We start from the raw sequence: 57315 nt of genomic DNA on the forward strand, positions 1-57315 counted from the left end.
CGCACCCGCGGGCACCGGGTCCCGGCGGGCGGCACCGTCAACGTCCTGTGGCGCGACCGCTCGCCCGATCCGGGGGAGGAGGAGCGGCTGACGGCCACCTCGCCGGCCTTCGAGCGGCCGGTGCGGCTGCGGCGCGACGACAGCAAGGCGGCGGACGGGGACGACCCTCGTTACTTCGCGCCCGCGCGGATCCGGCGGGGGCTCGCCCCCGGGAGCTACGCGGTCACCGTCGCCAGCCACCACGGGCGGGTGACGAAGGTCGCGAAGCTGCAGGTCACCGAGGCTGCCGCGGGCCCGTCCGGCCGGGACGCCGGGGGCTCGGGAGGCTCCGGCGCTTCCGGGACGACGGTGGCGTACGTGGCGGGCGGTACGACGGCCGGGGTGCTCGCGGCCGCGGGCCTGGGCGTGCTGCTCAGGCGGCGGGCCGCACGGTGAGGGCGGGCCGCCCCGCGAGCGGCCGCCGGCCCGCCGTCGCCGCGAGCAGCGCGGTCGCCGCCGCCCCCGCCGGCACCGCGTAGCCCGTGGTCCCCAGGTGCTCGACGGCCCAGCCGCCCGCCGCCGAACCCGCCGCTATGCCCGTGAGCAGGCCCGTCACGGCCAGCGTCATGCCCTCGTTCAGGCTGCCCGGCGGGGTCAGGCCCTGGACCAGGTTCATGCCCGTGACCATGGTGGGCGCCGTCGCCATGCCCGCCAGGAGCAGCGCGACCGCGAGGAGCGGCAGTCCGCCGCCCGCCGCCGTCGTCAGGAGCGGCAGCAGCGCCAGGGCGGCCATCGCCGCCAGGCAGCGCGGGAAGCGGGCGGCCGCGGGGGACGACGGGCGCGTCAGCCCGTAGAGCAGGCCCGCCGCGCACGAACCCGCCGCCTGCAGGGCCAGGACGGCCCCCGCGGCCGCGCGGTGGCCCTGTGCGTCGGCGAAGCCGATGGTCACCACCTCCAGCGAGCCGAACAGTGCGCCCGTGCAGACGAAGACGGCCAGGATCGCCGCCAGCCCGGGGTTGCCCCGCAGGGGGGACTTCCGCCGCAGGGGCGCGGCGGATATGGGGGGTTCGGTGCGCTTCTGCGCGGCGAAGAGCACCGCGCCCGTCAGGAACATCAGCGCGGCGGCGAGCGTGCCCGCCTCGGGGAAGAGGGACGTGCACAGGAACGTCGCGAGGACCGGGCCGAGCATGAAGCACGCCTCGTCCGCGGCCTGTTCGAAGGCGTTCGCGGTGTGCAGGGCGGCCGGGTCGGCGCGCAGGAGGTGCGACCAGCGGGCGCGGGACATCCCGCCCGTGTTGGGGGTGGTCGCGGTCGCCGCGTACGCCGCGAACAGGGTCCAGGCGGGGGCGTCGACGTGCACGCACAGGACCAGGGACAGCGAGCCCAGGGAGGCGAACGCGGCCGCCGGCACGGTGACGCGGGCCTGCCCGTAGCGGTCCACGAGCCGGGCCGTCCACGGGCCGGCCAGCGCCGTGGCGGCGAGGCCCGTCGCGGTGACGGCACCGGCCAGCGCGTACGAACCGCGCTCGGCGGAGATCATCAACACGGCGCCGACGCCGAACATGCCCATGGGCAGCCGGGCGAGCAGGTTCCACGCCGTGAAGGCGCGGGTGCCGGGGAGGGCGAACAGACGGGCGTAGGGGTTGGAGCGGGGCGAGGGGGTGGGCATGGGCCTCAGCCTCGCGGCGCCCGGGCCGTGCGGTCCAACACCTGATCGCTCGCCATTCACGCACTTCTGTTGTTGACTGCCGTGCGTGCCCCACGACATAGAACCGCGCCTGCTGCGCACCTTCGTCGCCGTGGCCGAGGAACTGCACTTCACCCGTGCCGCCACCCGGCTTTTCACCGCCCAGCAGGCGCTCAGCCGCGACGTCCGGCGGCTCGAAGCGCGCCTGGGCAGCGAGCTGTTCGCCCGTACGACGCGGCAGGTCACGCTCACCGCGGAGGGGGCGCGGCTGCTGCCGTACGCCCGGCGGGTGCTCGCCGCGCACGACGAACTCGACGCCGCCTGGGCGCGCGAGGAACGGCCGCTGATCGTGGACTGCGCGGCCACGGTCGGCACCGGGTACCGGGTCCTGACCGCCGCGCGGCAGGCCGCGCCCGAGCACGAGCTCGTCGCCCGCTTCCACAGCGGGCTCACCGGCGCCGCCGGGGAGATCCTCGCGGGGCGGCTCGACGTCTCCTTCGGGCGGATCGCGGGGCTCGACCCGGCCGTACGGGCGGAGCTGTCGCACTGCCCCGTGCGGTACGAGCCGATGGCCGTGCTCCTGCCCGCCGGGCACCGGCTGGCCGCCCTGCCCGAAGTGCCCCTGGACTCCCTCGCCGGCGAGACGCTCTACGCCGCCGCCGGCAACCCGGCCACCGCCGAGTGGACCGACCTCGCCGAGCGGCTCTTCGCGGGGCGGGGGATCGGCATCGCCGCGCCGTTCCCGGAGATCGAGGGGAAGGGGGAGTTCGTGCGGGTCGTACGGCGGCGGGGGTGGTCGGTGCTGGCGAGCGTGGAGTTCATCGAGGTCCCCGACATGGTGCTCCGCCCCCTCGTGGACCCCGTGCCGCTCTCCCCCATCTCCATGGTCTGGCGCCGAGGCCTCCGCCACCCGGCCCTGGCCGCCCTGCAGACGGCGTCCACGGCCATGTCATCCCGCCACGACTGGCTGACCCGCCCACGGGGTTCGTGGCTACCGCGCGCGGACGAGGAACTGATGACGGCGTAGCCCGTCGCCCGGACCGGCGGTGCTCGCCGACCCGGGCGGCAGTCGCCCCCCCGCCAGGGGGGCGCCGTAGCGGACATCACCGGGCTGCCGACACCTACCTCCGCCGCGGCGGTGATCATCCCCCACCGGGGTGTCCGGCGGTGCCGTACTGCCGGTGGCTCCGGCGCCGCCGGGCTGGGCTGTGGGGGTTGTTCGCCGTGGCGGCGGCAACAAGTGGTCGTGCTGTCGGCGACTGCCCCCGGCGGGCGGGCGCCCCGTGCCGGTGAACTGCCTCTGGGGCGAGGGGTTTCACGGGCGCCTGCCGCGAGGCACTCTGGTGGGGTGGTGACGGGCTTCGCTGACCTGAGATTCGATGCCGGGCGGCTCTGTCTGGACCTGGTGGCCACGGTCGGCGGCCGGTTCGGCGACGAGCCGGTCGAGCGGCTCGACACCCCGGACCGGCTGCGGGACTGGCTCCTGGCCTCCGGCGCCGTGCCGCCCGCCACCCCCCTGACCGCCGTGGACGCCGCCTGGCTCGCCCGCGTCCGCGCGGTCCGCGACCTGCTCCACCGGATCGTGCACGCCGAGGTGGACGGCCGCGCCGCCGATCCGGACCTGGAGCGGGTGAACGCCCTCGCCGCGACGGCGCCGCCCGCGCTGCGGGCCGTGCGGGCCGAGGACGGCACCCTGGTCCGTACGGTCGCCGCCGCGCCCGACTGCGGCGCCGTCGTGGGCCGGATCGCCCGTGACGCGGTGGAGCTGCTCACCGACCCGGCGGCGCGCGGGCAGCTGCGCCGGTGCGAGGGCGAGACGTGTTCCCTGGTCTACCTGGACACGTCCCGGGGCCGCCGGCGCCGCTGGTGTTCCAGCGAGGTGTGCGGCAACCGCGAGCGCGTGGCCCGCCACCGCCGCCGCGCGGTCAACGCGCGATGAAGACGTAGTCCGCCCGGTAGGGGACGGCCGCCTTCGGCTGCCGCTGCGGGTCGCAGGGCCCGGCGGGGGCGACGCCGCCCCGAGTGTTCAGCCGCAGGATCTCCGTCGTGGAGGCGAGGACGCCGTTCCTCGCACCGGACGGCGTCGCGCGCAGGTCGAGTTCGGGGATGTTCCCGTCCCCGTTGGGCGTCTTGGTGACGACCTTGCCGGTGACGGCGGAGCGGTCGGGTGCGATCCACTGCGGGTCGCCTCCGGGCCGTACGAAGGAGTGGGCGATGTTCCCGCCGAGCGTGGCGGAGACGCCCTCCTGGGCGAAGGCGAACCCGCCGCCGTCCTGCTTGGTGCACGCGTAGATCTGGCGGCCTTCGACGACGGACGCCTGCACGCTCTTCACGGCGGCCTTGACGTCGAGCGCCGCGCTCAGCCGGTGCGCCTGCCCCCGTACCGCGCCACCCGGGAACTCGCCGGTGTGCAGGTTGAAGTAGAAGCCGCCGGGACCGGATTCCAGGGCGTCCAGGAGCTTGCGGTCGGTGACCTTCACCGTGCCGGTGGCGCTGCTCCGCCCGTCGGGCAGCTTCTTCGCGAAGAACGGGATCCGTACGTCGCCGTTCTCGCCGCGCCCGCCCCGGTGGAGGTGGGCGGCGGTGGGCGTGGCGATGCCGCGGAAGGTGAAGGCGAAGGCCACCTCGTCGCCCTGGACGCGCAGGAAGGCCAGGGCCCGGCCGTCCTTGTCGCCGACGGCCTTGCCGTCCGCCGCGGGCACTTCGTTCGCCCCGTCGAGGCTGCCGGCGAAGGAGACGGCCGCCTGCCGTCCGGACCCGCGGCCCGCCCCGTCGCCGTCCTCCCCGCCGCCGCCCGGCACCACCGCGAAGGCGATGCCGACCCCCGCGGCGACGGCCGCTGCGGTGGCGGTGGCGATGACGGCTTTGCGCTTGCCGAAACGGTTCACGGCGAACCTCCCCGTACGGAGCCGCTGCCCCCTGCACCGGCTTCCCGGGCTGTCGTACGGGCCCGGTCCGTTCCCCCGTTCAGCGGGAGATTGAGTCCTGCATCACGCGGCCGCCGCTGAACGCCGGGGCCGTTCCGTCCGTACGCGTCCGTAGGCGTCCGTACGCCGGAAGCCCTCCCGGAAGCCCTCGCGGAATTTCCCGCCCCCGTGGTGAACGGGGCGCACGCCCCGCCCGTATCCATGGCCGGAGGACGTCACCGGAAGGCCCCGGCCGGAACGGAGGACACGCGCACTGACAGTGAACACCGACGCGCGCTATCGACCAGGGGGAAGGCTTGCGCAAGGATGCCGCCGTGGCTGACAGGACGAGTCCCGACGAGGCCCTGATGCGGGCGCTCTACGACGAGCACGCGGGCCCGCTCCTCGCCTTCGTCCTCCGGCTGGTGGACGGGGACCGCCAGCGCGCCGAGGACGTCGTCCAGGAGACGCTGCTGCGCGCATGGCGCAACGCCGACCGGCTGCGCGGGGCTCCCGGCTCCGTACGGCCCTGGCTGGTGACCGTCGCCCGGCGCATCGTCATCGACAACCACCGCAGCCGGCAGGCGCGGCCGCGCGAGGTCGACCCGGGGCCGCTGGAACTCGTCCCGGCGGCCGACGAGATCGACCGGGCGCTGCGCCTGATGACCATCAACGACGCGCTGGGCGACCTGACGGAGGCGCACCGGGAGGCGCTGATCGAGACCTATTTCAGGGGACGTACCGTGAGCGAGGCGGCCGAGGTGCTGGGCGTACCGGCGGGGACCGTGCGGTCCCGGGTCTTCTACGCACTGCGCTCGATGAAGCTCTCGCTCGAAGAACGGGGAGTGACGGCATGAACCGGCCGGCACCGGACCATGAGCAGCACACCGAGGTGGGCGCCTACGCCCTCGGCGTCCTCGACGCGGTGGACGCCGCCCGGTTCGAGGAGCACCTCGCCGGGTGCCCGCGGTGCGCGGCCGAGCTCGACGACCTGATGGGCCTGACCCCGCTCCTGGCGGACCTCAAGGAGTCCGCGCCCGGCCCGGAGGCCCTCGCGCCGCGCCCGGACCCGGCGCTGCTCGACCGCCTGCTCGCGGGTGTCACGGCGACCCGCCGGGCGCAGCGGACCCGCCGCCTGTGCCTGGTCGCGGCCGCCGCCGCGCTGATCGTCGCGGGCCCGCTGGCGGGCGCCGCGGTCTTCTCCGAGGAGGCCCCGGACCACAGCGGCGTGAGTGCGGCGAAGCAGATGTACGAGGACGGCGAGAAGATCGGCGCGGTCGACCCGGCCACGAAGGTCGATGCGACGGTCTCGCTGCAGCCGAAGGCGTGGGGGACCCATGTGGCCCTCCGGCTGTCCCACGTCAGAGGCCCGCTGACCTGCGATCTCGTCGCCGTGGGCAAGGACGGGGAGCGGCAGACGGTGACGACGTGGGCGGTCCCGCCGGGCGGCTACGGCCTGGAGGGGAACGACAAGGGCGACAAATGGAGCAAGGAGCCGCTGTACACCCACGGCGGCGCCGCACTGAACCGGAGCGATATCTCCCGGTTCGAGGTGCGGACACTCGACGGCAAACTGCTCGCGACCGTCAAGGTGTGACCAAAAACCCTCCAACCCCGATGAAAACAGTCATGTACCGACAGGTGCGCTCAGTACCCCTGTTCGCGTACGGTTGACGGCTGCCCTAGGCACAGCAGAAGGGGGCTTGGGTGGCCGCGCAGAACGCCACGCACGCGCAGGTGGCGACCGGACCGCAGAGCGAGCCCGACGGGGTCCGCGACCGCGAGATCGGTACCGAACAACAGCATCTGGACCGGGTCTACCGGCGTCTGGAGGAGAAGATCCACGAGGCCGAGTTCCTCATGGACGACGCCGCCAAGCGCGGGCAGGTCGGCACGCCCGGCGCGCTCGCCGAGCGGGACGCCCAGGTCTTCCGCGCCGGGGTGCACCTCAACCGGCTCAACAACGAATTCGAGGACTTCCTCTTCGGCCGCATCGACCTGCTGCTCGGCAAGGACGGCAAGAAGGGCCCCGACGGCGCCTACACCTCCGTAGAGCCCGCCGACGACGCCGTCCGCGGCGACCGGGCCGAGATCGCCGAGACCCTGCACATCGGCCGCATCGGCGTCCTCGACGCCGACTACTCCCCGCTGGTCATCGACTGGCGGGCGCCCGCGGCCGCGCCCTTCTACCGCGCCACGCCCGTCGCGCCCGGCCGCGTCGTCCGCCGCCGCGTCGTCCGCTCCAAGGGCCGCCGCGTCCTGGGCGTCGAGGACGACCTGCTCCGCCCGGAGCTGATCGCCACCCTCGGCGGGGACACCCTGCCGGTCGTCGGCGACGGCGCGCTGATGGCCGCGCTCGGCCAGGCCCGCAGCCACACGATGCGCGACATCGTCTCCTCCATCCAGGCCGAGCAGGACATGGTCATCCGCGCGCCCGCCGCGTCGGTGACCGAGGTCGAGGGCGGCCCCGGCACCGGCAAGACCGCCGTGGCCCTGCACCGCGCCGCCTACCTGCTCTACCAGGACCGCCGCCGCTACGCGGGCGGCATCCTCGTCGTCTCCCCGACCCCGCTGCTCGTCTCCTACACCGAAGGCGTGCTGCCCTCCCTCGGCGAGGAGGGGCAGGTCGCCATCCGGGCCGTCGGCTCGCTGGTCGACGGCGCCGAGGCCGACACGTACGACGAGCCGGCCGTGGCCCGTGTCAAGGGCTCCTCGCGCATGCTCAAGGTGCTGCGCAAGGCGGTCCGCGGCGCGCTGGAGACCGCCGGCCCGGCCGGCCCGCCCGACCGGCTGCGCGTCGTCGCCTTCGGCGCCCGCATCGAGCTCGGCGCCGAGGACCTCAAGCGCATCCGCAACACCGCCCTCGGCGGCACCGCACCGGTGAACCTGCTGCGCCCGCGCGCCCGCAGGCTGATCCTCGACGCCCTGTGGTCCAGGGCCGGCGGACCCAAGCGCTACACCGACCCCGAGCTCGCCGCCGAGGCCCGCTCCGCCTTCGACGAGGACATCACCACCGAGGACGACTTCCTCGCCTTCCTCGACGCCTGGTGGCCGGAGTTGACGCCGCGTCAGGTGCTGGCGGGCATGGCCGACGAGAAGCGCCTCGCCCGCTCCGCCCGCCGGGTGCTCAACCCGCGCGAGACCCGGCTGCTGGCCCGCTCGCTGCGCCGCCTGGACGCCGCCGGGCGCGGCCCGCTGTCCGTGCACGACGTGGCCCTGCTGGACGAGCTGGAGACGCTCCTCGGCGCCCCGGCCCGCCCGAGGAAGCCGCGCGAGTACGACCCGCTCGACCACCTCACCGGGCTGGAGGAGCTGATGCCGCAGCGCTCGGAGTCGCGCCGCGAGCGCGCCGAGCGCCTGGCCGAGGAGCGCCGCGACTACGCGCACGTCATCGTGGACGAGGCGCAGGACCTGACGCCCATGCAGTGGCGCATGGTGGGCCGCAGGGGCCGCACCGCCACCTGGACGATCGTCGGCGACCCGGCGCAGTCCTCGTGGTCCGACCCGGACGAGGCCGCCGCCGCCCGCGACGAGGCGCTCGGCGCCCGCCGTCGCACCCGCTTCCGGCTCACCGTGAACTACCGCAACCCCGCGGAGATCGCCGAGCTCGCGGCCAAGGTGCTGGCGCTGGCGATGCCGGGCATGGAGTCCCCGGCGGCCGTCCGCTCCACGGGCGTCGTGCCGCGCTTCGCCGTCGCGGGCGCCGCCCTCGCCCCGGCCGTCCGGGCCGAGGCGGAGCACCTGCTGGCGGACGTCGAGGGCACGGTCGGCGTGGTCGTGCCCATGGCGCGGCGCGCGGAGGCCCGCGGCTGGCTGGCCGGGCTCGGCGACCGGGTCGTGGTGCTGGGCAGCCTGGAGGCCAAGGGCCTGGAGTACGACGCGACGATCGTCGTCTCGCCGGCCGACATCGCCGACGAGTCCCCGGCGGGCCTGCGGGTGCTGTACGTGGCGCTGACCCGTGCCACCCAGCGGCTGACCGTGCTCTCGGGCGAGCGCGACGACCCGGACGCGAACGGGGTGCCGGACCTGCTGCGGGACTGAGGCCGCGCGGTACGGGGGTTGCGCGGTACGGCGGTTGCGCGGTGCGGGGGGCGCGTCATGGGGCCGCGGTACCAGAGGGGCGGCTGCGGTACGAGGGGCCGCGGTACCGGGAGGGGCGCCGCGGCTCCGCCGGCCGGGGGGTGGAACGACGCTCTCGGGGGCGAACTTCCCCTGGCGGAATGACTTCCCGGGGCGGTTTGTTAGCCTGGGTGTGGCACCGGCTCGATCCAAGCCCCCGGGCCCAACCTTAGTCGCTTCGAGCGACCACTTGCCGCGAGGCGAGCATGGCGGGTCGGTGTCGTCAGCGTCCCGACGGGCGCCCTTCTTCGGAGGGGCGCCCGTCGGCGTTTCCGGGCCCGGGCGCGGCCCGGCGGCGTCATCAACGCCTCTTGCTCTGCGGAACTTTATTTCCGAAATTCACCCCTGGTTACCGCCTACCGGTCGGTAGGTGGGACGATCGTTACTTGCGCTCCCTCGGTCGGCGTCCCGTCGGCCCGGCGGTGCGCGCACCAGCGAAACAAGGGAAAGCAGAGGAAGTCGGCCATGGCAACGGCGCCTAGCGTCTCGTACTCGATGACGGTCCGGCTGGAGGTTCCCGCGAGCGGGACCTCGGTCAGTGAGCTGACCACGGCCGTGGAATCCTCGGGCGGTTCGGTGACGGGCCTCGACGTGACCGCTTCCGGTCACGAGAAGCTGCGGATCGACGTCACGATGGCGACGACCTCGACCGAGCACGCCGACGAGATCGTCGAGAAGCTCCGCGGCATCGAAGGCGTCGTCCTGGGCAAGGTCTCCGACCGTACGTTCCTGATGCACCTCGGCGGCAAGATCGAGATGGCGTCCAAGCACCCCATCCGCAACCGCGACGACCTCTCCATGATCTACACCCCCGGCGTCGCCCGCGTGTGCATGGCCATCGCCGAGAACCCCGAGGACGCCCGCCGCCTGACCATCAAGCGCAACAGCGTCGCCGTGGTCACCGACGGCTCCGCGGTGCTGGGCCTGGGCAACATCGGCCCCAAGGCCGCGCTGCCGGTGATGGAGGGCAAGGCCGCGCTCTTCAAACGCTTCGCGGGCATCGACGCCTGGCCGATCTGCCTGGACACCCAGGACTCCGACGCCATCGTCGAGATCGTCAAGGCCATCGCCCCCGGCTTCGCCGGCATCAACCTCGAGGACATCTCCGCCCCCCGCTGCTTCGAGATCGAAGCCCGCCTGCGCGAAGCCCTCGACATCCCCGTCTTCCACGACGACCAGCACGGCACCGCCATCGTCGTCCTCGCCGCCCTCACCAACGCCCTGCGCGTGGTCGGCAAGGCCATCGGCGACGTACGCGTCGTCATGTCCGGCGCAGGCGCCGCCGGAACGGCCATCCTCAAGCTCCTGATCGCCGCCGGCGTCAAGCACGCCGTCGTCGCCGACATCCACGGCGTCGTCCACGCCGCACGCCCCGACCTCGTCGACGCCGGCCCCGAAACCGCCCTGCGCTGGATCGCCGACAACACCAACCCCGAAGGCATCACCGGCACCCTCAAGGAAGCCGTGCGCGGCGCCGACGTCTTCATCGGCGTCTCCGCCCCCAACGTCCTGGGCGGTGACGACGTCGCCGCCATGGCCGACAACGCCATCGTCTTCGCGCTCGCCAACCCCGACCCCGAGGTCGAACCCGGCATCGCCCGCAAGACCGCCGCCGTCGTCGCCACCGGCCGCTCCGACTTCCCCAACCAGATCAACAACGTCCTGGTCTTCCCCGGCGTCTTCCGCGGACTCCTCGACGCCCAGTCCCGCACGGTCAACACCGACATGATGCTCGCCGCCGCCCGCGCCCTCGCCGACGTCGTCGCCGAGGACGAACTCAACGCGAACTACATCATCCCCAGCGTCTTCAACGACAAGGTCGCCGGGGCGGTCGCGGGCGCGGTCCGCGAGGCCGCGAAGGCCGCCGGTGCGGCTGTGACGGGCACCACGACCGTCTGATGACGGCGCGTCGCGGGCCCACGGGCCCGCGACCTGCCCCTAAGGTGTCGGGCAGAAATCAGGCCGCAGAAATGCGGCTGTATCCGAGGCTGTGCCGCTTTCCGTGTGACTCTCCAGGGTGCCGGATTGGCTTTCCCGCCACTGGTGGGGGCAGGATGCGTAACCGGGCGCGAGGGTCTGGCAACGGACCCGGGTCCGGGGACTGTCCGAGGGCCCTGGCAGCATCGGCTTCGATCTCACGCCTCATTGGCAAGAAGAACACGGGAGTACAACATGAACCGCAGTGAGCTGGTGGCCGCGCTGGCCGACCGCGCCGAGGTGACCCGCAAGGACGCCGACGCCGTTCTGGCCGCGCTCGCCGAGACCGTCGGCGAGGTCGTCGCCAAGGGCGACGAGAAGGTCACCATCCCCGGCTTCCTGACCTTCGAGCGCACCCACCGTGCCGCTCGGACCGCTCGCAACCCGCAGACGGGTGAGCCGATCCAGATCGCTGCCGGTTACAGCGTGAAGGTCTCCGCGGGCTCCAAGCTCAAGGAAGCCGCCAAGGGCAAGTAAGGCCTTCAGCGCTGCGCTCAGCGCTGGAAGGGCGGTCACCCCGGGCCGGGGTGACCGCCCTTCGGGCTTTTCCCGGGCTTCTACGGGCCCTGCAAGGCCCGTGGACGGCGTACGGCCACCCGGATGCACGAAAGCGCCTGTACGGGCCTTGAATGGCCCGTACAGGCGCTTACGGCCCGTCAGAACGGCTAGCCTCAGGCGTCCGTGCCGCGGACTCCGACCGGGACGCGCGTCAGGCGCCGGTGTCGCCGCCGGGCATTTCCACGTTGGCGCGGAGGTCCTTCAGCTTCTGCATGCTGTTTCTTCCCGGGGGGTAACCCCCGGACCCCCAGCCGGGGGTCCGGGAGCGGCGCGGAGAGGCTCAGGCGCCGGTGTCGCCGCCGGGCATTTCCACGTTGGCGCCGAGATCCTTCAGCTTCTGCATGAAGTTCTCGTAGCCGCGGTTGATCAGGTCGATGCCGTGGACCCGCGAGGTGCCCTCCGCGGCCAGGGCCGCGATCAGGTACGAGAAGCCGCCGCGCAGGTCGGGGACGACCATGTCGGAGCCCTGCAGCTTGGTGGGGCCGGAGACGACCGCCGAGTGCAGGAAGTTGCGCTGGCCGAAGCGGCAGGCGGAACCGCCCAGGCACTCGCGGTACAGCTGGATGTGAGCACCCATCTGGTTCAGCGCCGAGGTGAAACCGAGGCGCGACTCGTACACCGTCTCGTGGACGATCGACAGGCCCGAGGCCTGCGTCAGGGCCACGACCAGCGGCTGCTGCCAGTCGGTCTGGAAGCCGGGGTGGACGTCCGTCTCCAGCGCGATGGCGTTGAGCGAGCCGCCCGGGTGCCAGAAGCGGATGCCCTCGTCGTCGATCTCGAAGGCGCCGCCGACCTTGCGGTAGGTGTTGAGGAAGGTCATCATCGAGCGCTGCTGGGCGCCGCGCACGTAGATGTTGCCGCCGGTGGCCAGCGCCGCGGACGCCCAGGAGGCGGCCTCGAGGCGGTCGGAGAGCGCGCGGTGGTTGTAGCCGCCGAGCTTGTCGACACCGGTGATCCGGATGGTCCGGTCGGTGTCCATGGCGATGATCGCGCCCATCTTCTGCAGCACGCAGATGAGGTCCTCGATCTCCGGCTCCACGGCCGCGTTGGACAGCTCGGTGACGCCCTCCGCCAGGACGGCGGTCAGCAGCACCTGCTCGGTCGCGCCGACCGAGGGGTAGGGCAGCCGGATCTTGCAGCCGCGCAGCCGCTGCGGGGCCTCCAGGTACTGGCCGCCCTCGCGCTTCTCGATGGTCGCGCCGAACTGGCGGAGCACCTCGAAGTGGAAGTCGATCGGCCGGCCGCCGATGTCGCAGCCGCCCAGGCCGGGGATGAAGGCGTGGCCGAGGCGGTGCAGCAGCGGGCCGCACAGCAGGATCGGGATGCGCGAGGAGCCGGCGTGCGCATCGATGTCCGCGACGTTGGCGCTCTCCACGTACGTGGGGTCGAGGACCAGCTCACCGGGCTCGTCGCCGGGGCGGACGGTCACACCGTGCAGCTGCAGCAGTCCGCGCACGACGCGTACGTCGCGGATGTCGGGGACGTTGCGCAGCCGGCTGGGACCGTGCCCGAGCAGCGCGGCGACCATGGCCTTGGGCACGAGGTTCTTCGCGCCGCGGACACGGATCTCGCCCTCGAGCGGGGTACCGCCGTGGACAAGCAGGACATCGTCAGGGCCGGTCATGGATCTCGCGTTCCTGGAGTTGGGCAGGGGGCAAGAAGAAAGGGTAATGCGACGAGGGGGCCGCCCTGCATGCCCGAGGGGGCTCCGGGCACGTCATGGCTTTGCAACAACACGCTCTGTTAATGGAATGGTCGCTACCGGTTATCGGCGGGGCGCCGGGGGCCGCCCCTTTCTTGCCGGAGTGGGCGTCCGCCCCCCGCGCGGGCCCGAAATGCGGGATCATGTGCCCATGTCCGAGGTGTCCTCGCTCACAGGACGACTGCTTGTCGCGACACCGGCGCTCGCTGACCCGAATTTCGACCGCGCGGTGGTGCTGCTGCTCGACCACGACGAGGAGGGTTCCCTCGGAGTGATCCTGAACCGCCCGACCCCCGTCGGGGTGGGCGACATCCTGGAGTCCTGGGCCGCGCTGGCCGGGGAGCCGGGCGTGGTCTTCCAGGGCGGGCCCGTCTCGCTCGACTCGGCGCTGGGCGTGGCCGTGGTGCCGGGGGAGGGGAACGAGAAGACGGGCGCCTCGGCCGTCGTCGGCGACGGCCCGCTCGGCTGGCGCCGCGTCCACGGCGCGATCGGCCTCGTCGACCTGGAGGCCCCGCCGGAGCTGCTCGCGGCCGCCCTCGGCTCGCTGCGGATCTTCGCCGGCTATGCCGGCTGGGGCCCCGGCCAGCTGGAGGACGAGCTGGTGGAGGGCGCGTGGTACGTGGTGGAGTCCGAGCCGGGCGACGTGTCGTCGCCCGATCCGTCGCAGCTGTGGCGCGCGGTGCTGCGGCGCCAGCGGAACGAACTGGCGATGGTCGCCACGTATCCGGACGACCCGAGCCTGAACTGACACCGAGCGCCCGACCCGCCCCCCGCGAGCCTGACCCGCCCCCCGCGAGCCCGGACCGACCTGCGCGCTCAGCCGGCCGCGTGCATGCGCAGGAGCCGTTCCGCCAGCGGATGCGCGCCCTTCGCCGGCACCGCGAGCCGTACCGGCACCTGTGGCGCGTTCTTCAGGCGTACGAAGCGCACGCCGGGGTGCGTGTAGCGTTCGGCGGCCGAGCGCGGCGTCACGCCCACCCCGTGACCGGCCGCCACCGACTCCACCCACTCGTCGAAGTTCCCCGCGGTGCACGCCACCGCCGGACGCTCGCCCTCCGGCCACAGCTCCGGGCGTGTCGTTCCGCTGACGGTGTTCACGACCAGCGGCAGCGCGGCCAGCTCCGGCCAGTCCAGGACCCGGCGGCGGGCCAGCGGCGAGGAGCGGGCGACGGCCGCCACGCGGTCCTCGTGGAAGAGGACCCGGCTGCGCACGCCGGCCGGTTCCGCGCCGCGCAGCACGGCCACGTCCGTCTCGCCCGTGTCGAGGCCGGCGAGGGCCGCGTCACGGCGTACGAGCCGTACGCCCGCGCCCGTAGCCGCCTTGAAGTCCTCCACCAGCCGCGCGCACGCCTCCGGCAGCAGCCAGGTGAACCCCAGCCGCAGCACGGTCTCCCGGCAGGGTGCGCGCAGGGCGTCCTCCAGGCGGGGGAGCAGCGCGCTCAGCTCCTCGTACAGCCGCTGTCCGGCGGGTGTGGGGGCGACGCGGCGCGTCGTGCGCTCCAGCAGCCGGGAGCCGGTCGCCTCCTCCAGGGACTGCACCGCGCGGGTCAGCGCGGGCTGTCCCATGCCCAGCCGGGCCGCGGCGTAGGTGAAGCTGCGCTCCTCCACGACGGCGGTGAAGCAGCGCAGTTGGCGCAGGCCGACGTCGGGGACGCCGCCGGAGTGATCATTCATGCGGCCCCAGCATAAATAGGCCCCACGAGGCATTTCCCCGCGCCCGCGCCGGCTGCCTAGCGTCCCGCCGTCACATGGATGCGTCCGATGCCGTCCCTCACACGCCATCGGACGCAGGAACGACGGGAGACACGCCGTGCGCAAGATCCTGCTGCTGGCCCTGGGGTCCTTCACCCTGGGCCTCGACGCCTACGTCATGGCCGGGCTGCTGCCCGCCATCGCCGACGACACCGGGACGGACGTGGCCCTCGCCGGGCAGCTGGTGACCGCCTTCACCCTCGCCTACGCCGTGTCCGCGCCGCTCTTCGCGAGCCTGCTCTCCGGCCGCCGGCCCCGCGCCGCCCTGATCGCGGCCCTCGCGGTCTTCACCATCGCGAACGGCCTCACCGCGCTCGCGCCGGGCTTCGGGTTCCTGATCGCCGCCCGGGTGGCCGCCGGGGCCGGGGCGGGGCTGTACTCGGCGCTGTCCACGGCGGCCGCCTCCTCGCTGGTGCCGGCGGAGCGGCGCGGCCGGGCGCTCGCCCTCGTCATGGGCGGGATGAGCGCGGGCACGGTGCTGGGCGTGCCGCTCGGCGTCCTGCTCGCCGAGCACACCGGCTGGCGGGCCACGCTGTGGCTGGTCACCGCGCTGGGCGCGGCCGCCCTCGCGGGCCTCGCGGCGCTGCTGCCGCCGCTGCCCGCACCGCCCGTCGCCGTGGCCGCCCGGGAGCGGCTCGCGGCCCTCGCGGACCGGGCCGTCGCGCCCGTCGTCGCGGTCTCCTTCCTCGCGGCCGTCGCCAGCCTGGGTCTCTACACCTACCTCGCGCCGGTCATGGAGTCGGCCGGCGGCGGGCACGGCGTCACCCCGTACCTGTGGGCCTGGGGCGTGGGCGGCGTCCTCGGCAGCCTCGCCGCGGGGCCGCTCGTCGACGGGGGCGCCCGGCCGCGGGCGCTGGCCGGGGTGGTGCTGGCGGGGATCGCCGTCGCCCAGGCGGCGCTGCCCCTCCTCGCGCCCGTCCCGCTCGCCGCCGGGCTCGCGCTCGTGCTGTGGGGCGCGGCCGGCTGGGCGCTGCAGGTGCCCCAGCAGCACCGGCTGCTCACGCTGCGGCCCGGCCGCGGCACCGTGGTCCTGGCCCTGAACAACTCCGCCCTCTACCTGGGCAGCGCGGTCGGCTCCGCGCTCGGCGGGCTCGCGCTCTCCGCGGGCCTGCGGCCGTCCGCCCTGCCGTGGGCCGCCGCGGCCGCCGCCGGGGCCGGTCTGCTGCTCCACGCCCTCGCGGGGGCCCGTTCCGGCGGGGGCGCGAGCGGGCGCGTGAGCGGGGGTACGACCGGAGGTGCGGCCGGGGGTGCGACCCGGGCGGGAAACGAGCGGACCGGGGATCGGTCCCCGGCGGTGTCCCCCAGTACCCTTGGAGACCATGAGCACTCTTGAGCCCGAGCGCGGGGCAGGGACCGGCACCCTCGTAGAGCCGACGCCGCAGGTGTCGCACGGCGACGGCGACCACGAGCGCTACGCCCATTACGTCCAGAAGGACAAGATCATGGAGAGCGCGCTCTCCGGTTCCCCGGTCGTCGCCCTCTGCGGCAAGGTCTGGGTCCCGGGTCGCGACCCGAAGAAGTACCCGGTCTGTCCGATGTGCAAGGAGATCTTCGACGGCATGGGCGCCGGCGGGGACAAGGACAAGGGCGGCAAGGGCGGCGACAAGAAGTAGGGCCCGGCTCCCCACCGCCGGCAGCACCGGCACCACCGTATCTTTCCCGGCCCCCGGGACGCGCTGAGGCGCGTCCCGGGGGCCGTGTGCGTTTGCGGGCGGGGGCGCGTGTGTCCGTGCCCGGGGGTGTGAGGGGCCCGCCCGGAGAGCGTGAGCGTCCCGCCCGGAGCGCCATGAGCCTTCCGCCCCGGGGCCGTGCGCGTTGCGCAGGGTGCTTTTGCGGATCACGGAGTGGTGGAGACCTCTTGTCCGGGCCATGGCACGCCTCTACTCTCCTGCCAGTTGTGCTGAGCGAAACGCCCATTGCGTATGTTGCAACGCCACACGGGAGGGGACCCCATGACGCCGTCCGGCCGTCGCTCGTCCGCCCGGGCGGCCCTGGCAGCGGCCGCCCTCTTCCTGACCGCCTGCGCCCCCTCGACCTCCGTCGGCGGCGCCCGCGGCGACGACAGCACGGGACGGCTGCGCGTCTGGCTCTTCCGGGAGGTCGACAACAAACCCAAGGCCGCCGTCGTCGACAAGGCCGTCGCCGACTTCGCCCGGGAACACCGCGGCGTCTCCGTCGACGTCACCTACATCCCCGTCGAGACGCGCGCCCAGCGGATCAAGGCCGCCTTCAACGACCCCGCGAGCGCCCCCGACGTCATCGAGTACGGCAACACCGACACCGCCGGCTACGTGCGCGACGGCGGACTGGCCGACGTGACCGCCGACTTCGCCGCCTGGCCCGAGGCCAAGGACACCGACCCCGCCGCCCGCCGCTCGGTGACCGTGGACGGCAAGGTCTACGGCGCACCGCTCTTCGTCGGCGTGCGCGCCCTCTACTACCGCACCGACGTCTTCCGCGAGCTCGGCCTCCGGCCGCCGCGCAGCCAGGCGGAGCTCGCGGAGACCGCGCGCCGCGTCCACCGGGAGCGGCCCGGGATGTACGGGCTCGTGGTCGGCGGCGCGTACACGTACGGGGCCCTGCCCTTCCTGTGGGCCAACGGCGGCGCGCTCGCGCAGCAGAAGGGCCGGAAGTACACCGCCGCGATCGACCGCGAGGACGCGAAGAAGGGCATCGCCGCGTACACCGGCCTGTTCGGCGACCACAACTGCCCGCCCGCCAAGTGCGCGCAGATGGGCGGGAACGCCACCGTCGAGGCCTTCGCATCGGGCAAGGCGGCCATGGCCATCGGCGGCGACTTCAGCCACCGGGCCGTCGAGAACGGCAAGGCCCGAGGCAAGTACGCGGTCGTCCCGCTGCCGGGCGCCGAAGAGGGCAGCATCGCCCCCGCATTCGCGGGCGGGAACAACATCGGTGTCCTCAAGGGCAGTTCCCACCGCACGCTCGCCGTCGCCCTGATGCGGACCCTCACCGGCAAGCGCACCCAGTCCGAGCTCTTCGACGCCATGGGCTTCCTGCCCACCTACACGGACGTGCGCCGGGAAGCGGCCCGCAGACAGCCCTTCGTCGAACCCTTCGTGAAGACGCTCACGGCGGGCGCCGCCTTCGTGCCCGTGACCCCCGCCTGGGCCGCCATCGACGCCGGGCAGGTCCTGCCGACGATGCTCCAGGAGATCGTGAGCGGCCGCAGGAGCGTGGACGCGGCCGCCTCGGCCGCCGCGCGGAAGATGAACGCCGCCTTCAGGGCGGCGGGCTGAGTGATGGGTACCCGGAGCGGAGCAGTGATGCGAACCCGCGGCAAAGCGGTGCGTACCCGGGCCGGAGCAGCAGCGGCGCGCCCCCGCAGCAGGTGGACGCCCTGGCTCTACCTCGCCCCCGCCCTCGTCCTCATCGGCGGACTGCTGGTCTACCCCGTCTACGAGCTCGGCCTCATCTCCTTCCTGGAGTACACGCAGGCCCAGGTCAGCGGCGGCCGGCCCACCTCCTTCCAGGGCTTCGGCAACTACGCGGCCCTCTTCGGCGACGCCCAGTTCCGGGAGGTGCTCGTCACGACGGTCGTCTTCGCGGCCGCGTGCGTGCTCTCCACCCTTGCCGTCGGCTGCGCGCTCGCCGTGCTCCTCACCCGCGTGCGCGCCCTGCCCCGCCTCGCCCTGATGGCCGCCGCGCTCGGCGCGTGGGCCACGCCAGCCGTCACCGGCTCGACGGTCTGGCTCTTCCTCTTCGACCCCGACTTCGGGCCCGTCGACAAGGCGCTCGCGTGGCTCGGCCTGTCCGGCTTCGAGGGCTACGCGTGGACGTACGACCGCTACAGCGCCTTCGCGCTCGTCCTCCTCGAAGTCGTCTGGTGCTCGTTCCCCTTCGTCATGGTGACCGTCTACGCGGGCATCCGGGCCATTCCCCGCGAGGTCCTGGAGGCGGCCGCCCTGGACGGCGCCTCGCAGTGGCGCGTCTGGCGCGGGGTCATGGCACCGATGCTCCGGCCGATCCTCGTCGTCGTCACCATCCAGTCGGTCATCTGGGACTTCAAGGTCTTCACCCAGATCTACGTGATGACCAACGGCGGCGGGGTCGCCGGACAGAACCTGACCCTGAACGTCTACGCCTACCAGAAGGCGTTCGCCTCCTCGCAGTACAGCCTCGGCTCGGCCATCGGAGTCGTCATGCTGCTGATCCTGCTCGCCGTCACGCTCGGATACCTGCGGCTGCTCAGGCGCCAGGGGGAGGAGATATGAGCTTTCCTCGTTTCGCCGGCGTCCGCTTCCCCCGCGTCCGCCGCCCGTGGCGCCTCGCCGCCGAGGCCGCCGCCCTGCTGACCGCCGTCGTGGTGGCCTTCCCGCTCTACTGGATGGTCCTGTCCGCGGTGAAACCGGCGGGCGAAGTGCAGTCGGAACACCCCCGCCCCTGGACGTCGGAGCCTTCCCTGGACGCCTTCCGCCGCGTCTTCGGCCAGCAGGACTTCGCGCGCTACTTCCTCAACAGCCTGCTCGTCGCGGGCACCGTCGTCGTGGTCTCCGCGGTCGTCGCCTTCCTCGCCGCGACCGCCGTCACCCGGTTCCGCTTCCGGTTCCGGACGACGCTGCTCGTCATGTTCCTCGTCGCCCAGATGGTGCCGGTCGAGGCCCTCACCATCCCGCTGTTCTTCCTCCTGCGCGACGCGGGGCAGACCGTCCCGGGCATCGGCCTCAACACCCTCGGGTCGCTGATCCTGCCCCACATCGCCTTCTCGCTGCCCTTCGCGATCTGGATGCTGCGCGGATTCGTCCGGGCCGTGCCGGAGGCGCTGGAGGAGGCGGCCTACCTCGACGGCGCGAGCCGTGCCCGCTTCCTGTGGCAGATCCTCTTCCCCTTGGTCTTCCCCGGGCTCGTCGCGACGAGCGTCTTCTCCTTCATCTCGACGTGGAACGACTTCCTCTTCGCGAAGTCCTTCATCGTCAGCGCCACGGAGAACTCCACCCTGCCGATGGCGCTCCTCGTCTTCTTCAAGGACGAGGGCAACGACTGGGGCGGCATCATGGCGGCGTCGACCGTCATGACCGTCCCGGTACTCGTCTTCTTCGTACTCGTACAGCGGAGGCTCGTGTCGGGCCTCGGCGGAGCGGTGAAGGACTGAATCCCATGAGTCATTCCGAATCGTCCCTGGGGGACCTGATCCCCGCCGCCCGGGAATCCACCCCGGTGGTCGGCCCCGGCCGCAGGCGGCTCTCCGTCCTCGACGCAGCGACGTGCATCGAGGCCCGGCCGGGCACCGAGGGCGTCGCACGCTGGCTCCGTGCCACCGTCGGCGCCGCCACCGGGCTCCCGCTTCCGGACGGCGAGGAGGTCGAGGGCGGGGACAACTGCATCAGCCTGCGCATCTCGCCTGAACTGGAATCCGAGCTCGGGCCCGAGGGCTACACCGTTTTCAACAGCGGATACGGGGTGCACATCCAGGGCGGCAGCGCGGCCGGGGTCTTCTGGGGCGCCCAGACCCTCCGTCAGCTGCTCGGCCCCGAGGCCTTCCGGCGGGCGCCGGTCACGGGGAAGCGCGAGTGGGCCGTGCCGGCGGTCGCCATCCAGGACTCGCCACGGTTCGCCTGGCGCGGCGTCCTCCTCGACGTCGCCCGCCACTTCCTCCCCAAGGACGGCGTGCTGCGCTACCTCGACCTCCTCGCCGCGCACAAGCTCAACGTCCTGCACCTGCACCTGACGGACGACCAGGGCTGGCGCATCGAGATCCTGCGCCACCCCCGGCTGACGGAGGTGGGCGCCTGGCGTCCGCGCACCAAGGCCGGGCACCGGGCCTCGCCGCTGTGGGACGAGCGGCCGCACGGCGGGTACTACACGCAGGACGACATCCGCGAGATCGTGGCGTACGCGGCCGAGCGGCACATCACCGTCGTCCCCGAGATCGACGTCCCGGGACATTCGCAGGCCGCCATCGCCGCGTACCCCGAGCTGGGCAACGCCGATGTCGTCGACACCGCCGCCCTGACGGTGTGGGACACGTGGGGCGTCAGCCCGAACGTCCTCGCCCCCTCCGACGCCACGCTCGCCTTCTACGAGGACGTCCTCACCGAGGTCCTCGACCTCTTCCCGTCGACGTTCGTGCACATCGGCGGCGACGAGTGCCCCAAGGACCAGTGGAAGGCGTCGCCGGCCGCACAGGCCCGGATCCGGGAGCTGGGCCTGGCGGACGAGGACGAGCTGCAGAGCTGGTTCGTCCGGCACTTCGACCGCTGGCTGGCCGCGCGCGGCCGGCGCCTCGCCGGCTGGGACGAGATCCTCGAAGGCGGCCTGGCCGAGGGCGCCACCGTCTCCTCCTGGCGGGGCTACGCGGGGGGCGTCGCCGCCGCGCGGGCCGGACACGACGTCGTCATGTGCCCCGAGCAGCAGGTGTACCTCGACCACCGGCAGGCGCCCGGTACCGACGAGCCCGTACCCATCGGCTACGTCCGCACCCTGGAGGACGTCTACCGCTTCGACCCCGTGCCGCCCGGCCTCACCGGCGCCGAGGCCGCCCGCATCCTGGGCGCCCAGGCCAACCTCTGGAGCGAGGTGACGGAGAACCAGCAGCGCGTCGACTACCAGGCCTTCCCGCGCCTGGCCGCCTTCGCCGAGGCCGTCTGGTCGGACCTGCCCGCGCCCGCCGAGCGCGACCACCGCGCCTTCGAACGCCGTATGACCGCCCATTACGCCCGGCTCGACGCCCTGGGCGTGGACTACCGGCCGCCCGGCGGCCCCAGGCCCTGGCAGCGCCGCCCGGGCGTCCTCGGACGCCCGATCGAGGGCGCGCCCCCGATCGTGTGAGCCACGGCCAAGCTGCGCGCCGTTGCGCCGGACGGCTGGCACGGTAGTCCTTCACACACTGCCGTAAGTCGTAAAAAGGCCCCCTAAAATGGCAATCCGTACACAGCGGGGACACTCCCGGAAATCGGACCATTCGCATTGCCGGGGACGGATCGGCGGTTCGTGGACCCTCGCGACGGCGGAGTCCGAAGATGTGCCAGAGTTGCCACGTCCGGGCCGTGAGGACGTACCGTACGGCGGGATCGTACGGCGGGATCAGGCCGGACAGCCGGGACCACCGGGGAAGGGGCAGCTGGGTTGACCACGCACGCACCGCAGGCAGCGCACACGGTGACGCTGCCGGGCTCGCTCGACGAGGCCGTGGCGGCGCTGGCCGCCATGCCCGCGGCCGTGCCCGTCGCGGGTGGCACCGATCTGATGGCCGCCGTCAACTCCGGGCTGCTGAGGCCCGCCGGGCTCGTCGGCCTCGGCCGCATCAGCGAGATCCGCGGCTGGCAGTACCAGGACGGCCACGCCCTGCTCGGCGCCGGCCTCACGCACGCCCGGATGGGCCGCCCCGACTTCGCGGCGCTCATCCCGGCGCTCGCGGCCGCCGCCCGCGCCGCCGGCCCGCCCCAGATCCGCAACGCCGGCACCCTCGGCGGCAACATCGCCTCCGCCGCGCCGACCGGTGACGCCCTGCCCGTCCTCGCCGCCCTCGAAGCCACCCTCGTCATCGCGGGCCCCGGCGGCAGCCGCCGCGAGATCCCCGTCGGCCACCTCCTGACGGGCTACGAGATGCTCGCCCCCGGCGAGCTCATCGGCTACGTCCGCGTGCCCCTGCTGCACGCCCCGCAGACCTTCCTCAAGGCCACCGGACGCACCGGCCCGGGCCGCGCCACCGCGTCCGTCGCCGTCGTCCTCGACCCCGCCCGGCGGGGCGTGCGCTGTGCGGTGGGCGCCGTCGCGCCCATGCCGCTGCGCCCGCTCGACGCCGAGCGCTGGGTCGCCTCCCTCATCGACTGGGACGGCGAGCGCACGCTCGCCCCCGAGGCGTGCGCCGCCTTCGGCGACTACGTCGCCGCGGCGTGCATCCCGGACCCCGCGCCCGCTCCCGACGGCGGGGAGCCGGGCACCCTGCCGCCCGCCGCGCTGCACCTGCGTCGTACGGTGGCGACTCTGGCCCGCCGAGCACTGGGGAGGGCACTCGCGTGAGTGACGAACAGCGACAGGCCCACGCCGCCGGCCCGGTCGGCTGGCAGCCGATCCCGCGCGGCGGGGAGTACGACGAGGGCACCACGTTCCTGCAGCTGCCCCCGGAGCTCCTCGCGCATCCGGGCGCAGCCATGAACGGCACCGGCGCCTGGGACCCGCTGGCCGCGGCCGGCTCGGGCGGCTACACCCCGCCCTCCACCGACTCCTGGCAGCAGGCACCGGCGGCGGCCGGTGCGGGGGTGCAGGGGCAGTGGGGCGCGCCTGGGGCTTACGGGCAAGGGCATGGACACGGGCAAGGGCATGGGGACGCGGGTGGCCATGAGAGTGGCCATCAGGGCGGCTACGAGCCGGTGTCCGAGACCTCTGAGGCCCATGGCGGGGTCCACGGTGGTGCGCATGACGGCGCCTACGGTGAGACGTACGGCGAGGGCGTGCACGTCGGTGGCGCCCATGGTGGCGCCCAGGGTGGTGGCCTTCATGACGGCGGTCTGCACGACGGCGGTCTGCACGACGGCGGTCTGTACGACAGTGGCGTGCACGACGCCGGTGTGCATGACGCCGGGCTTCACGACGGTGGGCTTCACGACGCCGGGCTTCATGACGGTGGCGTGCACGGCAGCGGGGCTCACGACGGCGGTCACCATGACGGTGCCCTCCACGACGGTGCCCTCCACGACGGTGGTGCCGACCCGCACGCCACGGCGGAGTGGCCGGCGCCCGGTGCCGGCTCGACGGGCCAGTGGTCCGTGCCGGCCGCGGGCGACGACCCCGTCGACGAGTCCGGTGAGTACCTCGTCCGCGGTGCCGCCCCGGAGGCGCCCGCGGCGCCGGTGACGCCGCCGGCTCCCTGGTCGGCGCAGCCCGTCGACGACTCCTGGCGCCAGTCGCTGGCCGCGGCCACCCCGGCCGCGGGTACGCCCGTCCCGGGCGCCGACACCGGCCAGTGGTCGGTTCCGGTTCTGCCCGGGGACGCGGCGGATGCGGCGGACACGTCCGGCGAGTACGCGCGGGACGGCTTCCCCGGCGCGGCCGCGGAGAGTTCCGCTTCCGCCCTGCCCGGCGAGCCTCCGGCCGTGGACGCGACGAGCACGTTCACCGTGCCGGCGTACGTCAGCGACGTCACCGGTACGAGCGATAATCCGGGCGGGGTCGCGACGCCGGGGACGGCCGGGACGGAGCACGAGCCGCCCGCTGCTTCCGCCTTCGTTTCCGCCTCCGCTTCCGCCTTCGCCTCCGAGGAGCCGTCGTCCGCGGCGGAGCCGGAGCCGGAGCCCGCGGGACAGCCGGAGGGTTCCGTTGCCGAGCACGGGCAGGAGCAGCAGCCTGCGCCGCACTCGCAGCATGCGGTGCACGCCGAGTCGTTCGCCCACCCGGGCCCGGCCGAGCAGCACGCCCAGCCGACGCTGCCCGAGCAGTTCGTACCGCCGCAGGGATCGCCGGATGCGGCCGATGCCGTAGCTGCCGAGGCCGTGGGGGCCGATGCCGTGGCGGAGGAGGCGGCGTCGCCCGCCGCGCCCGCCGACGGCCCCGAGCGCGATCAGGACGCCTCCGGTGCCGACGCCGACCCGGGCGCCGGCATTCCGGAACACGCCATCCCCGGCCCCGGCATCCCGGCGCACGACACCCTCGGCGCCGGCGATCCCCTCGGTGCCGCCGACCCCCTCGGGTCCGCAGGCCACCCCGCCGGGTCCGCAGGCCACCCCGTCGAGTCCATCGGTCACCCCGCCGGGTCCACAGACCATCCCGCCGGGTCCACCGGTCACCCCCTCGACCTCTCCGACCCCCTCGGCGTCCCGCAGAACGAGCACCCCTGCACGTCCTACGTCCTGCGCGTCAACGGCACCGACCGGCCCGTGACCGACGCCTGGATCGGCGAGTCCCTGCTCTACGTCCTGCGCGAGCGCCTCGGCCTCGCCGGGGCCAAGGACGGCTGCTCGCAGGGCGAGTGCGGGGCCTGCTCGGTCCAGGTCGACGGGCGGCTCGTCGCGTCCTGCCTCGTCCCGGCGGCCACCACGGCCGGCGCGGAGGTCCGTACGGTCGAGGGCCTGGCCGTCGACGGCCGGCCGTCCGACGTGCAGCGGGCGCTCGCCGAGTGCGGCGCCGTGCAGTGCGGCTTCTGCGTGCCCGGCATGGCGATGACCATGCACGACCTCCTCGAGGGCAACCACGCCCCGACCGAGCGGGAGACCCGTCAGGCCATCTGCGGCAACCTCTGCCGCTGCTCGGGCTACCGGGGCGTGCTCGACGCGGTCCGGCAGGTCGTCGGCGAGCGCGAGGCGACCGCGGCGCAGGAGCTTCAGGACGCGGAAGCGCAGCAGCACGAGGTGCAGCCGGATGCGGACCAGGCCCGTATCCCGCACCAGGCGGGCCCGCACGGCGGGGGCAGCGGAAAGGCGACGACGGCATGACGGGAAGCGGCGGAATGGGCGGAATGACGGGAATGGCGGGCGCGGCCGAAGGTGCCGCCACGGCCACCGCCGTCCCTCTGCTCGCCTCGCCCGGCGGCCCAGCCGAACCGCAGCGCGGCATCGGCGCCTCCCTCACCCCGGCCGACGCGGAGGCCAAGACCCAGGGCATCTACCCGTACGCGGCCGACCTGTGGGCCGAGGGCCTGCTGTGGGCCGCGCTCCTGCGCTCCCCGCACCCGCACGCCCGCATCCTGTCGATCGACACCAGCGAGGCCGCCCGGATGCCGGGCGTCCGCGCCGTCGTGACGCACGCGGACGTGCCCGGTGACGCCGCCCACGGCCGCAAGATCGCCGACCGCCCGGTCTTCGCGTCCGACATCGTGCGCCACCACGGCGAGCCGATCGCGGCCGTCGCCGCCGACCACCCCGACACGGCGCGGCTCGCCGCGGCGGCCATCGCCGTCGAGTACGAGGTGCTGGAGCCCGTCACCGACCCCGAGCAGGCCTTCTCCGCCGAGCCGCTGCACCCCGACGGCAATCTGATCCGCCACATCCCGCTGCGCTTCGGCGACCCCGATGCGGTCGGCGAAGTGATCGTCGAGGGCCTCTACCGGATCGGCCGCCAGGACCCCGCGCCCATCGGCGCCGAGGCCGGCCTCGCCGTGCCGCGTCCCGACGGCGGCGTCGAGATCTACACCGCGTCGACGGACCCGCACGCCGACCGCGACCTGGCCGCCGCATGCTTCGGCCTGGCGCCCGAGCGCGTGAAGGTCGTCGTCACCGGCGTGCCCGGGGCGATGGGCGACCGCGAGGACCCCGGCATGCAGCTGCCGCTCGGCCTGCTCGCGCTGCGCACCGGCCACCCCGTCAAGCTCGTCGCCACCCGCGAGGAGTCCTTCCTCGGCCACCCGCACCGCCACCCCACGCTGCTGCGCTACCGCCACCACGCGGACGCCGACGGCAAGCTGGTGAAGGTCGAGGCGCAGATCCTGCTGGACGCGGGCGCCTACGCCGACACCTCGTCCGACGCGCTGGCCGCCGCCGTGGCCTTCGCCTGCGGCCCGTACGTCGTCCCGCACGCCTTCGTCGAGGGCTGGGCCGTCCGCACCAACAACCCGCCGTCCGGCCACATGCGCGGCGAGGGCGCCATGCAGGTGTGCGCCGCGTACGAGGGCCAGATGGACAAGCTCGCGGCACGCATGGGCCTGGACCCGGCCGAGCTGCGCCTGCGCAACGTCCTGGCGACTGGCGACCTGCTGCCCACCGGCCAGACGGTCACTTGCCCCGCCCCCGTCGCCGAACTCCTGCGCGCCGTCCGCGACTACCCGCTGCCCGCCCTCCCCTCGGACGACCCCGAGGAGGAGTGGGTGCTGCCCGGCGGCCCCGACGGCGCGGGCGAGGCCGGCGCGGTGCGGCGCGGCGTCGGCTACGGCCTGGGCATGGTGCACATGCTCGGCGCGGAGGGCGCCGACGAGGTCTCGACGGCCACGGTCAAGGTGACGGGCCCGGTGGCCACGGTCATCTGCGCGGCGGTCGAAACCGGCCAGGGCTTCGCGACCCTCGCCCGCCAGATCGTCCAGGAGGTCCTGGGCCTGGACGAGGTCTACGTCGCCCCCGTCGACACCGACCAGCCCCCGTCCGGCCCCGGCGCGCACAGCCGCCACACGTGGGTGTCGGGCGGCGCGGTCGAGCGGGCGGCGCGGATGGTGCGGACGCAGCTGCTGCAGCCGCTCGCCGCGCAGTTCGGCATGTCGGCGGAGCTGCTGACCATCGCCGACGGCAAGATCACGTCGTACGACGGGGTGCTGAGCACGACGGTCGCCGAGGCCCTGGAGGGCAAGGAACTCTGGGCCACGGCCCAGTGCCGCCCCCACCCCACGGAGCCGCTGGACGAATCGGGCCAGGGCGACGCGTTCGTGGGCATGGCCTTCTGCGCGGTGCGCGCGGTCGTGGACGTGGACGTCGAACTGGGCTCCGTCCGGGTCGTCGAAATGGCAGTGGCCCAGGACGTGGGCCGAGTCCTCAACCCGAAGCAGGCCCGCGCCCGCATCGAGGCGGGCATCACCCAGGGCGTCGGCGCGGCCCTGACGGAAAACCTCCGCACGGCGGGGGGAATGGTCCGCCGCCCGGACTTCACGGGATACGCGTTGCCGACGTCGCTGGACACCCCGGACGTCCACATCGTGAAGCTGGTCGAGGAGCGCGACGTCGTTGCTCCTTTCGGGGCCAAGGCGATCAGCGCGGTACCGGTGGTGACGTCGCCGGCGGCGGTGGCGTCGGCGGTGCGCGCGGCGACGGGACGCCCGGTCAACCGGCTGCCGATCCGGCCGCAGGCGGCGGTGGCGACGTCCGGCTGACGCCCGCCTGACGCCCGGCTGACCGTTCAGCCGAGTCTTTGCGTGTCACTGCCCGGCGATACTGTGTAGCGTGAAGTTACATGTGACGGCGGGCGGTTGGCGGGTGGGGAAGGCAGTGACGAGGCGCACGTGACTGGGTACGCAACTCCGGGGGGAGCGGGACAGGGCCCGAAGGGCGGCCTGGCCGCCGAACTGGCGACCCTGAAAAAATTCAAGGGCAGGGTCGACGATCTGCTGAAAACGCTCGACGAGTCCGACGGCGCACCGGGAAAGGTCGCCGACACCGCCCTGACCCAGGCCCACCTGGGTCAGGGCTTCCACGCGGCAGAGGCCCTCTTCGGTGTCTACCGCGACGTCCACAACGACTTGGTGACGCTGGCCAACCTCCTCAACGACCAGATCCAAGCGCTGAGTTCCGCTGTCCTGGATGCCCATTCGGGCTACGCCAACACGGACGCGGAGGAGCGGGAGAAGCTCTGGGCGATCCACGAGCGGATGCAGCGCCAGTACGACCCGAAGCTGGACCCGGACCCGGACACCGGGCCTGCGCAGCCGCACACGTCGCGGACGGGGGGCCGTACGGATCTGCGCGGCAACAGCGAACCCAACGGGAAAAGTCACTTCTAAAGGCGGGAAGGAAGCACAGCACTCATGACCGACCGAGCCGTGACCAGAAGCGCCAAGGACCCCCGCTTCCCGCCGGTATGCGCACCCGCCGAGGACTTCTACGAAATCCCGCACGAGAAGCTCCAGGCGATGGTCGAGCACGCGGACCAGCACCGGGTCATCGCCATCGGCCTCCAGCTCAATGGCGCGTCCCAGGCCATCAAGAAGCTCGGGGACGACCTCAAGAAGCACATGGAGGGCGTCGTCTGGTCGGGCGAAGCCGGCGAGGCGTTCCGCAGGTGGGGCTACTCCATGGCCAATGAGACGATCAAGCTCGGCGATTACGTCAAGAAGGTCAACGAGTGGATGGGCTACGCGTCCACGGACCTGGGCAGCGCGAGGCGGATGCCGAAGTACTCGCCCGAGGACAGGGCCACGGTCGATGCGTGGCTGAAGAGCGCCCCGTTCCCGACGAAGACCGTCCCCTCACCGTTGGCCCCGGGCATCCCTCACGATCCCGTGGGCGGCCCCACACAGGTCGAGGCGTACAACGCCCAGGAGCGGCTCGAAAGCAATCACAAGGCAGCGGCAGCGTTGATGAAGGCGCTGGCGGAGTCGTACGACCAGTCGGGGACGCAGCTTTTGCGGGCGGATAGGCCTAATTTTCGGCCTATGCCGCCACGGCTGCTGCCGACTAAGCAGGCACCACTCGACCCGAGCGAGTACGTTGATTTGCCTGGTAGTGGCTCCGGAGCAGGGTCGCCCGGCGCAGCCGCCAAGGCCTTGCCAGCAGGCTACGTGGGCGGCACGTCGGCCGATGGAGGCGTTGACGACTCCTCGAAGCCATCCACGCCTGCAGAGCGGTTCGTTCGGCGGCCTGAGCTGGACCTCTCTGGGGGCGTCGATGCGCCACCCCGCGTGCCTGTTCTGCAGCCGGACCGGCCTCCGGTCACTCCGTCGGATGCTGGGAAGCCACAGATCCCCATGCCGCACGTTCCTGTGCCTGCTTGGCCAGGTCCTGATCGGCGCCCTGATCCGAGCCGCCGTCCGGGAGAGTCGCGCCCTGAGCGAGGCGGACGGCCGGTACCTAGGGTTCCGACTCCGGGGCCCGGCACTGGCGCCAGCCGTCGCCCGGAGACCCGAGTGCCGAACATCCCGCGCGACGGGATCGTCGGTGTCCGCCCGACGCCGCGTGGGCCGTCCGTGCCGAATCAGCCCCCCGGGCGAGTTCCCGTCTTTGGCGCGGAGCCGTCCCAGAGGCAGGGCCAGACTCGGACTCCCATGGTGCCGGGCGCGAGCTTCGGGGGAGTGCCCGGGCCTGCGGTTAGCAGCCCAGGGGCCGGAGCTGGTCGAGCCAGGGCGACGGTGCCTGGCGGAGTTGTTGGGGGCCGCCCGGGACAGGTCCCAGGCAGAGGTGTTAGCACGGACTTCACCCCGGGTGGGACCGGTCTGGTCCGTGGCGGTGCTGCTGGCGAGAGTCGAACTAACTCGTCAACCAGGACCGGCATGATGGGTGGATTGATGCCCGGGGCCGGTGTGAGTGGCGCCTCTTCGGAGCGGCAGTCCGGAAGCCGACGTCCCGACTACCTGGTCGAGGATGAAGAGACCTGGAATCAAGGTGGCAAGCCAGTCGTGCCGCCGGTCATCGAGTAGAGGACATCTCCATGCGCATTGCCCGGGTTGTGCGCGGGACGTGGGCGGAAGCAACTGTCGTTGTTCTCGTCTCGCTAATCGTGGTCTCGGCCTCGCCAGCCCACGCCGATACGGTCCGCTCCCGCCAGTGGTATCTAGACGCCATGCATGCGGAAGAAATGTGGGAGAAGAGCACCGGCGCCGGGGTCACTGTGGCGGTAATCGACACTGGCGTTGATGTGAGCCTGCCTGACCTGCAGGGGCAGGTGCTCGAGGGAAAGAACTTCTCAGGACAGCCGGGTGATGCGCGGACAGACACTGAGGGGCACGGTAGCAAAATGGCGGCCCTCATTGCCGGAACAGGGAAGAGAGGAAGTGTCGCAGGGTCCTACGGTCTGGCTCCTGGAGTGAAGATCCTTCCTGTCCGCGTTAGGCAGAAGGGAACTGCCCTGGAGGGGACGAGGTCGATGGTCGATGCACTCCATTATGCAGCTGACTCGGATGCAAAGATCATCAACATTTCGCTGGGTGGCCCGAGTGACGAGGAAGAAGAGAAAGCCATCACCTATGCCCTCAACAAGGGAAAGATGATCTTCGCTGCGGCTGGAAACTCGGGCGACAAGGGTAACGAGGTGGAGTACCCGGCCGCTTACCCGGGCGTCATTGGCGTAGCTGGCCTCGATCAGGAAGGTGCTGCTGCGAGTTGGTCGCAACACGGCCCCCAAGTGGACTTGTCTGCGCCCGGCGCGGCCATGGTTGCTGCCTGCTCAGGCGGTACCGAACTCTGCCGAGGCAACGGCACCAGTGACGCCTCGGCCCTCGCCGCCGCCTCCGCCGCCCTAATCTGGTCCGTCCACCCCAACTGGACCGCCAACCAGGTAACCCGCGTCCTCATCAACACCGCCGGCGGCACCGGCACGGCTGAAAAGCGCAACGACTACGTCGGCTACGGCGCCGTCCGCCCCCGCATCGCCCTCAAGGACCCGGGCGATCCCGGCCCGGCCGACGTGAACCCCCTGCCGGGGCCGGCCCCGGCGCAAGACCCGAAGGACGACGACGCCAAGTCCGCCGCCGAGAGCGTCCCGAAGGAGTCGGCGGTTAGCGAAGCAGCGAGCGGCGGCGGCAACGGCAGTCCAGCAAAATGGATCGCCCTCGGCGCCGGGGCAGCCGTTCTGGTGGGCGCGGCCATCACCATCCCGATCCTCCTCACCCGTCGCCGCAACGCCGTGCGTCGACCTTAGTGAGGTTCGGGGCCTGGGCACCATTGCGACGCCCGCCGGGGCCGTGGGCTCAGGCTTCGCCGCCAACGGCACGCGGCGGCTACGAGAGGGCGCCCGTAAGTGCGCCCCAAATCCCCCTGTGCCGACGGCCCGTGACGAGGCGTCCGGGCAAGCACCCCGACGGAGCGTCGAAATCGCATTCGCCGAATCAGCGTGCGATTATGTGGCCTCGGTGATACCAGGCGAGGGATGACGCCTGAGTGACCGCGACCGCGACCGCGACCGCGACCGTGGCGAGGCGGTACCTCGGTGGGGGAGGCAGCGATGGGCGGCGGCCCGGGCAGTGGCGACGGCAAGATCCTGGACATCAAGACCGCGGACCTGAAGTCCGCGGCCCCGGTGTTCAGCGAGCACAGCGGCGAGCTGCGCGAAGCGTTGTCGGAGCTGACCACGACGCTCGACGGCCTCGGTGCGCCGTGGGGCGCCGACGATCAGGGCAAGGCCTTCGGGGAGTCGTACAAGCCTGCCCGTACGAAGGTCGAGAACGCGACGAAGATCCTGGTCGCCGGACTCGCGAGCATTCACGAGGCGATGGTCGACATGTCCGACGGCCACGTCGAGAACGACAAGCTGATCGCCGGGACGTTCTCCAAGAAGGGCGTCCAGGGCGTCCAGGGCTCCCAGGGCGGCGGCTCCGGTAAGGCCGGTAAGTGAGCGTCAAGCACAAGGTCCAGAACTTCCTCATCGACTACATGGGCCTGTACTGGCCCGATGGCGACGCGGACAAGCTCCGTAAGGCGGCCAAGGCCTGGCGTACGTTCGCGGGCAAGGTCGAAGCGATCCGTACCCCGGTCAACAACCAGGCCACCTCCCTCATCCACAACAACAAGGGCGAGGCGATCGAGGCCTTCGAGGTCTTCTGGCACCGCTACGCCAAGGGCTCGCAGGACGGCTGGCTGCACGACCTCGCCGAATCGGCGAAGAAGATGGCGGACGGGCTGGAGAAGCTCGCCAAAGCCATCGACAAGGCGATGGACGACCTCTGGGACAAGATCATTGAGGATCTCGTCGTCCTGGGAGCGGCCGTCACCATCGCCGTGGCGACCGGCGGAGCGCTCGCCGGCCCGGCCGCCGGCGCAGCGACCGCGATCGTGGAAGCGGGCGCCGCGCTCGGCATCGTCGTGTCCACGACGGTGGCGGAGGTGGCGGGCGTGACGCTGGCCGCGGCGGCGTTCGGCGGTCTGGAGTCGGTCACGGTCAACCTGGCGGTCGCCCAGCCCATCAAGATCGCACAGGGCCGCCAGGACGGCATCAACCTGACCGAGGCGGGCACCGCGGCCAATAACGGCATGCTCTACGGCGGCATGTTCGGCGGTTTCGGCAGCATCGCGAAGAACGCCGGTGCCGCGGGCGGCTACCGCAACCTCTTCACCGGGATCCGCCCGCTGGACGTCGAACTCGCCCAGGCCGCCCGCCTCCCGGCCAACATCGAGTGCGCCCTGGACCCCATCGACGTCGCCACCGGCGCCATGCTCCTGCCGGCCACGGACGTCACCCTGCCCGGCTCCCTGCCCCTCGTCATCGGTCGCACCCACCTCTCCTCGTACCGCGCGGGCGCCTGGTTCGGCCCGACCTGGGCCTCCACCTTCGACGAACGAGTCCAGATCGACGCCGGCGGCGTCGTCTACGCGGCGGCCGACGGCACGCGACTGGTCTATCCGGTACCTGCCCCGGGCGAGCCCGTGCTCCCGGTCAAAGGCCCGCGCTGGCCCCTGACCTGGGACGGCAGGCCCGGCGGCCTGATGACCATCACCGACCCGCAGGCCGGCGTCATCCGTACCTTCGGCGGCGTGGCCCCGACCGAGGAGCCGGGGATCCTCCAACTGCCGCTGGAGTGCGTGGAGGACCGCAACGGCGCGCGCATCGACATCGAGCGCACGGCCACCGGCACGCCCACCGCGATCCGCCACTCGGGCGGCTACTACGTGGCCGTCGAGACGGCCGTCGTCGGGGCGGCGGGAGCCCGCGTCACAGGCCTGCGCCTCCTCGACGAGCCCCCGTCCCCGTACGAGCCGGCCCACGCCCCCGGCCGCGGCACCGTCCTCATCCAGTACGGCTACGACGACGCGGGCAACCTGACGGAGGTCACCAATTCCAGCGGGAAGCCCCTGCGTTTCGCGTACGACGCAGAGGGCCGAATAACCTCGTGGACCGACCGCAACGGCACGTCGTACGGCTACACGTACGACGCGGACGGGCGCGTGGTCCGCACGGACGGCACCGACGGCTTCCTCTCGGGCTCGTTGTCGTACGAGGCCGCGACTCGTACGACGACGGTCACGGACTCTCTGGGGCACGAGCGCACCTACCGCTACAACGCCGACGCCCTCGTCACGGAGGAGACGGACGCGCTCGGCCACACGACCGTCACCACCTGGGACGCCACGGCCGCGAGCCGCCTCTCGGTGACGGACCCGCTGGGCCGCACCACCCGCTACGCGTACGACGAGGCGGGCAACCTCGCCCGGGTCACCCTGCCGGACGGCTCGACGGCCTCGGCGAGCTACAACGACCTGTGCAGGCCCACGGAGATCACGGAACCGGGCGGCGCGACGTGGCGCCACGCGTACGACGGCCGCGGCAACCTCCTCGCCACCACGGACCCGGCGGGTGCCGAGACGCGCTACGGCTACGACGAGCTGGGCCATCTGTCCGCGGTGACCGATGCCCTCGACCACACCTCTCACATCGCCTGTGACGCGGCCGGGCTCCCCGTCACCCTCACCGACCCGCTCGGCCACCGGACGACGGTCCGGCGCGACCCCTTCGGGCGCGTCGCCGAGGTCACGGACCCGCTGGGCCGCGTCACGCGCATGATGTGGACGCCGGAGGGGCGGCCGAGCCGCCGCGAGCATCCCGACGGCACCGCCGAGACCTGGACCTGGGACGGCGAAGGCAACCTCCTCGCCCACACCGACCCCGCAGGCAACACCACTCGTCACGCCGCGGGCCACTTCGACCTCCCCGCATCCCGCACGGACCCCGACGGCACGACGTACGCCTTCGCGTACGACACGGAGCTGCGCCTGACGGGGGTGACGAACCCGCAGGGCCTGACGTGGTCCTACGCCTACGACCCCGCCGGCCGCGTCACGTCCGAGACGGACTTCAACGGCCGCACTCTGACGTACGCACACGACGCGGCGGGCGAACTCGCCGCCCGTACGAACGGCGCGGGGGAAACGCTGCACTTCACCCGCGACCTGTTGGGCCGCGCGACGGAACAGCGCGCGGACGGCGCCGATGCGGCGACGACGTTCGCCTACGACGCGGCGGGCAGCCTGCTGCGGGCGGTGAACGCGGACGCGGAGATCGTCTACGAGCGGGATGCACTGGGCCGCGTCCTGTCCGAGACGGTGAGCGGCAGGACGACGACGTACACGTACGACGAACTGGGCCGCCGCACCAGCCGCGTGACCCCGTCCGGGCTCACCTCGGAATGGACGTACGACGCGGCGGGCCGCCCGACGGTGCTCCGCGGGGACGCGGGCGAGCTGACGTTCACCCATGACGCGGCCGGCCGCGAGACGGGGCGCCGTCTGGGCGAGGGCACGGTGCTCACCCAGGAGTGGGACGTCAACGACCGTCTCACGACCCAGGTGATCCGGGGCGCCGAGCGCCTCCTGCAGCACCGCGAGTACGCCTACCGCGAGGACGGCTACCTCACCGAGATCCGCGAACTCACCTCCGGTACCCGCCGCTTCGACCTCACCGCGACCGGCCGCGTCACGACGGTCAGCGCCCACGGCTGGACGGAGCGGTACGCCTACGACGGCGCCGGCAACGTCACGAACGCCGAGGCACCGGCACACGCCGCCGCTGGCCAGCGCGACTTCGAAGGCACCCTGATCCGCCGCGCGGGGCGCACGGTGTACGAACACGACGCCCAGGGCCGCCTCACCCGCAAGACCCGCAAGCTCCTCAACGGCCAGACGCGCACGTGGACGTACACCTGGGATGCGGAGGACCGCCTCCGGGAAGCGGCGACACCCGAGGGGGAGCGCTGGCAGTACGCGTACGACCCGCTGGGCCGCCGAATATCGAAGTGCCGAGTCCCGGCCGATGCCGAGGCGGCTGAGGAAACGCTCTTCTCCTGGGACGGCACGCGCCTCGCTGAACAGTCGACCGCCGACGGCAGAGTGACCACCTGGGACTACGCGCCCGGAACGCACCGGCCTCTGACGCAGACGGACCACACGCGTCTGGTCCGGTCGGCGGGCAAGTCCCTGATATCGGAATTCGCCGACACGGCGGAACGCGACTTCGGCACCCGCTTCCACGCCGTGATCACGGACGCGATCGGCACCCCGATGGAGCTGATCACCCCGTCCGGAGAGCTCGCCTGGCAACACCGCACGAGCCTATGGGGCACCCGTCTCCCGGCACCTGCGCCGGAAGAGGGCGCGGATTGCCCCCTCCGCTTCCCGGGCCAGTACGCGGACTCGGAAACGGGCCTGCACTACAACCACTTCCGCTACTACGACCCGGAGGTCCCCTGTTACCTCTGTGTCGACCCTCTGGGGCTGAAGCCGGCGCCAAACCCTAGCTCTTATGTTCGCAACCCGCTCACGTGGGCCGACCCTCTCGGGCTCGCGCCGTACGAGCGGTTCAGGGCGGACACGCGCACCAAGGAGGAGGTATTCAAGAGTGGGTTCGCTCCCCGCGGAACCAATATGAGCTTGGAGGAGCACGTCTATGGCATAGCCGGTGATTTCACTCCGCCGTCCGGGTTCGTTGCCACGACTGAATCCTCGAACCATGCCTTCAGTCGGCTTAAGACAGCTGACGGGCACGTTTATTTGATACATGAAAGAGAAAGCGGGATCAATGTCAACAAGGAGATACCGGATAACCCGCTGTCGCATGAGCGAGAGTTTGCCTACCCAAGGAAGATAGATACGGAGTCAATCGTGGGAGCGTGGGACAAGGGAAAAAATTGGACCCCGAACCCCAACTATGGAGGAACTCCATGAGTGCCCGCGTGAGAATCGCCTGCGCGCGAAACGGCCACGTGGTGGAGGTGGTGTACGTAGAGCCTTCCGAAGCCCACCCCTACAGGCTGACGGTCTTTAGAGGTGAGGATGACCGTGAGGGTGTGGTGTATTCAGGGGACAATCTATTCGCATGCCTCTTGGAGTTCAGGAGGGACTTGGGGCAAGACGAGCTTCTGCTGTGCTGTCAAGGGGCGCGTCGTGACGTGACTAACTCCGGGATGCAGGCTCAGATGACGGGCGGGAGGTACATTTACACCTTTAACCGCGAGTCGAGAACGGTCAACGAAGAAACGGTGGACATCCTGGCTCCCGCCAGCCCTGAGGATGTTGTGAGTGTCGAAGAGCAACGTGCTGCTATTTTCGAATTCTATGGAATCCGGGATCGGAGTCGGTAGGGGAAGGGTGCGGTGGTGGCGGGCTCGCCTTGGCTGTGGAGTGTGAGCGGGCCGTGGTTGCATGTGCTGCCGCGGACAGCGGTCGGGGTACTCATGGACTTTCTTCCGTCGACCGGTGCAACGTTCGTCGGGCGCCTGGACGGCGCGCAGATGGCCGACGCTGACGGCGTCTTCGAGCAGTTCTGGGATCGGTTTAAGTTTCCCGACTACTTCGGGTGGAACTGGCACGCGCTCTCGGACTGTCTGCGCGACCTCCACTGGACACGTGCCGATCGATATCTCGTCGTGATCGAGAACTCGTCAAGCCTGCTCTCGGGAGTCCCGGAGGACTTGGCTGGGTTCCTCTCGGTCTTGAAAGAGGTCGTGGAGCATTGGCGCAATCCGCACATGAAGCCTGGCGGCGTCGCGATCCCCTTTACGGTGCTGCTCCTGTGCGAGCCGGACGAGGTCGGGCCCCTTCAAGCCGCGCTGACTCGGATGGAGAGTGGGGTCGAACTGCCGGCCGAGTGACGGGCTGAGGTGAAGAGCTTCGGTCCTTCAAATCGGTCCCGTCGCACCAGCCCGGCCGGGCGGTGTTCCGGCCGGGCTGGTTGTCGGGCTCAGTGCGGGTGGTTTTGGGGTGCGTTCTGGGTTGGGATGGCTCGTACGGCGGAGACTTCGGTTGCGGGGTGGAGGTAGATCAGTTCCCCGGACTGGAAGCGGACCGCCTTCATGCGGCCCACCTCCGTCACGTCCAGCACCCTGAACGGCACGTTGCCGATCGCGATGACGTCCCCGGGCTCCATGGTGTCGCTGGTGACTTTGACGGACGTGAAGGTGTGCGTGGCAGAGTTCACGATCATCAGCTGGCCTCCGCCATCTGCCAGTGGCCCGTCGTCTGGAGCGGCTGCCAGCGCAGCTGGAGCCGCAGGCGGGCTCCTTCCCCGTCGGTCAGCAGGTACAGGCGGACGAGGCTGGTCTCCTCGGCGTGGGTCAGGTCCTGATGCCACGAGGTTTGGTGCGGGGGCTTGGGCGGCGGCGATGTCACCTCCGCTGCCGGGTGCATCCGCGGCGTTGCGGGTACGAATAGCTGCCTCGTCCATGTGACGACTCGGCGGATATGCTCGAACACGCTGATCTGCTCCTTCAAAGCTGTCGGCCACGCCCCCGGGCAGCTGCTACTGCCGCGGGGGTTTCTCTTTCACAGCGGCCCATGCCAACCGGCCGCTCTCGCTGTCGATGACAACTCCCCACCCGTCTCCTATGGCCAGCGCCGCGAAGAGCTCGCGCCAGGACTCGATAGGGAGTGGATCCGGCACCTCCATGTCGATGTGCGCGTAGGTCTGGTGAGCGGTGACCCTTGGGGCAAAGCCGGCGCCGGAGAGTCGTGCAGCGATGGCGTCGACACGAACTTCAGGGTGTGGGCACAACGCAACGCACCCTTCCAACGCCCCCGCGCTGGGCACGGGGGCGCGCCTAGAAGCATAAACTGGATGACCAGACTGAGTCTAGGAGCCTAGAGTGAGGTAAGGGCCCTAGATTCTGCATATGCATGAGCAGGCCCCTTACCTCCGTTTCGCTGATGAGCTTCGGAAGCGCATCGAAGACCAGGAGTGGACGCCGGGCGAGCGACTCCCTTCTCGCGCCCAGCTGGCTGAAGAGTGCGGTGTGACCGACGGCATCGTCCGCCGTGCCCAGGAGAAGCTCATCGCGGAGGGCGTTCTGACCGGACGTGCCGGTTCGGGCACCTATGTCGCCGAGCCCCGCGAGCGCGTGCGCGTAGTCCGGTCGCCCGAGCGTGAGCGGACCAGCGGCTCCGCGTTCGAGGCGGACATGGCGGCGTTGGGCAAGCGGGCCACGTGGGAGAGCCGGTCGGATGCCATGGTGCCCGCCCCGGCGGACATCGCTGCGCGGCTCGGTATTCCCGAGGGCGACTACTGCGTGCGCACCACGTACGAGTACCTGGCCAACGACAAGCCGGTGCAGTTGTCCACCAGTTGGGAGCCGTACAGCATCACCGCGGGCTCTCTCGTCGTGATGCCCGAGGCCGGTCCGCTGGCCGGCGAAGGGGTGGTGCGGCGGATGGCCGAGGTCGGGATCAAGGTCACCCGTGCCGCGGAGCGGCCGGAGCCCGGACATGCGGATGCCGAGGAGGCCAACCTCCTCGGCATTCAGAAGGGCGCGCTGGTGACGCGGATCCAGCGCACGTACTACAGCGACGACGGCCGGGCCGTCGAGACGGCGGACATCGTCGTGCCGACTGCCCTGTGCGAGATCGTCTACGACGTGTCGTTCGGTTCTTAGCTCGACGGTGATCGGCCGGCGAACGTTCTGCCGTCCAGGGCCCGGCAGAGCAGGAGCGTCAGCAGCACAGCTGCCGACGCCACGACCGCCGGGAGCCAGTCGAACCTTACGGCGCCCGCAACCACCAGCACCTGTACGGACATTGCCGTCGTCAGGCTGCGCGCGGCGGAGGAGCGGCCCCGGACGGCGCGGGCCATGCCGCGGCAGCTCCAGGTGTTCGCCGCCACGGCTGCGAGCCCCAGGGCCATGGCGGCCGCCGTCCAGGCGAGGGCGGTTTCGGGGTCGGCTCCCTGTTCCTCGTCCTCGGGGTCTATCCCCTGGAAGTACATCGGGGCGAACAGGAAGCAGTACGCCGCGATCATCAGCGTTTGGGCGGCCACCAGGAACGTCGCCAGGCCCAGCAGTCCACGATGTCCATGTGTCATGGGCGGTTCCCGCCTTCCCTCCCTGTAGCCCGAAGGGTGATCTTAGGTGGGCGGCCCGGCTTGGCTCGCAGGTGGCCGAGAGGGCTCATACGCTGGTCACAAGGGTTGAAACGGCTCGATCCTAGGAGCCTTCCATGAGTACGAGGAAGAAGAGAAAGGGTGCCTGGCGCGCTACCGGAGTCGTCACCGCATTCGTGACGGCCGCCGCCATCGTCTCCGTCGCCCCGGTTGAAGCTCAAGCCCATCAGGTCCAGGTTCAACCCACCGCCCAGCTGTACGCGTGGGTCAGTGACGGATGGGGCGGGGGAACCATCACCAGTCAGCCTGCCGGGATCAATTGCCACCAAGAGGCGTGGGATCCGTACGGGACCGGTGAACCGCAGCCGAACCCGACCGGTACCTGCGTCGCGAGCTTCGAGGTCGGAACGACGGTCACCTTCACCGCCACGCCCGACCCGGGGTCCTACATCAACTTCGGGCCCGTGCCGAATCCCGTGACCGTGCAGTCCGGCTACAACTTCACCTGGGTGATGTTCTGCCCGGACGATGGGCTCTGCTCCGCGGGCTAGTGCGAAGGCGCCACCGCGCCGACACACTCGCCAGAGGCCGTGACCGGAATCGAACCGGCGTAACTCGCTTTGCAGGCGAGTCCCTCAACCACTCGGGCACACGGCCAAGTTGTGCTCGTTTGTGCTCAGTGGTTCTACCGTACGGGGCAGTTTCGGGGGCGGCAATGGTCCTACGGGTGCCGCAACGCGACTGCCATGTCGCGTTCATGCGGGCCCGGTCCCGCCCCCTCCCTCGCCCCCGCCCTCGTGCGCCTCCGGGTCGTGGCCCCTCGTCAGGAACGACTCCACCACCGGGCGGAACAGGTCCGGCTCGTCGACCCACGGGTAGTGGCCCACGCCGTGGAGGGTGCGGACGGACGCCGTGCGGAAGGAGGTGGCCACCAGTTCTCCCGCGCGGAGGCCGACCAGGGCGTCGCGGTCGCCGGTGATGACGAGGACGGGGCACTTGACCTCGCGGAGGCGGTCGAGGAGGGCTGCGCGGGCGGGTTCGTCGACGCCTTGCCAGAAGCCGGCGCGGGGGACGGGGCCGAGCTGGTCGGGTTCGGTGGCGGCGTGGGCGCGCTGGGGGGCCTCCCAGCGGCCGTAGCCCATGGGGGCGGCGCGGAGGAGGAGGCTGCGGACCTCTTTCATGTCGGCGGTCGTGGGAAGGGTGTGGACGGCTACGTACGCGTCCGGCCACCAGGGCTCCTCCGCGCGGGACTCGAAGATCTCCTCGGCGTCGTCCGGCAGCCGGCCCTGGAGCCGTGATCCGGGGGTGACGAGGACGAGCCGGGTGAGGCGGTGGCCGTAGAGCGCCGCGTAGGCCTGGGCCGTGGCGCACGCGGCGTCGTGGGCCAGCAGGGCGAAGGCTTCCAGGCCGAGGTGGGCGCGGAGGGATTCGAGGTCCTCGGCGAGGGCGGGGAAGGCGTAGCCGGAGGCGTCGGGGGCGGGCGGCGAGGCGCCCGTGCCGCGGCTGTCGGGGATGACGAGGGTGCGGTGGGCGTCCAGCCCGCCGAGGTCGCCCAGGTAGGCGGCGTCCCTGCCGGGGCCGCCCGCCAGGCACAGCAGCGGCGCCCCGGGCTCGGGCCCCTCCAGCACCCGGTAGCTCAGTTCCACTCCGTCGTACGATGCGTAGTGCGGCATAAGTCCACCTTGCCCTATCTGTCCGCCGATCCCGCTGATCCAGAAGCTACCCCTCGCTTCTCTCCCCTCTATCCCAAATTCCGCTTATGATTCCGGCGTGTTCGACTCGCGGCACATCAAGACGTTCCACGCGGTGGTCACGGCCGGTTCGTACTCCGCGGCCGCCCGCGTGCTCGGCTACACCCAGCCCGCGATCACCCAGCAGATGAAGGCGCTGGAGCGCGCCGTCGGCACCCCGCTGTTCACCCGCGTCGGCCGCCGGATGCGGCTCACCGAGGCCGGCGAGGCGCTCTCCCGGCACGCCGTGACCATCCTCGACAGCCTCACGGCCGCGCAGCAGCAGATGAGTTCGCTGACCCGGCTGCGCGCCGGCCGGGTCAGGGTCTGCGCCTTCCCCAGCGCGAGCGCCACGCTGATACCGGAGGCGCTGGCCAGGCTCGCCGCCGACCACCCGGGCATCCGCGTCGAGCTGCTGGAGGGCGAGCCGCCCGACTCGATCCGCCGCCTCGTGCGCGGCGAGTGCGACATCACGCTCGCCTTCACCTATCCCGGCCTGCACGAACAGGTCCCCGAGGAGCTGGTGGAGATACCGCTCATGGAGGACCAGCTGACGGTCCTGATGCCCATAGGGCACCCCCTCGCCCGCCGCCGCGCCGTCCAGCTCGCCGACCTCTCCGAGGAGCGCTGGATCGCCGGCTGCCTGCGCTGCCGCACCAACTTCCTCCACGAGTGCGCCGAGGTCGGCTTCGCCCCCGACATCGCCTTCACCACCGACGACAACCTCGTCGTGCAGTCCCTGGTCGCCGAGGGCCTGGGCATCGCGATGATGCCGGGCCTGGTGCTGTCCTTCATGCGCCACGACCGGATCACGGGGCGGGCGCTGGACCCGGCCTCGCGCCGCCAGGTCTCGGCGTACGTCCTGCGCGACCATCTGCGGATCCCGGCCACCGCCCTCGTCCTGGACGAGCTGAAGGCGGTGGCGGCCCGGCGCGTCGGCTGCTGACCGGGCCCCGATCCACCAGCGGGCCCCAACTCATAAGCTCCCGTTGGGTTCCGGCCAACAGACTGTCGTTGGACCCGCCGGTCCGCCCGCCTCGACCCTGCACTCATGACCACTCCCACCGCAGCCCCGACGACCGCGCGCCTCGCCCAGCTCGTCGACGACGTCCGGGAAGCCGTAGGCCGTGGCCTGCCGCCCGACACGACGGCCTACATCGTCGGCGAGCGGCTCGCCGCCCACCTCGGCGCCGGCGACCTGCTCACCGCCGAACAGCGCGAGGGCGACCCCGACCGCTACCGGCAGCACATCCTGCACGCCGAGCACGACGGCAGCTTCTCCGTCGTCGCGCTCGTGTGGATGCCCGGCCAGCAGACCGCCGTCCACGACCACGTCTCCTGGTGCGTCACCGGCGTCCACGAGGGCACCGAGAGCGAGCGGCGCTACCGGCTCGTGCCCGACGGCACGACCGCCCGCCTGGTCGCCACCGAGGACGTCGTCAACCACCAGGGGGACGTGTGCGGCTTCGCGCCGCCCGGTGACATCCACCGCGTCCGCAACGCCTGTACGACCAAGGCGATCTCCCTCCACATCTACGGCGCCGACATCTCCCGCCTGGGCTCCAGCGTGCGCCGCGTCTACGACCTCCCGGCCGACGAAATCTGATGGCACTCACCACCGCACGGACGAACAGCACGCCGCCGCCCCCGCCGTCGCCGACGAGCGCGCCGCCCCGCCCCGCCTCCGGCGCGCTCCCCGGGCTCGCCACGGCCGCCGCGGGCGTGGCCGTCGCCTGGGCCGTGCACCTGCTCGTCCCGGCCGTCCCCATGCTCACCGCCGCCGTCGTCCTCGGCATCGCCGCGGCCCACGCACCGGGCGTACGGGCATGGGTGCGCGGCGCCGCCCGGCCCGGCCTCACCCTCGCCGGCAAGCGGCTCATGCGGATCGGCGTCGTCCTGCTCGGGCTCAAGCTCGGCCTGGACGACGTCCTCGGCCTCGGCTGGGCCACCGTGGCCATGGTGATCGCCGTCGTGGCGGCCACCTTCGCCGGCACGCTCTGGCTCGGGCGCAGGCTGGGCCTCCGCGGCGACCAGCCCCTGCTCATCGCCACCGGCTACTCGATCTGCGGCGCCTCGGCGATCGGCGCGGTCAGCGAGGTCTCGGGCAGCGACGAGGAGGACGTGGCGACGTCCGTCGCCCTGGTGACCCTCTGCGGCACCCTCGCCATCGCCGTCCTGCCGCTCCTGCACCACCCCCTCGGCCTCGACGACGCGCAGTTCGGCCGCTGGGTCGGCGCGGGCGTCCACGACGTCGGCCAGGTCGTGGCCACGGCGCAGACCGCCGGGCCCGCGGCGCTCACCGACGCCGTGCTGGTCAAGCTGATGCGGGTGGCGCTGCTCGCGCCGCTCGTCGCCGCGGTGGCCGTGTCGGTGCGTCAGCGGCGGAGGGCGGCCGCGCAGGCCGCGCCCTCCGAGAACCAGGCCGTGCCCTCCGGGAAGCGCCCCCCGCTCGTCCCCCTGTTCGTGCTCGGCTTCCTCGCGATGGTCGGCGTCCGCACCACCGGCTGGGTGCCGGCCGCCGGACTGGACCTCGCCGCGCACGCCCAGGAGCTGCTCCTCGCCGCCGCCCTCTTCGGGCTCGGCAGCGCCGTCCACCTGCCCTCGCTGGTCCGCACCGGCGGGCGCGTCGCGGCGCTGGGGCTGTGCTCGTGGGTCGTGATCGCGGGGGCCTCGTACGGGGGCGTGCTGCTGACGACGTGACCGGGACGGCCGCCGTCTCCAGCGGCGCGCGCCCGCCCGGGGCCCGGCCCGGTCACGACGTCACCGGGCCCGGCCCCACGGCCGCCCCGTCGCCCGGCCGCACGGCCGCCCGGTCGCACCAGGCCCTTCGGCCCCTCCGGCCCCGCCGCGCCTCCTAGGACCCAAGTCCGACCTGATCTCGTCCCCGCGACAGGCGCCGGAAGCGGACTCCGTCCGTACGCTCAAGCGGTATGACCGCAGCCGAATCCGTGGCCCCGCAGGCCACCCCCGCGACCGGCCGGGCCGAGGGCATACTGGGCCGCCGCCACCGTGCGCTGACCCTCGGCATCATCTCCGTCGTCTCGCTCATCGCCTTCGAATCGAGCGCGGTCAACACCGCGATGCCGGTCGCCGCCCGTGCCCTCGACGGCATCGGGCTCTACGCCTTCGCCTTCTCCGCCTTCTTCACCGCGAGCCTGTTCGCGATGACCCTGTCGGGGGAGTGGTGCGACCGCTCCGGCCCCCTCGTCCCCCTCTTCACCGGCATCGCCGCCTTCGGCACCGGCCTGGTGATCGCCGGGTCGGCGCAGCGCATGTGGATGTTCGTCGCCGGGCGCGGGGTGCAGGGCATCGGCGGCGGACTGGTGATCGTCGCCCTGTACGTGGTGGTCGGCCGGGCCTATCCGGAGCGGCTGCGCGCCTCCGTCATGGCCTCGTTCTCGGCCGCCTGGGTGGTGCCGGTGATCGTCGGCCCGCTGGTGGCCGGCACCGTCACCGAGCAGGTCGGCTGGCGCTGGGTGTTCCTGGCGATCCCCGTGCTGATCCTGCTGCCCCTGGCCGTGATGCTCCCGGCGCTGCGCGCCCTGCCGCCCGCCGTCGCGCCGGGGACGCCGGACCGCCGCCGCATCCTGCTGGCGCTCGCGGTCGCGGCAGGCGCCGGGCTGCTGCAGTACGCGGGCCAGGACCTGCGCCCCCTCGCCGCCGTGCCGGCCGCGGCCGGGCTCGCCCTGCTGGTGCCCTGCATCCGGCGGCTGCTGCCGCGCGGCACCTTCCGCGCGGGGCGCGGGCTTCCGTCGGTCGTGCTGCTGCGCGGCATCGCGCAGGGCTCGTTCCTGGCGGCCGAGACGTTCATCCCGCTGATGCTCGTCACCGAGCGCGGCCTGTCCGCGACCCTCGCCGGGCTCTCCCTCACCGGCGGCGGCCTGACCTGGGCGCTCGGTTCGTACACCCAGAGCCGCCGCCGGGCCGAGCCGTACCGCGAGCGGCTGATGAGCCTCGGCATGGTGCTGGTGGCGCTCGCCGTCGCGCTGATGTCGGCGGTGCTGGTGCACGGTGTGCCGGTGTGGGTGGCGGGCGCGTCCTGGGTGATCGGCGGCTACGGCATGGGGCTGACGATCTCCAGCGGGGCGGTGCTGCTGCTGAAGCTGTCCCGGCCCGGCGAGGAGGGCACCAACGCGGCCTCGCTGCAGACGGCCGACGCGCTCGGCAGCATCGTCCTGGTCGGGCTCGCCGGAGTGCTCTTCGTCTCCTTCGGCGGCGGCTCGGCGAGCGCCGCGACGGCCGGCGCGGCCGCCCCGGCGCACGCCTTCGCGGCGGTCTTCGCGGCAGCCTCGGCGTTCGCGCTGGTGGGCGCGTACATCGCCACCCGGCTCTCCCCGCGCGAGGCCCCCGGCCGCCGTGTGACCTCGGTCCCACCCTCGGGTGACCCCGGGGCGTAACCCCGGAGCGTGAACCCCGGCACCGGTAGGCTGACGCGGTTGCCGACTGCCGACCCTCCCCCGGCCAGCACCGGGGGCGCCCCCAGACGGAGACCGTGACTACCACCACCACCAACCACCATCTCTCCCCTGCCTTCCCCGGCCGGGCCCCTTGGGGTACCGCGAACAAGCTCCGCGCCTGGCAGCAGGGCGCCATGGAGAAGTACGTCCAGGAGCAGCCCCGCGACTTCCTCGCCGTCGCCACCCCGGGCGCCGGCAAGACGACCTTCGCCCTCACCCTGGCCTCCTGGCTGCTGCACCACCACGTCGTCCAGCAGGTGACCGTCGTCGCCCCGACCGAGCACCTGAAGAAGCAGTGGGCGGAAGCGGCGGCCCGGATAGGCATCAAGCTCGACCCGGAGTACAGCGCCGGCCCCCTCGGCCGCGAGTACCACGGCGTCGCCGTGACCTACGCCGGCGTGGGCGTGCGCCCCATGCTCCACCGCAACCGCAGCGAGCAGCGCAAGACCCTCGTCATCCTCGACGAGATCCACCATGCCGGAGACTCCCGCTCGTGGGGCGAGGCCTGCATGGAGGCCTTCGAGCCGGCGACCCGCCGCCTGTGCCTGACCGGCACGCCCTTCCGCTCCGACACCAACCCGATCCCGTTCGTCACGTACGAGGAGGGCAACGACGGCATCCGCCGCTCCTCCGCCGACTACACGTACGGATACGGCAACGCCCTCTCCGACGGCGTCGTCCGCCCGGTCATCTTCCTCTCCTACAGCGGCAACATGCGCTGGCGCACCAAGGCGGGCGACGAACTGGAGGCCCGCCTCGGCGAGCCGATGACCAAGGACGCCGTCTCGCAGGCGTGGCGCACGGCGCTCGACCCGCGCGGCGAGTGGATGCAGAACGTACTCCGGGCCGCCGACCGCCGCCTGACCGAGGTGCGCAAGTCCATCCCGGACGCCGGCGCCCTCGTGATCGCCTCCGACCAGGAGTCCGCCCGCGCCTACGCCAAGCTGATCCGCGAGATCACCGGCGAGGGCGCCACGCTCGTGCTGTCCGACGACAGCGGCGCCTCCCAGCGCATCGACGACTTCTCGCAGAGCGACGCCCGCTGGATGGTCGCCGTCCGCATGGTGTCCGAGGGCGTGGACGTGCCCCGGCTCGCCGTCGGCGTCTACGCCACGACGATCTCCACGCCGCTGTTCTTCGCGCAGGCCGTCGGCCGCTTCGTGCGCTCGCGCCGGCGCGGCGAGACCGCCTCCGTCTTCCTGCCGACCGTGCCCAACCTGCTGACCTTCGCCAACGAGATGGAGGTCGAGCGCGACCACGTCCTCGACAAGCCCAAGAAGGAGGGCGAGGAGGACCCCTACGCCGAGGAGGACAAGCTCCTCGCCGAGGCGGAGCGCCAGCAGGACGAGGACACCGGCAGCGACGACCAACTCTCCTTCGAGGCCCTGGAGTCCGACGCGGTCTTCGACCGGGTCCTCTACAACAGCGCCGAGTTCGGCATGCAGGCGCACGCGGGCAGCGAGGAGGAGCAGGACTACCTCGGCATCCCCGGCCTGCTCGAGCCCGAGCAGGTGGAGCTGCTGCTGCAGAAGCGGCAGGCGCGCCAGATCGCCCACAGCCGCAAGCGCCCGGACGCCGAGGCGGACCTCCTCGAACTGCCCGCGGAGCGCCGCCCGGTGGTCACCCACAAGGAGCTCCTCGAACTGCGCAAGCAGCTCAACACCCTCGTGGGCGCCTACGTCCACCAGAGCGGCAAGCCCCACGGCGTCATCCACACCGAACTCCGCCGCGTGTGCGGCGGCCCGCCGAGCGCGGAGGCGACGGCCGGGCAGCTCAACGAGCGCATCAAGAAGGTGCGCGAGTGGGCCACGCGCATGAAGTAGTGGGCCGCACGCATGAACACGCATGAAGTGGGGCGCGCCCGCTGAGCACGCTCGCTGAGCGTGTCCCTGAGCGCGTCCCTGCGTACCGATGACGGGGCCGGTGTCCGCATGATGGGACACCGGCCCCGATATTCGTGATTCCGCCTCCGCCTGACCGGATCGCGGGCAGACTCTTCCGCTGAGCGGACCGGCGGCGCTACGGTTCCGGTCACGCACACGCCCCGTGGCAGCGCCGCCGCGGAGCGCAGCCGGTGCAAGAAGCGCAAGAAGCGCATGAAGCGCAGCAAGAAGCGACAAGCCGCCGGCGGCCTCTCCTCGCGCGCTGCCGGACGGGACGGCGGCGCACCCCACCCGACGAGAGCCGCCATACATCGGAGGAGGGGCGTCGTGACCGCGGAGACCTCGCAGACGCTCGACAGAGGACTGCGCGTCCTCAAACTGCTCGCCGACACCGACCACGGCCTGACCGTCACCGAGCTGTCCACCCGGCTCGGGGTCAACCGCACCGTGGTCTACCGCCTGCTCGCCACGCTGGAGCAGCACGCACTCGTCCGCCGCGACATCGGCGGCCGGGCCCGGGTGGGCCTCGGGGTGCTGCGGCTCGGCCGCCAGGTGCACCCCCTGGTGCGCGAGGCGGCCCTGCCCGCCCTGCGCTCCCTGGCCGAGGACATCGGGGCCACCGCCCACCTCACGCTCGTCGACGGCACCGAGGCGCTCGCGGTGGCCGTCGTCGAGCCGACGTGGACGGACTACCACGTGGCCTACCGCGCGGGCTTCCGCCACCCCCTGGACCGGGGCGCGGCGGGCCGCGCCATACTCGCCGCCCGCCGCGGCGAGAGCGACGGCCCGGGCTACGCCCTCACGCACGGCGAGCTGGAGGCCGGCGCGAGCGGCGCGGCGGCGCCCCTGCTCGGCGTCCTGGGGATCGAGGGCAGCGTGGGGGTGGTGATGCTCACGGACTCCGTCCCCGACCGGGTCGGGCCCCGCGTGGTGGAGGCGGCCAAGGAGGTCGCGGACGCCCTGAGGTGACGCCGCCGGCCCGGCCGGCTCCCGCCCTCGCCGCGCCTCGCCCGGCGAGGGCGCATGTCACGGAAGGGACGCACGTGAACTAGATTCGCTGCATGTCCGCTCCGACCACGCCCGCCCGGTCCCGCCGCGCCCGGACGCTCGCCGTCTGTGCCGTGCCCGTCGTCGCCCTGCTCGCCTCGGTCCCCTTCGTGCCGCTGCCGTTCGCGGTCGCACAGCCGGGTTCGACGGTGGACGTGCTCGGCACGCACGAGGGCAGACAGGTCATCGAGATCAAGGGCGCGCAGGCCCGCAGGACGACGGGCCAGTTGCGCATGACGACGATCGTGGTGACGGGCCCGCGCGTCGACGTGGACCTAGGCGACGTGATCAGCGGCTGGACGCGTACGGACCGGGCCGTGATGCCGCACGACGCCGTCTACCCCGTCGGCGACTCCGACGAGGAGGTCGACGCGCACAACAAGGCGGAGATGAAGAAGTCGCAGGACGCCGCCACGGACGCCGCCCTGCGCTACCTGCACCGCTCGCCGGACGAGCTGAAGGTCGGCCTCAGCCTGGCCGACGTGGGCGGCCCGAGCGCGGGGCTCCTCTTCACCCTCGGGATCATCGACAAGGTCGACGGCGACGGCCGCGGCGGCGACCTCACCGGGGGGCGGACCATCGCGGGCACGGGCACGATCGACGCCGACGGGACGGTCGGCCAGGTCGGCGGCGTGCCGCTGAAGACGCAGGCGGCCCGGCGCGACGGCGCGACGGTCTTCCTCGTCCCGAAGGCCGAGTGCTCGGCCGCCGAGGCCAATCTGCCCAAGGGGCTGCGGCTGGTCCCCGTGCAGAAGCTGCAGGACGCGGTCACGTCGCTGCGCGCCCTGCGGTCCGGGGACGAGGACGCCGTCCCCACCTGCTGACCCCGCCCGTTCACCGGCTGATGAACCCCTCCTTCAGCAGCCACTCCTTCGCGACCTCGTGCGGGTCCTGCCCGTCCACGTCCACCCTCGCGTTGAGCTTCCGCGCCACCTCGTCGTCGAGCCGCGCCGTGATGGGGTCCAGCACGTCCTTGATCGCCGGGTGCTTGCGCAGCGTGCCGCTGTTGATCTCCGGGGCGGCGTTGTAGTTGGGGAAGAAGTGCTTGTCGTCGTCCATGACGACGAGGTGCATGGCCGCGATGCGGCCGTCGGTGGTGAAGACCTCGCCGAAGGTGCAGGAGCCGCCCCCGGAGACCTGGGTGTAGATGATGCCGCCGTCCATCTTCTGGACGCGCGAGGCGGGCACGTTCATCCCGTAGGCCTTGGCCATGCCCTGCAGCCCGTCGTCGCGCGCGGCGAACTCGCTCTCCACGCACAGCGTCACCGCCCCCGGGTTCCGCCGCGACAGCGCGGCCACGTCCGAGAGGGTGCGGGTGCCGTACCTGCGCGCGTCGGCCCGGTTCATCGCCAGCGCGTAGGTGTTGTCGAGGGCCGCGGGGGCGAGCCAGGTGAGGCCGTTGCGCGCGTCGGCGTCGGCGACGGCCCGCCACTGCCGCGCGGGGTCGGGGATGGGCCGGTCGTGGCCGAGGTACGTGATCCAGGCGGTGCCCGTGTACTCGTACATGGCGTCCGCCTCGCCGGACCGGACCGCCTCGCGGGCCCCGACCGAGCCCTGGATGTTGGTGCGGTCCAGCACCTTCGCGCCGGCGGCCCGGAAAGCCAGGCCCATGATCTGGCCGAGCACGATGTTCTCGCTGAAGCTCTTGGACGTGACCGTCAGGTCGGCGCCCTTGAGCGGCAGGCCCCGGCCGACCGAACCGGGGCGGACGCTGTCCGCCATGGGGGAGCCGCTGGTCAGCCCGCAGCCGCCGGTGAGGGAGGCGAGCAGGGCGAGGGCGAGCGCGGGCGCCACCGCCCGGACCGCTGCGCGCCGCCCGGCCGTCTGCTGCCCGGCCGTCCGTCGTCCGGCCGTCCGTCGTCCGGCCGTCCGTCGTCCGGCTACCTGCCGCCGGGCCATCTCAGGAGGCCTCCAGGCCGCGCGGCCGCAGCAGCAGCTCGGCCAGGGACGCCAGCCAGTCCACGAGCAGCGCGAGCGCCACGGTCAGCACGGACCCCAGGACGAGCACCGGCATCCGCTGGTTGGTGATGCCCGAGGCGATCAGGTCGCCGAGCCCGCCGCCCCCGCCGAAGTAGGCGAGCGTCGCCGTGCCCACGTTGAGGACGAGCGCGGTCCGCACGCCCGCGAGGATCAGCGGTACGGCCAGCGGCAGTTCGACCCGGCGCAGCACCCCGGTCGCGGACATGCCGATGCCGCGCGCGGCCTCCACCAGGGTCGGGTCGATGGCGCGCAGCCCGGCGACGGTGTTGGCGAGGACGGGCAGCACCGCGTAGACGACGATGCCGACGAGCGCCGCCTGCATGCCGATGCCCAGCCAGATCACCAGCAGCGCCAGCAGGCCGATGGCGGGGGTGGCCTGGCCGACGTTGGCGACGGCGATGGCGGCGGGCGCGGCGGGGCGCAGCCGGCGCCGGGTGAGCAGGATGCCCAGCGGGATGGCGATGATCAGGACGAAGAAGGTGGAGACCACGGTGAGGACGACGTGCTGGCGCAGGCGCAGCCAGACGTTGCCGTCGGCGATGGAGTTGCGGGCGACGGAGTCCAGGCCGGCGCCGCGGAACCACAGCCAGGTGGCCAGCAGCAGGACGAGCAGGAAGCAGGGCCGCAGGAGCAGCTTCCGCCAGGTGACGCGGCGCGCGGGGCGCACGGCGGGTGGGGGAGGGCCGTCCGGGCCGTCCGGGCCGGCCGGGCCGCCCGCATCCGCGCCCACGGCCTCCGGCGGTACGGGGCCCGCGTCCGCGTCCGTGTCTGCGGGCCTCGTCCGCACGCTGTCCGCGTCCGCGTCCGCGCCTGCCACTTGCGGCCGTACGCCGTCGCGGAAGGCGCCGTCCTCCGCCTCGTGCCGGCCGTCCGGCCGACGGGCCCGCCCGCCCGGCCGCCCGGCACTCACGCCAGCTCCTCCGGCGCGTCGGTCGTGCCCTCCTGTTCCTCCAGCACCTGCTGGGCGCGCTGTTCCTCCAGCAGGTGCTGGTGTTCGACGGCGTCGAGCCGGTCCTCCTCCAGCAGTTCGTGCACGGAGTTCATGAGGGTCTCCATGTCGACGACCCCCTCGTAGCGGCCGCGCCGCCCGGTGACGGGCACCCGGCCCGCGTTGTCGATGAGGACGGCCTCCAGGGCGTCGCGCAGCGTCGCGTCGCGGGTGACGGTGTCGTGCACGAGGGTGCCGGCGCGGGCGAGGGAGCCCTGGGCGCGCATCAGGTCGCCGCGCCGGAGCCATTTGTACGGACGGTGGTGCCGGTCCAGCAGCAGCACCTCGTTGGTGGTGCCGCGGCGCAGCCGCTCGAAGATCGTCTGGAGGGGGTCGTCGACGGTGGCCGTGGGGAAGTCGACGACGCCCACGTCCCGTACGCGCGTGAGGTTGAGCCGCTTGAGCGCCGCGCCCGCCCCCACGAAGCCGGAGACGAAGTCGTCGGCGGGGTTGGTGAGGATGGCCTCGGGGGTGTCGAACTGGGCGATGTGCGAGCGCTCGCGGAGCACGGCGATCCGGTCGCCGAGCTTGATGGCCTCGTCGAAGTCGTGGGTGACGAAGACGATCGTCTTGTGCAGCTCGTGCTGCAGCCGGATCAGTTCGTCCTGCAGGTGGTCGCGGGTGATCGGGTCGACCGCACCGAACGGCTCGTCCATCAGCAGCACCGGCGGATCGGCGGCCAGGGCGCGGGCCACGCCGACGCGCTGCTGCTGCCCGCCGGAGAGCTGGCGCGGATAGCGGCCCTGGAACTCGCCGGGGTCGAGCCCCACCAGGTCGAGCATCTCCTCCACCCGCTCGGCGATCCGCCGCTTCGGCCAGCCGGTCATGCGCGGGACGAGCGAGATGTTCTGGGCGACGGTCATGTGGGGGAACAGCCCGGAGGCCTGGATGGCGTAGCCGATCTTGCGGCGCAGGCGCACCGGGTCGATGCCGGTGACGTCCTCGCCGTCGATGCGGATCCGGCCGGACGTCGGCTCGATCAACCGGTTGATCATCTTCATGGTGGTGGTCTTGCCGCAGCCGGACGGGCCCACGAACACCACCAGTTCCCCGGCCTTGATGTCCATGTTCACGCAGTCCACGGCGGGCGCGGGGTTGCCGGGGTAGCGCTTGGTGAGGTTGTCCAGCTGGATGGTGGCTCCGGGCGCGTCAGCCACGGATCCCCCTCGGGACGGTCAGCCGGCCGATCAGCACGTACGCCGCGTCGAAGAGCAGGGCGAGCACGATGATCCCGAGCGTCCCGGCGAGCACCTGGTTGAGGGCGTTGGCGCTGCCCAGCGAGGAGACGCCGCGGAAGATTTCGTTGCCCAGCCCCGGCCCGGAGGCGTACGCGGCCACCGCCGCGATGCCCATCAGCATCTGCGTGGCCACCCGGATCCCGGTGAGGATCGGCGGCCAGGCGAGCGGCAGCTCGACGCGCAGGAGCCGGGCCGCGCGGGACATCCCGATCCCCGTCGCGGCGTCCACGAGCGAGGGGTCCACGCCCCGCAGCCCCACCACCGCGTTGCGGACGATCGGCAGCAGCCCGTAGAGCACGAGCGCCGTGACCGTCGGCGCCACGCCCAGGCCGGTGAGCGGGATGAGCAGGCCGAGCAGGGCCAGCGAGGGGATGGTGAGCAGGGTCGCCGTCGTGGTCACCGCGAGGTTGCCGGCCCACTCGCTGCGGTAGGTGAGCACGCCGATCACCACGCCGAGGACGGTCGCGACGACCATGCACTGGAAGACGGCGCTGGCGTGCTGCCAGCCGTCCGCCAGCAGCTGGGCGCGGCGGCCGGCCAGGTACTCCCAGAAGCTCACCCGCTCGCCTCCCTCTCGCGCCCCGGAACTCCGGGGCCGCAGAACCTCAGGGCCGGTACGGGGCCTGCGACGCCTGCTGCACCAGCGGGATGATCCGCAGCGGCACGGCGTTCTCCATGACGATCGCCGTGGAGGCCCGCACGATGCCATCAAAACCCACAACCCGGTCGATCACACGCTGGAGGTCGGCGTTCGAGCGTGCGACCAGACGGCAGAGCATGTCGCCGCGCCCGGTGGTGGTGTGCAGCTCCAGCACCTCGGGGACGGTCGCGAGGTGCGCCCGGACGTCGCCGCCCTGCCCCTGCTTGATCTCCAGCGTCGCGAAGGCCGTCACCGGATAGCCCAGCGCCGCCGGGTCCACGTCCGGGCCGAAGCCGCGGATGACGCCCTGCGCCTGCAGCCGGTCCAGCCGCGCCTGGACGGTCCCGCGCGCCACGCCCAGCCGGCGCGAGGCCTCCAGCACGCCGATCCGCGGCTCCTCGGCCAGCAGCTCGATCAGCCGGCCGTCCAAACGATCGATCGCCATGCAGTCCTCCCAGTGGTCAGCATGTACAGAACGTCCGGTGTTACCTGCGGTCTGCTATGCAGTCTGCCCAGTGAATACGCAAACTATTGCGCACCTTGTGGATCAGCGGGACGCTGCGGCCATGACTCAGACCACGGATCACACCCCGCACACCGCACGGCAGGCCGACCCCTTCCCGGTCAAGGGGATGGACGCGGTGGTCTTCGCCGTCGGCAACGCCAAGCAGGCCGCCCACTACTACTCCACCGCCTTCGGCATGAAGCTCGTCGCCTACCGCGGACCGGAGAACGGAAGCCGCGAGAGCGCCAGCTACGTGCTGGAGTCGGGCGGCGCCCGCTTCGTCCTCACCACGGTCATCAAGGCCGCGACCGACCGCGGCCGGGCCCTCGCCGCCCACGTCGCCGAGCACGGCGACGGCGTCGTCGACCTCGCCATCGAGGTGCCGGACGCGCGCGCCGCGTACGCCTACGCCGTCGAGCACGGCGCCACCGGCCTGGAGGCCCCGTACGAGCTGGAGGACGAGCACGGCAAGGTCGTCCTCGCCGCGATCGCCACCTACGGCGAGACCCGCCACACGCTCGTCGAGCGCTCCGCCTACAGCGGCCCGTACCTGCCCGGCTACGCGGCCGCCAAGCCGCTCGTCGAGCCCGGGGACCGCCGCTTCCAGGCCATCGACCACTGCGTGGGCAACGTCGAGCTCGGCAAGATGGACGAGTGGGTGTCGTTCTACAACAACGTCATGCACTTCACGAACATGAAGGAGTTCGTGGGCGACGACATCGCCACCGAGTACTCCGCGCTCATGTCGAAGGTCGTCGCCGACGGCACCCGCAAGGTGAAGTTCCCGCTCAACGAGCCGGCCATCGCCAAGAAGAAGTCGCAGATCGACGAGTACCTCGAGTTCTACAACGGCCCCGGCGTCCAGCACATCGCCCTCGCCACCAACGACATCGTCGCCACCGTGCGCGCCATGCGGGCGGCGGGCGTGCAGTTCCTCGACACCCCGGACTCGTACTACGACACGCTGGGCGAGTGGGTCGGCGAGACCCGCGTACCGGTCGACACCCTGCGCGAGCTGAAGATCCTCGCGGACCGCGACGAGGACGGCTACCTGCTGCAGATCTTCACCAAGCCCGTGCAGGACCGGCCGACGGTCTTCTTCGAGATGATCGAGCGGCACGGCTCGATGGGCTTCGGCAAGGGCAACTTCAAGGCGCTCTTCGAGGCGATCGAGCGGGAGCAGGAGAAGCGCGGCAACCTGTAGCCCGATTCGCACAAGGGTGCCCGGGGAATGAGCCCCCCATGGGCGATCTGATCAAGCTGTTGCGCGAAGGGCTCCCCGCGGAGGCGATCCTCACCGACCCCGACGTCACCGCGTCCTACGCCAAGGACATGGCCGGCTTCTGCGCCGCAGGGCGGCCCGCGGTCGTCACCCTGCCCCGCACCGTGGAGCACGTACAGCACGTCATGCGCACCGCCACCGCCTTGCGGGTGCCCGTCGTCCCGCAAGGCGCCCGCACCGGCCTGTCCGGCGCGGCCAACGCGAGCGACGGCTGCATCGTCCTCTCCCTCGTCAAGATGGACCGCATCCTGGAGATCGACCCCGTCGACCGCGTCGCCGTCGTCGAACCGGGCGTCGTCAACGCCGTGCTCTCCCGCGCCGTCGCCGAACAGGGCCTCTACTACCCGCCCGACCCCTCCAGCTGGGAGCAGTGCACCATCGGCGGCAACATCGGCACCGCCTCCGGCGGCCTGTGCTGCGTGAAGTACGGCGTCACCGGCGAATACGTCCTCGGCCTCGACATCGTCCTGGCCGACGGCCGGCTGCTGAGGACGGGCCGCCGCACCGCCAAGGGCGTCGCGGGCTACGACCTCACCCGCCTGTTCGTCGGCTCCGAGGGCAGCCTCGGCATCGTCGTACGGGCCGTCCTCGCGCTCCGCCCGGCCCCGCCCCAACAGCTCGTGCTGGCCGCCGAGTTCCCCTCCGTCGCCGCGGCCGCCGAGGCCGTCCGCGAGATCATGGCCCGCGGCCACGCCCCCTCGCTGCTGGAGCTCATGGACGGCACGACGATCCGCGCCGTCAACGCCATGGCGCGCATGGGCCTCCCCGAGACCACCGAGGCCCTCCTGCTCGCCGCCTTCGACACCCCCGACCCGGCCGCGGACCTCGCCGCCGTCGCCGGGCTGTGCACGGCCGCCGGAGCCGACCAGGTCGTCCCCGCCGAGGACGCCGCCGAGTCCGAGCTGCTCCTGCAGGCCCGCCGGCTCGCCCTCACCGCCCTGGAGGCCCTCCGCCCCGCCACCATGATCGACGACGTGTGCGTCCCGCGCTCCCGCCTCGCCGACATGCTCGAAGGCACCGCCGGGATCGCCCGCAAGTACGGGCTCACCATCGGCGTCTGCGCCCACGCGGGCGACGGCAACACCCACCCCGTCGTCTGCTTCGACCCCGCCGACGCCGACGAGTCGCGCCGCGCCCGCGAGTCCTTCGACGCGATCATGGCCCTCGGCCTGGAGCTGGGCGGCACGATCACCGGCGAGCACGGCGTGGGCGTCCTGAAGAAGGAGTGGCTGGCGAGGGAACTGGGCCCGGTGGGCCTGGAGATCCAGCGGGGCATCAAACGGGTCCTCGACCCCGAGGGCATCCTCAACCCGGGCAAGGTACTGGACCTTTAACGGGCCCTCCAGCGGCGCGACACAGCACGGCACTGCACAGCACGGCGCGGCACGGCCCGGCACGGCCCGGCGCGGCGCACGCCGGAGCGTGATCGCCGCACAGGCATCACGCGTCCAGAATGTCCCGCAGCGCCGCGTCCAGCCCCAGCCGCTCCGGCTCCGACCCCGGCGCCACCACCCGCAGGGTCCGCTCCAGCCACGCCGACACCGCCGGCTCCGGGGCCTCCAGCAGCGCCGCCCCGTCCGGCGAGGACAGCGCCATGCACACCACGTTGCGCCCGTCCGTCCGCGTCGGCCACACCCGTACGTCCCCGCTGCCGCACGGCCGGAACACGCCCTCCACCAGCAGCTCGCGCGCGAACGTCCAGTGCACCGGGGCCTCCGAGGTCACGTGGAAGGCGATGTGCACCGCGTACGGGTCGGCCGTGCGGTAGCTCAGCCGCGACGGCACGGGGATGCTGCGCTCGGGCGACAGCACCAGGTCGATCTCCAGCTCTCTTTCCACCACGGTGTGCATGAAGTGCGCCCTCTCTGCTCTGCTTCCGTCGGTCCGTGGCCCCTCGCGAACGGGCCCGCACCGACTGAGAGCGCATCGACCCCCACACCATTACGCGACTTCGCCGAACCGGTGCGCCGGTCGCACGTGTGAGTGGTCCCGCCCGCGGGACGGCCGCAGAGTGGAGAGCCGTCTGGTAGACCTGTGTGCTGCGCCCCCGGTTGCCTTTTGTGCATAGAGGTCATGAGGTACGGGAGCAGCGCGCCCCACATCGCTCGTGTGCGGCAGACTGCTTGTCGTCGCCGCCCCACCGAGCACCGACACCGCAGTACGGCCGAGCAGATACGGGACATCGGAGACCATGAGCGCCCCTTCCTCAGGATCCGCCGACAGCAGCCCCGTCCAGGGCTTCTACCCGGACCCGTCCATTCCTGGCTATATCCGCTACTGGAGCGGCTCCGCCTGGGTGCCCGGCACGAGCCGGCCCGCGCCCGCCGAGGGCGAGCCGATGCCCGCCCCGCCCGCCGGCGTCGCCAAGCCCGCGGCGCCCGCGCTCGCCGCGCCCGTGCCGCCGACCCCGCGCCGCCCCGAGCCCGCCCGGCAGGAGCCGCGCCCGGACGAGACCGGTCCCATGTTCCTCGACGAGGAGCCCGCCCTGCGCGACGCCCGCGCCGAGC

At 72.4% G+C, this 57315-nt stretch carries 51 protein-coding genes and 1 tRNA gene (2 of these 52 running past the window's edge); 36 read left to right on the forward strand and 16 right to left on the reverse strand.

Going from position 1 to position 57315, the window contains the following annotated elements; all coding sequences use genetic code 11:
• Positions 1–435 carry the 3' end of a hypothetical protein gene (locus AS857_RS17345; protein WP_058044231.1) on the forward strand. It extends 747 nt beyond the left edge of the window, so the window shows 435 of its 1182 coding nt (coding positions 748–1182); the start codon falls outside the window, past its left edge; the stop codon is at positions 433–435.
• Here AS857_RS17345 and AS857_RS17350 read toward each other — a convergent pair.
• A complete protein-coding gene (locus AS857_RS17350; RefSeq protein WP_058044232.1) occupies positions 413–1648 on the reverse strand; it encodes an MFS transporter in 1236 nt (411 codons plus the stop codon). The two genes, AS857_RS17345 and AS857_RS17350, sit on opposite strands and share 23 nt — an antisense overlap.
• 85 nt (positions 1649–1733) lie before the next feature.
• On the opposite strand from AS857_RS17350, the gene AS857_RS17355 reads away from it, so the two are divergent.
• Both AS857_RS17355 and AS857_RS17360 read left to right on the forward strand, forming a co-directional pair.
• Positions 1734–2693 (forward strand): LysR family transcriptional regulator, encoded by a 960-nt coding sequence (locus AS857_RS17355; RefSeq protein WP_058044233.1) that lies wholly within the window; start codon positions 1734–1736, stop codon positions 2691–2693.
• Positions 2694–3017: 324 nt separating this feature from the next.
• Positions 3018–3605, forward strand: coding sequence for a CGNR zinc finger domain-containing protein (locus AS857_RS17360; RefSeq protein WP_420823946.1), 588 nt, complete (start codon positions 3018–3020; stop codon positions 3603–3605).
• On the opposite strand, the gene AS857_RS17365 is transcribed toward AS857_RS17360, so the two are convergent.
• Complete coding sequence (locus tag AS857_RS17365; protein ID WP_058044235.1) at positions 3592–4554, reverse strand: CHRD domain-containing protein; 963 nt, start codon at positions 4552–4554, stop codon at positions 3592–3594. The genes AS857_RS17360 and AS857_RS17365 overlap by 14 nt on opposite strands.
• A 386-nt stretch (positions 4555–4940) precedes the next feature.
• Here AS857_RS17365 and AS857_RS17370 point away from each other — a divergent pair, with 386 nt between their 5' ends.
• The 5 genes from AS857_RS17370 (at position 4941) to AS857_RS17390 (ending at position 11145) form a co-directional block, all read left to right on the forward strand.
• Complete coding sequence (locus AS857_RS17370) at positions 4941–5429, forward strand: sigma-70 family RNA polymerase sigma factor (RefSeq protein WP_245700604.1); 489 nt, start codon at positions 4941–4943, stop codon at positions 5427–5429.
• A complete protein-coding gene (locus tag AS857_RS17375) occupies positions 5426–6169 on the forward strand; it encodes an anti-sigma factor family protein (protein WP_058044237.1) in 744 nt (247 codons plus the stop codon). The genes AS857_RS17370 and AS857_RS17375 overlap by 4 nt, the downstream gene beginning before the upstream one ends.
• Positions 6170–6279: 110 nt before the next feature.
• Positions 6280–8613, forward strand: a complete 2334-nt coding sequence (locus AS857_RS17380; protein WP_079110479.1) for a HelD family protein — start codon at positions 6280–6282, stop codon at positions 8611–8613.
• A 543-nt stretch (positions 8614–9156) separates the two neighbouring features.
• Positions 9157–10590 carry an NAD-dependent malic enzyme gene (locus tag AS857_RS17385; protein ID WP_058044238.1) on the forward strand — a complete coding sequence of 478 codons (1434 nt, stop codon included), beginning with the start codon at positions 9157–9159 and terminating at the stop codon, positions 10588–10590.
• A gap of 273 nt (positions 10591–10863) precedes the next feature.
• Complete coding sequence (locus AS857_RS17390; RefSeq protein ID WP_004951951.1) at positions 10864–11145, forward strand: HU family DNA-binding protein; 282 nt, start codon at positions 10864–10866, stop codon at positions 11143–11145.
• A 361-nt stretch (positions 11146–11506) separates the two neighbouring features.
• Here AS857_RS17390 and murA read toward each other — a convergent pair whose 3' ends face one another.
• Positions 11507–12850 (reverse strand): UDP-N-acetylglucosamine 1-carboxyvinyltransferase, encoded by a 1344-nt coding sequence (gene murA, locus AS857_RS17395; protein WP_058044239.1) that lies wholly within the window; start codon positions 12848–12850, stop codon positions 11507–11509.
• 229 nt (positions 12851–13079) lie between these two features.
• Here murA and AS857_RS17400 point away from each other — a divergent pair, with 229 nt between their 5' ends.
• Positions 13080–13676: a YqgE/AlgH family protein gene (locus AS857_RS17400; RefSeq protein WP_058044240.1), complete on the forward strand. Its 597-nt coding sequence runs from the start codon at positions 13080–13082 to the stop codon at positions 13674–13676.
• A gap of 68 nt (positions 13677–13744) precedes the next feature.
• Here AS857_RS17400 and AS857_RS17405 read toward each other — a convergent pair whose 3' ends face one another.
• Positions 13745–14602: a LysR family transcriptional regulator gene (locus AS857_RS17405; RefSeq protein WP_058044241.1), complete on the reverse strand. Its 858-nt coding sequence runs from the start codon at positions 14600–14602 to the stop codon at positions 13745–13747.
• A 136-nt stretch (positions 14603–14738) separates the two neighbouring features.
• Between AS857_RS17405 and AS857_RS17410 the strand changes: the two genes are divergently transcribed.
• From AS857_RS17410 to AS857_RS17455, 10 genes are all read left to right on the forward strand, one after another.
• Positions 14739–16013 carry an MFS transporter gene (locus AS857_RS17410; protein WP_079110480.1) on the forward strand — a complete coding sequence of 425 codons (1275 nt, stop codon included), beginning with the start codon at positions 14739–14741 and terminating at the stop codon, positions 16011–16013.
• Positions 16000–16293, forward strand: coding sequence for a DUF3039 domain-containing protein (locus AS857_RS17415; RefSeq protein ID WP_078660579.1), 294 nt, complete (start codon positions 16000–16002; stop codon positions 16291–16293). Before AS857_RS17410 ends, AS857_RS17415 begins: the two co-directional genes overlap by 14 nt.
• A gap of 339 nt (positions 16294–16632) precedes the next feature.
• The gene (locus AS857_RS17420) at positions 16633–17937 is read left to right on the forward strand and encodes an extracellular solute-binding protein (protein ID WP_058044242.1); all 1305 of its coding nucleotides are present in this window, start codon (positions 16633–16635) and stop codon (positions 17935–17937) included.
• 27 nt (positions 17938–17964) lie between these two features.
• A complete protein-coding gene (locus tag AS857_RS17425) occupies positions 17965–18912 on the forward strand; it encodes a carbohydrate ABC transporter permease (RefSeq protein WP_058044243.1) in 948 nt (315 codons plus the stop codon).
• Positions 18909–19790 carry a carbohydrate ABC transporter permease gene (locus tag AS857_RS17430; protein WP_058044244.1) on the forward strand — a complete coding sequence of 294 codons (882 nt, stop codon included), beginning with the start codon at positions 18909–18911 and terminating at the stop codon, positions 19788–19790. The genes AS857_RS17425 and AS857_RS17430 overlap by 4 nt, the downstream gene beginning before the upstream one ends.
• A 5-nt stretch (positions 19791–19795) precedes the next feature.
• Complete coding sequence (locus tag AS857_RS17435; RefSeq protein WP_058044245.1) at positions 19796–21466, forward strand: beta-N-acetylhexosaminidase; 1671 nt, start codon at positions 19796–19798, stop codon at positions 21464–21466.
• Between the two features lie 297 nt (positions 21467–21763).
• Entirely contained in the window at positions 21764–22660 is an 897-nt protein-coding gene (locus AS857_RS17440; protein WP_058044246.1) for an FAD binding domain-containing protein, read from the forward strand.
• A complete protein-coding gene (locus tag AS857_RS41515; RefSeq protein WP_058044247.1) occupies positions 22657–25068 on the forward strand; it encodes a (2Fe-2S)-binding protein in 2412 nt (803 codons plus the stop codon). Before AS857_RS17440 ends, AS857_RS41515 begins: the two co-directional genes overlap by 4 nt.
• 32 nt (positions 25069–25100) lie before the next feature.
• The gene (locus AS857_RS17450) at positions 25101–27425 is read left to right on the forward strand and encodes a xanthine dehydrogenase family protein molybdopterin-binding subunit (protein ID WP_058044248.1); all 2325 of its coding nucleotides are present in this window, start codon (positions 25101–25103) and stop codon (positions 27423–27425) included.
• A gap of 129 nt (positions 27426–27554) precedes the next feature.
• Complete coding sequence (locus tag AS857_RS17455; protein ID WP_058044249.1) at positions 27555–28052, forward strand: hypothetical protein; 498 nt, start codon at positions 27555–27557, stop codon at positions 28050–28052.
• A gap of 350 nt (positions 28053–28402) precedes the next feature.
• Here AS857_RS17455 and AS857_RS41950 read toward each other — a convergent pair whose 3' ends face one another.
• The gene (locus AS857_RS41950; protein WP_275477371.1) at positions 28403–28537 is read right to left on the reverse strand and encodes a hypothetical protein; all 135 of its coding nucleotides are present in this window, start codon (positions 28535–28537) and stop codon (positions 28403–28405) included.
• Positions 28538–29695: 1158 nt separating this feature from the next.
• On the opposite strand from AS857_RS41950, the gene mycP reads away from it, so the two are divergent.
• The 5 genes from mycP to AS857_RS17480 all read left to right on the forward strand — a co-directional run bounded on the left by mycP (position 29696) and on the right by AS857_RS17480 (position 36842).
• Positions 29696–30904 carry a type VII secretion-associated serine protease mycosin gene (gene mycP / locus AS857_RS17460; RefSeq protein ID WP_058044250.1) on the forward strand — a complete coding sequence of 403 codons (1209 nt, stop codon included), beginning with the start codon at positions 29696–29698 and terminating at the stop codon, positions 30902–30904.
• Positions 30905–31192: 288 nt separating this feature from the next.
• Positions 31193–31597, forward strand: coding sequence for a WXG100 family type VII secretion target (locus AS857_RS17465; protein ID WP_338058267.1), 405 nt, complete (start codon positions 31193–31195; stop codon positions 31595–31597).
• Positions 31594–35916, forward strand: coding sequence for a DUF6531 domain-containing protein (locus AS857_RS17470; RefSeq protein ID WP_063278424.1), 4323 nt, complete (start codon positions 31594–31596; stop codon positions 35914–35916). Before AS857_RS17465 ends, AS857_RS17470 begins: the two co-directional genes overlap by 4 nt.
• On the forward strand, positions 35913–36332 hold the full coding sequence (locus AS857_RS17475; RefSeq protein ID WP_058044252.1) for a hypothetical protein: 420 nt from the start codon (positions 35913–35915) through the stop codon (positions 36330–36332). Before AS857_RS17470 ends, AS857_RS17475 begins: the two co-directional genes overlap by 4 nt.
• Before the next feature lie 93 nt (positions 36333–36425).
• Positions 36426–36842: a barstar family protein gene (locus AS857_RS17480; protein ID WP_079110792.1), complete on the forward strand. Its 417-nt coding sequence runs from the start codon at positions 36426–36428 to the stop codon at positions 36840–36842.
• Between the two features lie 89 nt (positions 36843–36931).
• Here the strand turns inward: AS857_RS17480 and AS857_RS17485 are convergent, their stop codons facing one another.
• A complete protein-coding gene (locus AS857_RS17485) occupies positions 36932–37174 on the reverse strand; it encodes a hypothetical protein (protein WP_058044254.1) in 243 nt (80 codons plus the stop codon).
• A complete protein-coding gene (locus tag AS857_RS17490) occupies positions 37174–37377 on the reverse strand; it encodes a hypothetical protein (RefSeq protein ID WP_144440879.1) in 204 nt (67 codons plus the stop codon). Before AS857_RS17490 ends, AS857_RS17485 begins: the two co-directional genes overlap by 1 nt.
• Positions 37378–37859: 482 nt before the next feature.
• Here AS857_RS17490 and AS857_RS17495 point away from each other — a divergent pair, with 482 nt between their 5' ends.
• Complete coding sequence (locus AS857_RS17495) at positions 37860–38615, forward strand: GntR family transcriptional regulator (RefSeq protein ID WP_058044256.1); 756 nt, start codon at positions 37860–37862, stop codon at positions 38613–38615.
• Here AS857_RS17495 and AS857_RS17500 read toward each other — a convergent pair.
• A complete protein-coding gene (locus AS857_RS17500; protein WP_058044257.1) occupies positions 38612–39040 on the reverse strand; it encodes a hypothetical protein in 429 nt (142 codons plus the stop codon). The genes AS857_RS17495 and AS857_RS17500 overlap by 4 nt on opposite strands.
• A 194-nt stretch (positions 39041–39234) precedes the next feature.
• Here AS857_RS17500 and AS857_RS17505 point away from each other — a divergent pair, with 194 nt between their 5' ends.
• Entirely contained in the window at positions 39235–39609 is a 375-nt protein-coding gene (locus tag AS857_RS17505) for a hypothetical protein (protein ID WP_245700234.1), read from the forward strand.
• A gap of 34 nt (positions 39610–39643) precedes the next feature.
• On the opposite strand, the gene AS857_RS17510 is transcribed toward AS857_RS17505, so the two are convergent.
• Together AS857_RS17510 and AS857_RS17515 are read right to left on the reverse strand one after the other, a co-directional pair.
• Positions 39644–39715 (reverse strand) — tRNA-Cys (locus AS857_RS17510).
• A gap of 98 nt (positions 39716–39813) precedes the next feature.
• Positions 39814–40731 carry an alpha/beta fold hydrolase gene (locus AS857_RS17515; RefSeq protein ID WP_079110482.1) on the reverse strand — a complete coding sequence of 306 codons (918 nt, stop codon included), beginning with the start codon at positions 40729–40731 and terminating at the stop codon, positions 39814–39816.
• Between the two features lie 97 nt (positions 40732–40828).
• On the opposite strand from AS857_RS17515, the gene AS857_RS17520 reads away from it, so the two are divergent.
• The 7 genes from AS857_RS17520 to AS857_RS17550 all read left to right on the forward strand — a co-directional run bounded on the left by AS857_RS17520 (position 40829) and on the right by AS857_RS17550 (position 48999).
• On the forward strand, positions 40829–41734 hold the full coding sequence (locus tag AS857_RS17520) for a LysR family transcriptional regulator (RefSeq protein WP_058044259.1): 906 nt from the start codon (positions 40829–40831) through the stop codon (positions 41732–41734).
• Positions 41735–41839: 105 nt separating this feature from the next.
• Positions 41840–42394 carry a cysteine dioxygenase family protein gene (locus tag AS857_RS17525; RefSeq protein WP_058044260.1) on the forward strand — a complete coding sequence of 185 codons (555 nt, stop codon included), beginning with the start codon at positions 41840–41842 and terminating at the stop codon, positions 42392–42394.
• Positions 42394–43488, forward strand: a complete 1095-nt coding sequence (locus AS857_RS17530; protein WP_058044261.1) for a YeiH family protein — start codon at positions 42394–42396, stop codon at positions 43486–43488. Before AS857_RS17525 ends, AS857_RS17530 begins: the two co-directional genes overlap by 1 nt.
• A 230-nt stretch (positions 43489–43718) precedes the next feature.
• The gene (locus AS857_RS17535; RefSeq protein WP_058044262.1) at positions 43719–45185 is read left to right on the forward strand and encodes an MFS transporter; all 1467 of its coding nucleotides are present in this window, start codon (positions 43719–43721) and stop codon (positions 45183–45185) included.
• Between the two features lie 95 nt (positions 45186–45280).
• Entirely contained in the window at positions 45281–47068 is a 1788-nt protein-coding gene (locus tag AS857_RS17540) for a DEAD/DEAH box helicase (protein WP_058044263.1), read from the forward strand.
• A 387-nt stretch (positions 47069–47455) separates the two neighbouring features.
• On the forward strand, positions 47456–48097 hold the full coding sequence (locus AS857_RS17545) for an IclR family transcriptional regulator (RefSeq protein ID WP_058044264.1): 642 nt from the start codon (positions 47456–47458) through the stop codon (positions 48095–48097).
• Positions 48098–48189: 92 nt separating this feature from the next.
• Positions 48190–48999 carry a S16 family serine protease gene (locus tag AS857_RS17550; protein WP_058044265.1) on the forward strand — a complete coding sequence of 270 codons (810 nt, stop codon included), beginning with the start codon at positions 48190–48192 and terminating at the stop codon, positions 48997–48999.
• Positions 49000–49009: 10 nt separating this feature from the next.
• On the opposite strand, the gene AS857_RS17555 is transcribed toward AS857_RS17550, so the two are convergent.
• Genes AS857_RS17555 through AS857_RS17575 form a run of 5 tightly spaced genes read right to left on the reverse strand, consistent with a single transcriptional unit; the run spans position 49010 to position 53466 of the window.
• On the reverse strand, positions 49010–50074 hold the full coding sequence (locus AS857_RS17555) for a glycine betaine ABC transporter substrate-binding protein (RefSeq protein WP_079110483.1): 1065 nt from the start codon (positions 50072–50074) through the stop codon (positions 49010–49012).
• 1 nt (position 50075) lies between these two features.
• Complete coding sequence (locus AS857_RS17560; protein WP_420823947.1) at positions 50076–51065, reverse strand: ABC transporter permease; 990 nt, start codon at positions 51063–51065, stop codon at positions 50076–50078.
• Positions 51062–52300 carry a betaine/proline/choline family ABC transporter ATP-binding protein gene (locus AS857_RS17565; RefSeq protein WP_058044266.1) on the reverse strand — a complete coding sequence of 413 codons (1239 nt, stop codon included), beginning with the start codon at positions 52298–52300 and terminating at the stop codon, positions 51062–51064. The genes AS857_RS17560 and AS857_RS17565 overlap by 4 nt, the downstream gene beginning before the upstream one ends.
• Complete coding sequence (locus tag AS857_RS17570) at positions 52293–52940, reverse strand: ABC transporter permease (protein WP_058044267.1); 648 nt, start codon at positions 52938–52940, stop codon at positions 52293–52295. The genes AS857_RS17565 and AS857_RS17570 overlap by 8 nt, the downstream gene beginning before the upstream one ends.
• Before the next feature lie 46 nt (positions 52941–52986).
• Positions 52987–53466 (reverse strand): Lrp/AsnC family transcriptional regulator, encoded by a 480-nt coding sequence (locus AS857_RS17575; RefSeq protein WP_058044268.1) that lies wholly within the window; start codon positions 53464–53466, stop codon positions 52987–52989.
• Between the two features lie 121 nt (positions 53467–53587).
• Here AS857_RS17575 and hppD point away from each other — a divergent pair, with 121 nt between their 5' ends.
• Complete coding sequence (gene hppD, locus AS857_RS17580; protein WP_058044269.1) at positions 53588–54730, forward strand: 4-hydroxyphenylpyruvate dioxygenase; 1143 nt, start codon at positions 53588–53590, stop codon at positions 54728–54730.
• Positions 54731–54768: 38 nt separating this feature from the next.
• The gene (locus AS857_RS17585) at positions 54769–56142 is read left to right on the forward strand and encodes an FAD-binding oxidoreductase (RefSeq protein ID WP_058044270.1); all 1374 of its coding nucleotides are present in this window, start codon (positions 54769–54771) and stop codon (positions 56140–56142) included.
• 106 nt (positions 56143–56248) lie between these two features.
• Here AS857_RS17585 and AS857_RS17590 read toward each other — a convergent pair whose 3' ends face one another.
• Positions 56249–56659, reverse strand: a complete 411-nt coding sequence (locus tag AS857_RS17590) for an SsgA family sporulation/cell division regulator (protein ID WP_058044271.1) — start codon at positions 56657–56659, stop codon at positions 56249–56251.
• A 340-nt stretch (positions 56660–56999) separates the two neighbouring features.
• On the opposite strand from AS857_RS17590, the gene AS857_RS17595 reads away from it, so the two are divergent.
• A protein-coding gene (locus tag AS857_RS17595; RefSeq protein WP_058044272.1) for an RDD family protein crosses the window boundary here: on the forward strand, positions 57000–57315 show its 5' portion. The gene runs 1193 nt beyond the window's last position; 316 of the gene's 1509 nt are visible here — the first part of the coding sequence; its start codon is at positions 57000–57002; its stop codon lies beyond the right edge, outside the window.

The sequence above is a fragment of the Streptomyces roseifaciens genome (genome assembly GCF_001445655.1).
GTDB classification, from domain to species: Bacteria; Actinomycetota; Actinomycetes; order Streptomycetales; family Streptomycetaceae; genus Streptomyces; species Streptomyces aureoversilis.

Excerpts from the sequence above, each read along its gene's own strand:
- AS857_RS17350 (WP_058044232.1), bottom strand. The coding sequence starts at position 1,648 with ATGCCCACCCCCTCGCCCCGCTCCAACCCCTACGCCCGTCTGTTCGCC.
- AS857_RS17370 (WP_245700604.1), top strand. The coding sequence starts at position 4,941 with ATGCGGGCGCTCTACGACGAGCACGCGGGCCCGCTCCTCGCCTTCGTC.
- AS857_RS17375 (WP_058044237.1), top strand. The coding sequence starts at position 5,426 with ATGAACCGGCCGGCACCGGACCATGAGCAGCACACCGAGGTGGGCGCC.
- AS857_RS17385 (WP_058044238.1), top strand. The coding sequence starts at position 9,157 with ATGGCAACGGCGCCTAGCGTCTCGTACTCGATGACGGTCCGGCTGGAG.
- AS857_RS17390 (WP_004951951.1), top strand. The coding sequence starts at position 10,864 with ATGAACCGCAGTGAGCTGGTGGCCGCGCTGGCCGACCGCGCCGAGGTG.
- murA (WP_058044239.1), bottom strand. The coding sequence starts at position 12,850 with ATGACCGGCCCTGACGATGTCCTGCTTGTCCACGGCGGTACCCCGCTC.
- AS857_RS17400 (WP_058044240.1), top strand. The coding sequence starts at position 13,080 with ATGTCCGAGGTGTCCTCGCTCACAGGACGACTGCTTGTCGCGACACCG.
- AS857_RS17405 (WP_058044241.1), bottom strand. The coding sequence starts at position 14,602 with ATGAATGATCACTCCGGCGGCGTCCCCGACGTCGGCCTGCGCCAACTG.
- AS857_RS17415 (WP_078660579.1), top strand. The coding sequence starts at position 16,000 with ATGAGCACTCTTGAGCCCGAGCGCGGGGCAGGGACCGGCACCCTCGTA.
- AS857_RS17420 (WP_058044242.1), top strand. The coding sequence starts at position 16,633 with ATGACGCCGTCCGGCCGTCGCTCGTCCGCCCGGGCGGCCCTGGCAGCG.
- AS857_RS17425 (WP_058044243.1), top strand. The coding sequence starts at position 17,965 with ATGCGAACCCGCGGCAAAGCGGTGCGTACCCGGGCCGGAGCAGCAGCG.
- AS857_RS17430 (WP_058044244.1), top strand. The coding sequence starts at position 18,909 with ATGAGCTTTCCTCGTTTCGCCGGCGTCCGCTTCCCCCGCGTCCGCCGC.
- AS857_RS17435 (WP_058044245.1), top strand. The coding sequence starts at position 19,796 with ATGAGTCATTCCGAATCGTCCCTGGGGGACCTGATCCCCGCCGCCCGG.
- AS857_RS17450 (WP_058044248.1), top strand. The coding sequence starts at position 25,101 with ATGGCGGGCGCGGCCGAAGGTGCCGCCACGGCCACCGCCGTCCCTCTG.
- AS857_RS41950 (WP_275477371.1), bottom strand. The coding sequence starts at position 28,537 with ATGCCCGGGGCCAACGGTGAGGGGACGGTCTTCGTCGGGAACGGGGCG.
- mycP (WP_058044250.1), top strand. The coding sequence starts at position 29,696 with ATGCGCATTGCCCGGGTTGTGCGCGGGACGTGGGCGGAAGCAACTGTC.
- AS857_RS17475 (WP_058044252.1), top strand. The coding sequence starts at position 35,913 with ATGAGTGCCCGCGTGAGAATCGCCTGCGCGCGAAACGGCCACGTGGTG.
- AS857_RS17480 (WP_079110792.1), top strand. The coding sequence starts at position 36,426 with ATGGACTTTCTTCCGTCGACCGGTGCAACGTTCGTCGGGCGCCTGGAC.
- AS857_RS17485 (WP_058044254.1), bottom strand. The coding sequence starts at position 37,174 with ATGATCGTGAACTCTGCCACGCACACCTTCACGTCCGTCAAAGTCACC.
- AS857_RS17490 (WP_144440879.1), bottom strand. The coding sequence starts at position 37,377 with ATGCACCCGGCAGCGGAGGTGACATCGCCGCCGCCCAAGCCCCCGCAC.
- AS857_RS17495 (WP_058044256.1), top strand. The coding sequence starts at position 37,860 with ATGCATGAGCAGGCCCCTTACCTCCGTTTCGCTGATGAGCTTCGGAAG.
- AS857_RS17500 (WP_058044257.1), bottom strand. The coding sequence starts at position 39,040 with ATGACACATGGACATCGTGGACTGCTGGGCCTGGCGACGTTCCTGGTG.
- AS857_RS17515 (WP_079110482.1), bottom strand. The coding sequence starts at position 40,731 with ATGCCGCACTACGCATCGTACGACGGAGTGGAACTGAGCTACCGGGTG.
- AS857_RS17525 (WP_058044260.1), top strand. The coding sequence starts at position 41,840 with ATGACCACTCCCACCGCAGCCCCGACGACCGCGCGCCTCGCCCAGCTC.
- AS857_RS17530 (WP_058044261.1), top strand. The coding sequence starts at position 42,394 with ATGGCACTCACCACCGCACGGACGAACAGCACGCCGCCGCCCCCGCCG.
- AS857_RS17535 (WP_058044262.1), top strand. The coding sequence starts at position 43,719 with ATGACCGCAGCCGAATCCGTGGCCCCGCAGGCCACCCCCGCGACCGGC.
- AS857_RS17550 (WP_058044265.1), top strand. The coding sequence starts at position 48,190 with ATGTCCGCTCCGACCACGCCCGCCCGGTCCCGCCGCGCCCGGACGCTC.
- AS857_RS17555 (WP_079110483.1), bottom strand. The coding sequence starts at position 50,074 with ATGGCCCGGCGGCAGGTAGCCGGACGACGGACGGCCGGACGACGGACG.
- AS857_RS17575 (WP_058044268.1), bottom strand. The coding sequence starts at position 53,466 with ATGGCGATCGATCGTTTGGACGGCCGGCTGATCGAGCTGCTGGCCGAG.
- hppD (WP_058044269.1), top strand. The coding sequence starts at position 53,588 with ATGACTCAGACCACGGATCACACCCCGCACACCGCACGGCAGGCCGAC.
- AS857_RS17585 (WP_058044270.1), top strand. The coding sequence starts at position 54,769 with ATGGGCGATCTGATCAAGCTGTTGCGCGAAGGGCTCCCCGCGGAGGCG.
- AS857_RS17590 (WP_058044271.1), bottom strand. The coding sequence starts at position 56,659 with ATGCACACCGTGGTGGAAAGAGAGCTGGAGATCGACCTGGTGCTGTCG.